Origin of the sequence: Halomonas saccharevitans (assembly GCF_032333995.1) — a bacterium.
GTDB lineage: Bacteria > Pseudomonadota > Gammaproteobacteria > Pseudomonadales > Halomonadaceae > Halomonas > Halomonas saccharevitans.
This window is the reverse complement of record NZ_JAVXUR010000001.1, coordinates 535,669-580,978: the sequence shown is the minus strand read 5'-3', so window position 1 is coordinate 580,978 and position 45,310 is coordinate 535,669. Positions and strand designations below refer to the sequence as shown.

General features: G+C 64.4%; 43 protein-coding genes and 2 tRNA genes (1 of these 45 cut by a window edge). 28 read left to right on the top strand and 17 right to left on the bottom strand.

The genetic code is table 11. The features are described from left to right. The first annotated feature begins 2 nt into the window (after positions 1–2). Positions 3–79: transfer RNA gene (locus tag RSO68_RS02710), tRNA-Val, on the top strand. A 22-nt stretch (positions 80–101) separates the two neighbouring features. After that, a tRNA-Val gene (locus tag RSO68_RS02705) sits at positions 102–178 on the top strand. Between the two features lie 136 nt (positions 179–314). Here the strand turns inward: RSO68_RS02705 and RSO68_RS02700 are convergent. From RSO68_RS02700 to RSO68_RS02685, 4 genes are all read right to left on the bottom strand, one after another. Then, positions 315–788: a GAF domain-containing protein gene (locus RSO68_RS02700; protein ID WP_315585351.1), complete on the bottom strand. Its 474-nt coding sequence runs from the start codon at positions 786–788 to the stop codon at positions 315–317. A 79-nt stretch (positions 789–867) separates the two neighbouring features. Further along, positions 868–1,662, bottom strand: coding sequence for a MetQ/NlpA family ABC transporter substrate-binding protein (locus RSO68_RS02695; protein WP_315585350.1), 795 nt, complete (start codon positions 1,660–1,662; stop codon positions 868–870). Positions 1,663–1,755: 93 nt separating this feature from the next. Continuing rightward, positions 1,756–2,409, bottom strand: a complete 654-nt coding sequence (locus tag RSO68_RS02690; RefSeq protein WP_315585349.1) for a methionine ABC transporter permease — start codon at positions 2,407–2,409, stop codon at positions 1,756–1,758. Next, positions 2,390–3,448: a methionine ABC transporter ATP-binding protein gene (locus tag RSO68_RS02685; RefSeq protein ID WP_315585348.1), complete on the bottom strand. Its 1,059-nt coding sequence runs from the start codon at positions 3,446–3,448 to the stop codon at positions 2,390–2,392. Before RSO68_RS02685 ends, RSO68_RS02690 begins: the two co-directional genes overlap by 20 nt. A gap of 588 nt (positions 3,449–4,036) precedes the next feature. Between RSO68_RS02685 and RSO68_RS02680 the strand changes: the two genes are divergently transcribed. The 9 genes from RSO68_RS02680 to RSO68_RS02640 all read left to right on the top strand — a co-directional run bounded on the left by RSO68_RS02680 (position 4,037) and on the right by RSO68_RS02640 (position 12,928). Beyond that, a complete protein-coding gene (locus RSO68_RS02680) occupies positions 4,037–4,666 on the top strand; it encodes a riboflavin synthase subunit alpha (protein WP_315585347.1) in 630 nt (209 codons plus the stop codon). 226 nt (positions 4,667–4,892) lie between these two features. Beyond that, the gene (locus tag RSO68_RS02675) at positions 4,893–6,197 is read left to right on the top strand and encodes an NCS2 family permease (RefSeq protein ID WP_315585346.1); all 1,305 of its coding nucleotides are present in this window, start codon (positions 4,893–4,895) and stop codon (positions 6,195–6,197) included. A gap of 325 nt (positions 6,198–6,522) precedes the next feature. Then, entirely contained in the window at positions 6,523–7,887 is a 1,365-nt protein-coding gene (iscB, locus tag RSO68_RS02670; RefSeq protein ID WP_315585345.1) for an RNA-guided endonuclease IscB, read from the top strand. A 65-nt stretch (positions 7,888–7,952) separates the two neighbouring features. Beyond that, positions 7,953–8,498 carry an adenine phosphoribosyltransferase gene (locus RSO68_RS02665; protein WP_315585344.1) on the top strand — a complete coding sequence of 182 codons (546 nt, stop codon included), beginning with the start codon at positions 7,953–7,955 and terminating at the stop codon, positions 8,496–8,498. Positions 8,499–8,502: 4 nt separating this feature from the next. Then, a complete protein-coding gene (gpt, locus tag RSO68_RS02660; RefSeq protein ID WP_315585343.1) occupies positions 8,503–8,982 on the top strand; it encodes a xanthine phosphoribosyltransferase in 480 nt (159 codons plus the stop codon). A gap of 3 nt (positions 8,983–8,985) precedes the next feature. After that, the gene (ung, locus tag RSO68_RS02655; RefSeq protein ID WP_315585342.1) at positions 8,986–9,669 is read left to right on the top strand and encodes a uracil-DNA glycosylase; all 684 of its coding nucleotides are present in this window, start codon (positions 8,986–8,988) and stop codon (positions 9,667–9,669) included. 99 nt (positions 9,670–9,768) lie between these two features. After that, a complete protein-coding gene (gene upp / locus RSO68_RS02650) occupies positions 9,769–10,398 on the top strand; it encodes a uracil phosphoribosyltransferase (RefSeq protein WP_315585341.1) in 630 nt (209 codons plus the stop codon). Positions 10,399–10,796: 398 nt separating this feature from the next. Further along, positions 10,797–12,179 (top strand): DUF4214 domain-containing protein, encoded by a 1,383-nt coding sequence (locus RSO68_RS02645; protein WP_315585340.1) that lies wholly within the window; start codon positions 10,797–10,799, stop codon positions 12,177–12,179. 95 nt (positions 12,180–12,274) lie between these two features. Continuing rightward, positions 12,275–12,928: an antitoxin Xre/MbcA/ParS toxin-binding domain-containing protein gene (locus tag RSO68_RS02640; RefSeq protein WP_315585339.1), complete on the top strand. Its 654-nt coding sequence runs from the start codon at positions 12,275–12,277 to the stop codon at positions 12,926–12,928. A 232-nt stretch (positions 12,929–13,160) separates the two neighbouring features. On the opposite strand, the gene RSO68_RS02635 is transcribed toward RSO68_RS02640, so the two are convergent. The 4 genes from RSO68_RS02635 to RSO68_RS02620 are packed head-to-tail and all read right to left on the bottom strand — an operon-like array spanning position 13,161 to position 19,747. After that, positions 13,161–14,057, bottom strand: coding sequence for a DUF7281 domain-containing protein (locus tag RSO68_RS02635; protein ID WP_315585338.1), 897 nt, complete (start codon positions 14,055–14,057; stop codon positions 13,161–13,163). After that, positions 14,054–15,319 (bottom strand): hypothetical protein, encoded by a 1,266-nt coding sequence (locus tag RSO68_RS02630; protein WP_315585337.1) that lies wholly within the window; start codon positions 15,317–15,319, stop codon positions 14,054–14,056. Before RSO68_RS02630 ends, RSO68_RS02635 begins: the two co-directional genes overlap by 4 nt. Continuing rightward, complete coding sequence (locus RSO68_RS02625) at positions 15,306–15,968, bottom strand: condensin complex protein MksE (RefSeq protein ID WP_108444489.1); 663 nt, start codon at positions 15,966–15,968, stop codon at positions 15,306–15,308. Before RSO68_RS02625 ends, RSO68_RS02630 begins: the two co-directional genes overlap by 14 nt. Then, a complete protein-coding gene (locus RSO68_RS02620) occupies positions 15,965–19,747 on the bottom strand; it encodes an ATP-binding protein (RefSeq protein ID WP_315585336.1) in 3,783 nt (1,260 codons plus the stop codon). The genes RSO68_RS02625 and RSO68_RS02620 overlap by 4 nt, the downstream gene beginning before the upstream one ends. Before the next feature lie 495 nt (positions 19,748–20,242). On the opposite strand from RSO68_RS02620, the gene RSO68_RS02615 reads away from it, so the two are divergent. From RSO68_RS02615 to RSO68_RS02545, 15 genes are all read left to right on the top strand, one after another. Next, positions 20,243–21,331: an ABC transporter ATP-binding protein gene (locus RSO68_RS02615; RefSeq protein WP_089850559.1), complete on the top strand. Its 1,089-nt coding sequence runs from the start codon at positions 20,243–20,245 to the stop codon at positions 21,329–21,331. Between the two features lies 1 nt (position 21,332). Further along, positions 21,333–22,433, top strand: a complete 1,101-nt coding sequence (locus RSO68_RS02610; RefSeq protein ID WP_089850557.1) for an ABC transporter ATP-binding protein — start codon at positions 21,333–21,335, stop codon at positions 22,431–22,433. Then, entirely contained in the window at positions 22,426–23,316 is an 891-nt protein-coding gene (locus RSO68_RS02605; RefSeq protein WP_089850555.1) for a carbohydrate ABC transporter permease, read from the top strand. The genes RSO68_RS02610 and RSO68_RS02605 overlap by 8 nt, the downstream gene beginning before the upstream one ends. Next, the gene (locus RSO68_RS02600; protein WP_315585335.1) at positions 23,309–24,202 is read left to right on the top strand and encodes a carbohydrate ABC transporter permease; all 894 of its coding nucleotides are present in this window, start codon (positions 23,309–23,311) and stop codon (positions 24,200–24,202) included. Before RSO68_RS02605 ends, RSO68_RS02600 begins: the two co-directional genes overlap by 8 nt. A 12-nt stretch (positions 24,203–24,214) precedes the next feature. After that, the gene (locus tag RSO68_RS02595; RefSeq protein ID WP_315585334.1) at positions 24,215–24,487 is read left to right on the top strand and encodes a DUF2160 domain-containing protein; all 273 of its coding nucleotides are present in this window, start codon (positions 24,215–24,217) and stop codon (positions 24,485–24,487) included. Positions 24,488–24,534: 47 nt separating this feature from the next. Continuing rightward, on the top strand, positions 24,535–26,301 hold the full coding sequence (locus RSO68_RS02590; protein ID WP_315585333.1) for an ABC transporter substrate-binding protein: 1,767 nt from the start codon (positions 24,535–24,537) through the stop codon (positions 26,299–26,301). A 178-nt stretch (positions 26,302–26,479) separates the two neighbouring features. Beyond that, positions 26,480–28,123, top strand: coding sequence for a glycerol-3-phosphate dehydrogenase/oxidase (locus RSO68_RS02585; RefSeq protein ID WP_315585332.1), 1,644 nt, complete (start codon positions 26,480–26,482; stop codon positions 28,121–28,123). Between the two features lie 100 nt (positions 28,124–28,223). After that, on the top strand, positions 28,224–29,465 hold the full coding sequence (locus RSO68_RS02580) for a uracil-xanthine permease family protein (protein ID WP_089850546.1): 1,242 nt from the start codon (positions 28,224–28,226) through the stop codon (positions 29,463–29,465). A gap of 211 nt (positions 29,466–29,676) precedes the next feature. Then, positions 29,677–30,318, top strand: a complete 642-nt coding sequence (gene mobA / locus RSO68_RS02575; RefSeq protein ID WP_315585331.1) for a molybdenum cofactor guanylyltransferase MobA — start codon at positions 29,677–29,679, stop codon at positions 30,316–30,318. Beyond that, positions 30,315–30,899, top strand: a complete 585-nt coding sequence (gene mobB / locus RSO68_RS02570; protein WP_315585330.1) for a molybdopterin-guanine dinucleotide biosynthesis protein B — start codon at positions 30,315–30,317, stop codon at positions 30,897–30,899. The genes mobA and mobB overlap by 4 nt, the downstream gene beginning before the upstream one ends. Next, entirely contained in the window at positions 30,896–32,179 is a 1,284-nt protein-coding gene (moeA, locus tag RSO68_RS02565) for a molybdopterin molybdotransferase MoeA (protein WP_315585329.1), read from the top strand. The genes mobB and moeA overlap by 4 nt, the downstream gene beginning before the upstream one ends. 14 nt (positions 32,180–32,193) lie before the next feature. Then, entirely contained in the window at positions 32,194–33,060 is an 867-nt protein-coding gene (gene moaC, locus RSO68_RS02560; RefSeq protein WP_315585328.1) for a cyclic pyranopterin monophosphate synthase MoaC, read from the top strand. A gap of 3 nt (positions 33,061–33,063) precedes the next feature. Continuing rightward, complete coding sequence (gene moaE, locus RSO68_RS02555) at positions 33,064–33,516, top strand: molybdopterin synthase catalytic subunit MoaE (protein WP_315585327.1); 453 nt, start codon at positions 33,064–33,066, stop codon at positions 33,514–33,516. Then, positions 33,516–34,508: a GTP 3',8-cyclase MoaA gene (gene moaA, locus RSO68_RS02550; protein WP_089850536.1), complete on the top strand. Its 993-nt coding sequence runs from the start codon at positions 33,516–33,518 to the stop codon at positions 34,506–34,508. Before moaE ends, moaA begins: the two co-directional genes overlap by 1 nt. A 259-nt stretch (positions 34,509–34,767) precedes the next feature. Beyond that, entirely contained in the window at positions 34,768–35,058 is a 291-nt protein-coding gene (locus tag RSO68_RS02545) for an H-NS family histone-like protein (RefSeq protein WP_089850534.1), read from the top strand. A gap of 85 nt (positions 35,059–35,143) precedes the next feature. Here the strand turns inward: RSO68_RS02545 and RSO68_RS02540 are convergent, their stop codons facing one another. From RSO68_RS02540 to RSO68_RS02500, 9 genes are all read right to left on the bottom strand, one after another. Further along, on the bottom strand, positions 35,144–36,778 hold the full coding sequence (locus RSO68_RS02540) for a ribonuclease J (RefSeq protein ID WP_390882375.1): 1,635 nt from the start codon (positions 36,776–36,778) through the stop codon (positions 35,144–35,146). 225 nt (positions 36,779–37,003) lie between these two features. Beyond that, entirely contained in the window at positions 37,004–37,765 is a 762-nt protein-coding gene (locus RSO68_RS02535) for an amino acid ABC transporter ATP-binding protein (protein WP_315585325.1), read from the bottom strand. Beyond that, the gene (locus RSO68_RS02530; protein ID WP_315585324.1) at positions 37,762–38,436 is read right to left on the bottom strand and encodes an amino acid ABC transporter permease; all 675 of its coding nucleotides are present in this window, start codon (positions 38,434–38,436) and stop codon (positions 37,762–37,764) included. Before RSO68_RS02530 ends, RSO68_RS02535 begins: the two co-directional genes overlap by 4 nt. A 17-nt stretch (positions 38,437–38,453) precedes the next feature. Then, the gene (locus RSO68_RS02525) at positions 38,454–39,173 is read right to left on the bottom strand and encodes an amino acid ABC transporter substrate-binding protein (protein ID WP_315585736.1); all 720 of its coding nucleotides are present in this window, start codon (positions 39,171–39,173) and stop codon (positions 38,454–38,456) included. Positions 39,174–39,347: 174 nt separating this feature from the next. Then, positions 39,348–40,094: a M15 family metallopeptidase gene (locus RSO68_RS02520; protein ID WP_315585323.1), complete on the bottom strand. Its 747-nt coding sequence runs from the start codon at positions 40,092–40,094 to the stop codon at positions 39,348–39,350. 16 nt (positions 40,095–40,110) lie between these two features. Then, complete coding sequence (locus RSO68_RS02515; RefSeq protein ID WP_315585322.1) at positions 40,111–41,388, bottom strand: TRAP transporter large permease; 1,278 nt, start codon at positions 41,386–41,388, stop codon at positions 40,111–40,113. Next, a complete protein-coding gene (locus tag RSO68_RS02510; protein ID WP_315585321.1) occupies positions 41,385–41,876 on the bottom strand; it encodes a TRAP transporter small permease in 492 nt (163 codons plus the stop codon). The genes RSO68_RS02515 and RSO68_RS02510 overlap by 4 nt, the downstream gene beginning before the upstream one ends. 85 nt (positions 41,877–41,961) lie before the next feature. After that, a complete protein-coding gene (gene dctP / locus RSO68_RS02505) occupies positions 41,962–42,996 on the bottom strand; it encodes a TRAP transporter substrate-binding protein DctP (protein WP_315585320.1) in 1,035 nt (344 codons plus the stop codon). A 109-nt stretch (positions 42,997–43,105) separates the two neighbouring features. Next, positions 43,106–44,005, bottom strand: a complete 900-nt coding sequence (locus RSO68_RS02500) for a LysR family transcriptional regulator (RefSeq protein ID WP_390882383.1) — start codon at positions 44,003–44,005, stop codon at positions 43,106–43,108. Positions 44,006–44,284: 279 nt separating this feature from the next. Here RSO68_RS02500 and purU point away from each other — a divergent pair, with 279 nt between their 5' ends. After that, positions 44,285–45,139 (top strand): formyltetrahydrofolate deformylase, encoded by an 855-nt coding sequence (gene purU, locus RSO68_RS02495; RefSeq protein ID WP_315585318.1) that lies wholly within the window; start codon positions 44,285–44,287, stop codon positions 45,137–45,139. Between the two features lie 99 nt (positions 45,140–45,238). Beyond that, a protein-coding gene (locus tag RSO68_RS02490; protein WP_315585317.1) for an energy-coupling factor ABC transporter permease crosses the window boundary here: on the top strand, positions 45,239–45,310 show its 5' end (the start). Its footprint extends 600 nt past the window's final position; the window shows 72 of its 672 coding nt (coding positions 1–72); its start codon is at positions 45,239–45,241; the stop codon falls past the right edge of the window.

Sequence of the window (45,310 nt, the reverse complement as noted above, 5' to 3'; positions counted from 1 at the left end):
GCAGGACCATAGCTCAGTTGGTTAGAGCGCCACGTTGACATCGTGGAGGTCGGCGGTTCAAATCCGCCTGGTCCTACCAAACGCTTTCTGGCACCCCTTGCAGGACCATAGCTCAGTTGGTTAGAGCGCCACGTTGACATCGTGGAGGTCGGCGGTTCAAATCCGCCTGGTCCTACCAGATTCTAGAACGCCCCTCAGTCATCGGCTGCGGGGCGTTTTTCATGCTGCGCGGCTTTTGGTGCGAGCGCGTCGTCTCGAGAGATGCACTGTATGACGGGATGCCCGGCGAGGCTGATCGCCCCGCCGGGCAGGCGTCACACCAGGTCGCTCTGTGCGACGAAGACCTCGACCAGCGCCTCGATGCCCGCGCGGTCGGCGTCGCTGAAGCGCCCCTGGATCGGGCTGTCGAGATCCAGTACGCCCCACAGGCGATCCGCCACCACGATCGGGACCACCAGCTCGGCGCGGGAGTCCGCGTCGCAGGCGATGTGGTCGGCGACGGAGTGGACGTCGTCGACGCGCTGGGTCTCGCGGCTGCGCGCCGCGGCGCCGCACACGCCCTTGTCGAAGGGAATGGGATGGCAGGCCGGCTTGCCCTGGAAGGGGCCCAGGCAGAGCAGCTCGGGCTCGCGCTGCAGGTAGAAGCCGGCCCAGTTCAATTCGGGGATCTCCTGCATGATGAAGGCGCAGGTCTGGGCGCTGTTGGTCAGCCAGTCGCGGGTGTCGAGCAGCGCGCCGAGCTGGCGGGCGAGCAGGGGATAGTCGGGTTGGGGGTGATCCGGTGTCATGTCGGCTCCTTGAACAGGAAAGGCCGGCGCAGCGGCCGGCCTTGTTGCTTCGTCGTACCCATTGTCTGGCGGGAGACTCTCACTTCCAGCCGGGAACTGCCTGCGGCCCGAACAGCTCGCTCGCCTTGGCCTCGACTTCCTCGGTCTGGTAGGCCTCGACCAGCTGCTGGATGGCCTCGCGCTCCTCGTCGCCGCCGCGTACCGCGATCAGGTTGACGTAGGGGGACTCGGCGCCCTCCTTGATCAGGGCGTCATCCAGGCTCAGGCCGGCCGGCTGGGCGAAGGTGTTGTTGATGAAGGCCATGTCCACGTCGGGCAGCACGCGGGGCAGCTGGGCAGCCTCGATCTCGCGGAAGTCGAAGTCGCGCGGGTTCTCGGCGATGTCCAGCGGCGTGGCTTCCAGGAAGGTCGGGTCCTGGAGCGTGAGCAGCCCTTCGTTGTGCATCAGGATCAGTGACCGACCCTCATTGGAGGGGTCGTTGGGCAGGGCGATGGTGGCACCCTCCGGCAGCTCCTCGATGCTGTCGTACTTCGCAGAGTAGGCGCCGATCGGGTAGACGAAGGTGTAGCCGGCGATGGCGAAGTCGTAGCCGCGGTCCTCGACCATGGAGCGCATGTAGGGCTCGTGCTGGTAGGCGTTGGCGTCGAGGCTGCCGTCGGCAAGGGCGGCATTGGGTGTCACGTAGTCGGTGAACTCGATGATCTCGACCTCGAGGCCGTAGTCGCGCTCGGCGATCTCGGCGGCGACCTTCATGAGGTCGGTCTCGGGGCCGGCCACGGTACCGACCTTGATGGCGTGTTCATCGGCCAGGGCGGCGCTGGCGGAAAGAGCCAGGGCGGAGGCGGTCAGGGTGCCGATCAGTGTCTTGCGCATGTCGCGATGCTCCTTGTGAAAGATGAGTCGGACTCGATACTAACGGAATAAACAGAAAATTTGTAATGCATTCTGGTTATCAAAGAGGGCGCGTCACTTATGGTCGCTCTTGCGCACCAGATAATCGCCCAGGCTCTGGAAGCCCTGCACCATCACCACCAGGATCACCACGGTGATCAGCATGATGGTCGGGTTGAAGCGGTTGTAGCCGTAGCGGATGCCCAGGTCACCGAGCCCGCCGCCGCCCACGGCGCCGGCCATGGCCGAGTAGCTGACCAGGGTGACGGCGGTCACCGTCAGCGCGGTGAAGATACCGCCGCGCGCCTCGGGCACCAGCACCTTGGTGATGATCTGCCAAGGGGTGGCGCCCATGGACTGGGCGGCCTCGACCAGCCCCGGCGGGATCTCGTTGAGCGCGCCCTCGACCAGGCGTGCCACGAAGGGAATTGCGGCGATGGTCAGTGGCACGGAGGCGGCGTTGGTACCGATCGACGAGCCCACCAGCATCCGCGTGAGGGGGATGATGGCGACCATCAGGATGATGAAGGGGATGGAGCGACCGATGTTGGTGATCGCGCCCAGCACCCGATTGAGCACCGGCTCGGCCAGGATCTGCCGCGGTCGGGTGACGTAGAGCAGCACCCCTAGCGGAATGCCGACGAGGGCCGAGATCACGCCCGACACCGCCACCATATAGAGGGTGTCGAGGGTGGCCTCGAGAATCAGTTCAATCATCGCGCTGGACATGGCCGAGCACCTCCACCTGCAGGTCGTGGGATTCGAGATAGTCCAGGGCCTCGCGGGTCTTCTCCGCCGGCCCCATCAGTTCGGCAATCATCAGGCCCAGGGTGCGCTCCTGGATCGATTCCACCTTGGCCTGGAGGATGCTGACGTCGACGCCGCACTCTCGGGCCAGGCGCGAGATCAGCGGGGTCGAGACGGCATCGCCGGAGAAGGCGAGGCGCACCACTGGGTGGCTGGTGGGGCTTGGCGTCTCCTCAAGGCGCTCGATGAGCGCCTGGGGTGGCTCGAGCTCGAGGAAGTCGTTGAGGAAATCGCGGCCGAGCTGGGTGCCGGGCGCGGTGAAGAAATCGCCGACCTCGGCTTCCTCGACCAGCTCGCCGTCGGAGATCAGGCTGACCCGATGGCAGATCGACTTGACCACCTCCATCTCGTGGGTGATCAGCAGGATGGTCAGGCCGAGTCGCTGGTTGATGTCGCGCAGCAGCTCCAGGATCGAACCGGTGGTATGGGGATCCAGGGCCGAGGTGGCCTCGTCGCACAGCAGCACCTTGGGACGGCTGGCCAGTGCACGGGCAATCGCCACACGCTGCTTCTGACCGCCGGACAGCTGTGCAGGGTACTGGTCCGCCTTGTCGGCAAGGCCGACCAGGTCGAGCAGCGGCATGACGCGCTCGCGGATCTCGGCGCGTTTCATGCCCATCAGCTCCAGCGGCAGCGCCACGTTGGCGAAGACGGTGCGCGAGGTCAGCAGGTTGAAGTGCTGAAAGATCATGCCGATGCGGTGGCGGGCCTGGTTGAGCGCCGCCCCGGAGAGGGCGGTGAGTTCCTGGCCGTCCACCGTCACGCTGCCCGTGGTCGGACGCTCGAGCAGGTTGACGCAGCGGATCAGCGTGGACTTGCCCGCGCCGGAGAGGCCGATTACGCCGTGGATCTCGCCCTTGGGCACGTGCAGATTGGCGTGTTTGAGCGCCGTCACGGCGCTGGTGCCGTCGCTGCGCCCCTTGGGGTAATAGGTCTTGGAAACGTCGTGTAGTCGAATCATCGCAGCCGCCGGTGGGGCGCCGGCCGGGCGGGCGTGGCAGCGGTCGGGTCAGGCATAAAAAAAGGCCACCCTGACGGGTGGCCATCAACGCTGGACACACCCTTTTAGCTGCACTTCACGCCGTGGGTGGTCCCGAGAGACGCTCCACGACGTCGGCGCCCGCAATCCGGGTACAAATCGGCGCCTTCAAAATGTAGCGCAATATCCTAGGTTTCAAACGCCTGACCGTCAAGCAGCGTAGGCCATGCGGCCATTAAGACGGCTTCGTCATGGTGATATTTTCTGTGTCGCTTTCCATGGCTGGTGATCCTTGCGCGAGGAGCCGGTCGGTGACGGCCTGCGGCGAGCAGGTGCCGGGCTATCGCAGTTAGCGGGCTGATCCGTCGACAGGCCTGCGAGGAGGCGCTGTGGACCCGTCCCTGGGCGCTACTTTTGCCCTCCCTGGCAAAAGACCTCCTCTTCGACCTGTCCACGACGCCCCTGCAATCAGCCTGCGAGCGGGCGCTACGCCATGGACGTGCTCTTCCCGGTTTCCTAGACTGGCCGCTTTGGCGGCCCGCCGGGGGTCGACGCGCACGAGGAGCATCCATGTTCACAGGCATCGTACAGGGCACCGCCGAGGTGGTGGCCATCCAGGAGGCCGAGGCCTTCCGTACTCACGTGCTGGCGCTGCCGGCCCCGCTGAACGAAGGGCTTGCGCTGGGCGCCTCGGTGGCTCACAACGGCGTCTGCCTCACGGTGACCGCCATCGACGGCGAGCGGGTCAGCTTCGATCTGATGCGCGAGACCCTGCGCGTGACCAATCTCGGTGCGCTGAAGGAGGGCGGTCGCGTCAATATCGAGCGCGCGGCCCGCTTCGGCGACGAGATTGGTGGGCACGCCATGTCCGGTCACATCATGGGCATGGCGGAACTGGTCGAGCTCGATGAGGCGCCCAACAATCGCCGCCTGTGGTTCGAAGTGCCCGCGGCGCTGGGGCGTTTCCTCTTCGACAAGGGCTACATCGGCGTCGACGGCATCAGCCTGACCATCGGCGCGACGCGCCGCGCCAGCGCCGAGCATGGCCCGCGCTTCTGCGTCGATCTGATTCCCGAGACGCTGGCCAGGACCATCCTGGTCGACCGCGCCCCCGGTGATCTCGTCAATATCGAGATCGACCCCCAGACCCAGGCCATCGTCGAGACGGTGGAGCGGGTGCTCGAGTCGCGCGGGGTCTGACGCTGCAGGGCGAACCGGGCGGGGCGCGTCGCTGCGTTGGCAGGCCGAGTGGCGAATGGCCCGGGGATTGCTTGAATGTGGGGAAGCGTGCCGCCCGGACGCCTCGCAACGCGCGGAGGCTTTGGGTACCATAGGCCGCTTTTCTCGCCACCCTCCGGTGTCCCGGGCCATAAACAGCTCATGACATCCGGATGCCCAGACGTCATCGCGCGCAGGAAGGACACCCATGTTGAAACGCCTCATCGAGAACCATTTCAAGCTCACCGAGCACCATACCAACGTCAAGACCGAGGTCATCGCCGGGATCACCACCTTCCTGACCATGGCCTACATCATCTTCGTCAACCCTAGCATCCTCTCCCAGACCGGGATGGATTACGGGGCGGTGTTCGTCGCTACCTGCGTGGCCGCGGCCGTGGGCTGTCTGATCATGGGGCTGTGGGCCAACTATCCCATCGCCCAGGCGCCCGGCATGGGCCTGAACGCCTTCTTCACCTACGGCGTGGTGCTGGGGATGGGCTATACCTGGGAGGCGGCGCTCGGCGCGGTCTTCTTCTCCGGCTTCATCTTCTTCCTGCTCAGCGTCTTCCGGATCCGCGAGTGGATCATCAATTCGATCCCGATGTCCCTGCGCCTGGGCATTGCCGCGGGCATCGGCCTTTTCCTGGCGATGATCGCGCTCAAGAACGCTGGCATCGTGGTGGCCAACGAGGCGACCTATGTGTCGCTTGGCGATCTTACCGAGCCATCGGCCCTCTATGCACTGCTGGGCTTCTTCGTGATCACGGCCATGGCCTATCTGCGAGTCACCGGGGCGGTGATGATCGGTATCCTCGGGGTGACCGCGCTGGCGATGGTGCTGGGCCACAACGAGTTCGGTGGGCTGATGTCGATGCCGCCCTCCGTCGCGCCGACCTTCATGGCCCTGGATCTCGCCGGCGCGTTCGACGTGGCGATGCTGAGCGTGATCTTCGCCTTCCTGTTCGTCGACCTGTTCGACACCTCCGGCACCCTGGTGGGCGTGGCGCACAAGGGCGGTCTGCTCGACGAGAACGGCAAGCTGCCGCGTATCGGCCGCGCCATGATGGCCGACAGTGGCGCCTCCATGGCCGGCGCGGTGCTCGGCACCTCCACCACCACCAGCTACGTCGAGTCCACGGCGGGCATCGTCTCCGGCGGGCGCACCGGCCTTACCGCCGTGGTGGTGGCGGCGCTGTTTCTGATCAGCCTGTTCTTCGCCCCCCTGGCGGGCTCCATCCCGTCCTACGCTACCGCCGGGGCGCTGCTCTACGTGGCGGTGCTGATGGCCGGTAGCCTGGCCCACGCCAACTGGGACGATCCGACCGAGGCCGCCCCGGTACTGATCGCCGCCCTGGCGATGCCGCTGACCTTCTCCATCGCCGAGGGTATTGCGCTGGGCTTCATCAGCTTCGCCGCCATCAAGACACTCTCCGGGCGGTTCAAGGACCTCAACCCGGCGGTGATCGTGCTGGCGCTGCTGTTCGCTGCCAAGTTCCTGTTTCTCAGCTGATTCTGGCTGACTGCATTCACTGACCGAGGCTGCATCCGGTCAACTACCTCTCCCTGAAGGGAGAGGCTTGTGAAACCCACAGGCCAGGTTGACCAGGGAAAGCGGTAGCCAATCCGCTACGTTAGTCACAGGTCGTCAAGACCCACTCCGGAATGCTTCCTGAGTTCCGGACGCTGGAAGGTCAGGATCATGCTGGTGAAAGGTAAAGCACCGAAGGTTCTGATCGCTGCGGCAACGCAGGAGCCGGTGACTGACATTCCCGAAGGGAGACGGGCCGAAAGGCCCGCGACACAAGACCCGTAAGGGTACGAACAAGGAGAAAACCATGCCGGTTTTCGTTTTGGATAAACACAAGCGGCCCCTGATGCCGTGCACGGAAAAACGGGCACGGCTTATGCTGGAGCGCGGACGTGCGGTGGTGCATAAGCGCTATCCGTTCACCCTGCGCCTCACAGATCGTGTGGGCGGCGAGACGCAGCCCCTGCGTCTGCTGCTCGATCCCGGCAGCAAGGAAAGTGGTATCGCTATCGTCCGCGAAGATGGCGAAGATCGCCATGTCCTGTGCCTGTTCACCCTCGTGCATCGCGGCTTCCAGATTCGCGAGGCGCTGGATCAGCGCCGGGCGTTTCGTCGTCGCCGCCGCACCAAGAACCTGCGCCATCGCGCCCCGCGCTTCAATAATCGCACTCGGCGTGACGACTGGCTGCCGCCCAGCCTGCAACACCGCGTCGAGACGCTGACAAGCTGGGTGAATCGTCTGTGTCGCCTCGCGCCCATCACCACACTGAGCCAGGAACTGGTGCGCTTCGACACCCAGAAGTTGGTCAACCCCGAGATTTCCGGTGTCGAATACCAGCAGGGCACGCTGCTCGGTTACGAGGTGCGCGAGTACCTGCTGGAGAAGTGGGGGCGCAAATGCGCCTACTGCGGCGATAAGAATATCCCGCTCGAAGTCGAACACATTGTCGCCAGGAGTCGCGGCGGCTCCCATCGCATCACCAACCTGACGCTATCCTGCCACGCCTGCAACCAGGCCAAGGGAAACGACTCACTCAAGATCTTTTTCGCCAGCGACCAGGGACTCAAGAAGCGCCTGAAGAAAAATGGACTCTCAGCGGAGATGCGCTATCAGCACGTCGTCCATGAACAGGCGCGACCGCTGCGCGACGCCAGCGCCGTCAACGCCACGCGTTGGTCGCTGCTCAATGCCCTGAAGACCACCAGATTGTCGGTCAATGCGGGCAGCGGTGGGCTGACCAAATATAACCGACAGCGCCTCGATATCCCCAAGACCCATGCCCTGGATGCGGCGTGCGTGGGAAACTTCGAGACGCTGTACGACTGGAATCGTCCCACCCTGGTCATCAAGGCCATGGGGCGCGGCAGCTACCAGCGAACGCGGCTGACCAAGAACGGCTTCCCACGCGGCTACCTGATGCGAAAAAAGACCATTCACGGCTTACAGACCGGCGACATGGTGAAGGCCATCGTGCCCACAGGCAAGAAAGCAGGCACGCATTTCGGTCGTGTGGCGATCCGCAAGTCGGGTAGCTTCAATATCCAAACCGAACAGGGGGTCGTGCAGGGTATCTCACACAACTACTGCACGATTCTGCAACGCGGTGATGGCTACCGCTACCACCAAAGCCCCTCCATCAACCAACAAGGAGAAGGGAAACGGGCAGCCTAGTCGCCCTTCGGGCGACGTGCTATCCCTCCCGGCACTAAAAGTACCGGGTATCCCGCGCAATTCCGATGAGCATCTACGGCGACTACATCAAGTCCGTGATCCGCACCGTCCCCGACTGGCCGCAGCCGGGGGTCAACTTCCGCGACATCACCCCGCTGCTGCAGAACAGCGCGGCCTTCCGCAAGCTGATCGACAGCTTCGTGCATCGCTATCAGGAGATGGACATCGACGCCGTCGCCGCCATCGATGCGCGCGGCTTCATCGTCGGCGCGCCGCTGGCCTATGAGCTCGGCTGCAGCTTCGTGCCGGTGCGCAAGAAGGGCAAGCTGCCGTTTCGCACCATCAGCGAGACCTACACCCTGGAGTACGGCGAGGCCGAGGTGGAGCTGCACTCCGATGCCTTCCGCGCGGGGGACCGTATCCTGGTGGTCGACGACCTGATCGCCACCGGCGGCACCATGCTGGCCGCCGCCAAGCTGATCACCCGCAGCGGCGGGCAGGTCGTGGAGACCGCCACCATCGTCGACCTCCCGGATCTCGGCGGCGCGCAGCGTATCCGCGAGGCGGGTTACAGCGTTTTCGCCGTCTGCTCCTTCACCGAGGACGAATGACACCATGAGCGGCTCTCGCTATCACCAGCGCCTGATCATCTCCTGGGACCAGCTGCATCGCGACGTGCGCGAGCTCTGCCAGCGGCTGGTCGAGCGTGATATCAAAGGCATCATCGCGATCACCCGCGGCGGGCTGATTCCCGCCGCGCTGATCGCCCGCGAACTCGACGTGCGCCTCATCGATACCGTCTGCATCAAGAGCTACGAGCGCATGGAGCAGGGCGGCCTGGCGGTGATGAAGGGCGTCGACCACGACGGCGAAGGCTGGCTGCTGGTCGACGATCTGGTCGATACCGGTCGCACCGCCCGGGCGGTGCGCGAGATGCTGCCCAAGGCGCACTTCGTGACCGTCTACGCCAAGCCCGAGGGCAAGCCTCTGGTGGATCAGTACCTTACCGAGGTGGCCCAGGACTGCTGGATACAGTTTCCCTGGGACATGGGCGTGGCCTATGTCGAGCCGCTGGTCGATCAGGAGAAGCGCTGAGTCATGACATGCCCCCTTCCCGACAGCTGGCGGCGGTGGCTGGGCCAGGAGTTCGATGCGCCCTATATGCAGTCGCTGCGCGATTTCCTGGCCGCCGAGAAGGCGGCCAAGAAGGTGATCTACCCGCACTCATGCGACTGGTTTCGCGCCTTCGAGCTGACCCCGCTCGATGAGGTCAAGGTGGTGATCCTCGGCCAGGACCCCTACCACGGACCGGATCAGGCGCACGGCCTGTGTTTCTCGGTGCGCCCCGGGGTGCGCGTGCCGCCCTCGCTTGGCAATGTCTACAAGGAGCTGGCGGCGGACGTGGGCACTCGCCCGGTGGCGCACGGCAACCTGGAGGCCTGGGCGCGCCAGGGGGTGCTGCTGCTCAATACCTCGCTGACGGTGGAGCAGGGCAGTGCCGGTTCTCACCGCGGCAAGGGTTGGGAGACCTTCACCGATCGCGCTATCGAAACGGTCAGCGAGCGCGCCGGGCCGTCGGTGTTCCTGCTGTGGGGCGGCCATGCCCGACAGAAACGCTCGCTGATCGACACCCGGCGCCACCTGGTGCTGGAGTCCCCGCACCCCTCGCCGCTCTCGGCGCATCGCGGTTTCTTCGGCAACCATCACTTCTCGCGCGCCAACGCCTTCCTCATCGAACAGGGGCGCGATCCCATCGACTGGCAGTTGCCCGACCAGCCTTAACCTCGAGGCCGGATGCGTTTAGAATGGCGCGCAATTTGTTGCCATCGTCCATCAGACGATGGTCGCCGTCTTCCCGCCGCCGTCGAAGAGGTCATCCCCATGAGCGTCCACGCCATCCAGCATCCCCTGGTCCAGCACAAGCTTGGCCTGATGCGCGAAGCTGGCATCAGCACCAAGAGCTTCCGCGAACTGGCCGGCGAGTTGGCCAAGCTGCTCACCTACGAGGCGACCAGCGACCTCGAGCTCGAGACCCAGGACATCGACGGGTGGAGCGGCGAGCCGATCCCGGTGCAGCTGCTCAAGGGCAAGAAGGTCACCATCGTGCCGATCCTGCGCGCGGGATTGGGGATGCTGGACGGCGTCACCGACCTGATTCCCAGCGCGCGGGTCAGCGTGGTCGGGCTCTACCGCGACGAGGAGACCCTCGAGCCGGTGCCGTACTTCGCCAAGTTCGCCAATGACCTGGACGAGCGCATGGCTATCGTCATCGACCCGATGCTGGCCACCGGCGGCACCATGGTGGCGACCCTGGACATGCTGCGCGAGCGCGGCTGCAAGCACATGAAGGTGATCGTGCTGGTGGCGGCCCCCGAGGGGATCAAGCGCGTCCAGGAGAGCTATCCGGACATCGAGCTCTACACCGCATCGGTCGACGACCATCTCGACGAGAACGGCTACATCGTCCCGGGCCTCGGCGACGCCGGCGACAAGATCTTCGGCACCCGCTAAGCCTTTCGCACTCCTCCCGCAGGGCTTTGCCTGCGGGAGCTTCCCTTGCATGACATCCCTCGTCATCAGAGCAGGGGCTCGTCCCGCATTTCGCGGGCGCCCTGCTGGCAGGGCGATCGACGTCGTCAGACGCCCCATCCCGTGCTGCTCGCCCTCCCTGACTGACCCGTCTTCAGCTCTCGGCGGCAGGCGGCAATAGCCGCCAGAGAGCACAGCCGAAAGCAGAAGGCGGCGACAGCTTCAAGCGAGGGATGATAGGCGCCACACTCAATAGTGGCTTCCCCCTTGGGGAGCGGGTCTCCGGGGGGGTGGCCAGACGTTCAACCCGGCCCTATGCCCAAATTTGAGTGGGAGTGATATAGCATTAAGAGTGTCTTCCAAACTCGGGTGGGCTCACAATGGGCACTGGTGATATACGGATCGATGCTTTACTTCAAGATGGATACGGGCTCGCGGCCAACAAGGCTGAGGGCACTGCTTTGGAAATCACGTTCCACTTCATGGAATCTGTCGAACCCGTCGAGGGGCAGAGTCCGCTCACCGAGCCTATTGTGGGCTTCCGTGCCATGGACAACGCTATACGTAGCGCTGCTCGTGACGTGCTTTCGCATGTATCCGATCAAATCGGGGTAACCTTCAAAGAAGTGGGCTCTGATACCCCCGTGATGCTGCGGATCGCGATGTACAACGGGGCGTCGCAAGGCGAGGAGGGCGTGGCCGGCATCACGATGTACCAGGGGCCTGCAGGCTTGGAGCCTATCATCCTGCTCAACCATAGCCTGTATCCGCCTGGTGATGCGTATGGGGACTTTCGTGACACCTTCCTTCACGAGCTAGGGCATGCCTTGGGGCTCAAACACCCGGGGGCCTATTGGGATTGGGAATCGGGCCCTTATCTCCCAGAAGAGCTCGACCATACCGGCAATACTGTCATGTCCTACCATTACCAGGAGCCGGGATATGTAGAAACGTTGCAGGAGTTTGATCTTCTCGCTCTGCATCATCTATATGGGCGCGTGAGCGGGGAGGCGCCGGCTCACAATAGGATGCAGATCGACAATCCAGACGTCTGGACGTTTGGGTCTGCGGCTTCCGACATCATCACCATGGACCCGGGGCCTCGTGGTGAATACGCCAAATCGGTCATCACAAGCTGGGGAGACGACCATCTCATTCTCGATAGCCAGCGCATGGCAGGCGGGGATGGGATCGTTTTTCAAGGGGGCCACGGCACGGATCATCTGGTGTTAAACCATGCCCGACACCAGGCCCATGATCTTGACATGGGTGGGGTGCCAGAGACCTTCAATCTGGAGACGATGGCCGAGACGCGGTTTACTACGCTGCACGATGTTGAGCGGGTTCACTTCACCGACAGCTCTGTCGCCTTTGATGTTGATGGCAGTGCGGGCCAGGCGTATCGCCTCTACAAGGCGACGTTCGATCGACTTCCCGACGAGGAGGGTCTCGGTTACTGGATTCATCAAATGGATAATGGGATGACGTTGACCGAGGTGGCGGGGTCGTTCGCGGGGAGTGGCGAGTATGTTGAACGGTACGGCGCTGATGTCAGCAACGACGAGTTTCTGGACGCACTTTATCTCAATGTGCTCGATCGAACTCCCGATCAAGGAGGTTTCGAATTCTGGACGGTCCAAATGGATGAAGCCGGCAGTACACGCAGCCAGGTTTTAGCCAGTTTCAGCGAGAGCTCGGAGAACCAGGACAATGTTGCTGGACTTATTGGCCAAGGCATCGTCTACGATGAGTGGGTTGCATAGTCCAGCCTTGGCGAATTTTCGCGCGCCCCATGGGGTAGATCGGGGCACACCATAGCCTATCCTGATAACCACCGCATGCTTCGGGTAGCCTCCTCATGACACAGCCAACCCAGGGACCTACTGACCCTCTGAAGCGAATCTTCGCCTACCGGGCCATCGACCTTCGCGATCATTTCCCCCAGCCCTTGGAAACGTTTCGCGAGGCGCTGGAGTGCCTACAGAGCGAGCGCTCCTACATGGCCGCCATGAGCGGTGAGATCATCGCCTACCTACGGGGCGGCTACTCAGTGACCATTCCCAACGAATTCTTCATATATAAGAGTTCCGAGATTGACGCAGTCCTCGTGTCACCTGAAGAAAACGACGCGGTATGTGAGAAGGTGGACGCCTGGCTACGGGCCACACTGGAAGTTTATGGGAAGGACCTGCCCAAAACAGTCCCGCTGGAAGATCGGCCATATTCGCTCTATCTACTCCTGCAGCAGTGCGATCTACAGGCCCCAGAGCTAGACGAGGTTAAGGAGTGGCAAGAGGCCCCTGACGTTGGGCGCGAATGTCTTGATTCGCCTAGCGAGATAGATGTCTGGCAAGCCGCCGAGAGATTGCTCGAAAACCGAGAGGGGGCCAAACGCTGGATGACCAGCCCAAAAAAAGTTTTTCGAGGCCGCACGCCGGCAGAGGTGGCGGTTGAAGACCCTCAACGAGCTTATGACCTTATCATGAGGCTGGAGCATGGGATTTTCCCGTGATGCGTCGTTGAACTCACCCTGCCAGCCGCCCTGGGCGGCAAACTCAACGCACTATCCACCCCCGGGCAGTACCACCATTCCCGCAAAATCCAACAGACCCATCCGTAGTGCGTTGCCGCGATAGACGCCTGGCTCGATGTGCGTTGCAGCCGTGGCTGGGGGCTTTCCCGAGATGTTGCCTACCGGGGCTTTCTGCCGCGCTCGAAGTTGGTGCTGACCCATTGCTCCCCGGTTAGGCTGGATGGTGATTGCCAGCACGATAGGCGATGCTGGTCACTGGTGCTCCATGCGCCAGCATCGCTTCTTGTGACAAGGCGAGTCGTTCCTGCTTCATCAACTGCACTGCCTGGCGCAGCTCGGCACTCAAGCCTTGCTGGCGCTCCAAACGGGCCAGTTGTTCAAGCTGCTTGAAATACTCGCCCTCTTTACGGGACTTCTTGAGCTCGAGGGGGAAGACGGGGATGACGACTTGCTGCTGGCGCGCCGGAACGTCTGCAAAGACCCCCTGGGCTATCTCAAGGCCCGCCGCGTCGAAATCCACAAACAAGTGCAACGATATTCTGTCGGCCCAATCAGCCAGCAATGTTTTCAGCTCGCGGGCGCCTTGGTCATGGCCCCGATAGAGAATGAGGGTATTGTCGCGCAGTGCGTCTGGCAGCAGCGGCACGATCTGCCACCAGCGCTCCATCACTGCCCCATTTTCTACCACCAGCACGTGCTGGGTCTCGGGCGTCAGGATGAGCATGTCGCCGAGTACCGCGGGGAGAACGCCGGGCGGGCAAGGAAGCGGGAGAGCAGTATCCCCGGCCCGGATGGTCACCTCACCTTTGGTGTGCGCAACACGCTGGAGGGAAGAGAAGGCCTGGTGCGTGGAGATCTTCTCGTCCGGTAGGTGACCCGCCAGGCTCACCCGATCCTGATCCAGGTTGAGGTGAAGGCCGGCGTTATTGGTGAGTCGATCATAGACACGGCGGATACGATCGAGGTCGTGGGCCAGTAGCCGCAGCGTCCTTCCTTGAGGGGTGCCAATGCCATGCTCTTCATGAATGTGCCGCCACACCTGGCCCAGTCGCACCTGGTCGGTGGGCTGACGAAGGACGCGCTGGAGTACCTTGATCGTGTCCCTCATGCCGCGTGATGCCTTTCCAGAGAAAAAACGATGTCCTCCACCAAGCGGGTGCCATCATAAGTCCCCATTTGCCGCTCGGTCAGCTCGACCGGCACGACGACCTCACCGTTCTCCAGCCGCATGTTGTAACTCTCCCATAGTGCCAGCATCCAGAAATCGAGGGGCTCCTCGACATCGAGCTTGTAGTAGGCGTCGATGGCTGAGATTGGCTGTTGCGTCACGAGAGTCGGCAAGGCCTCAAAGAACCATTCCAGGGCATGTTCGAGCGGATCTTCAGGCTCGACCTCCTCGGCGCCACGCTGGTCGATCACCTCGACTCGCTCCGTGGAGACATTCGAATCGGTGAGCGCGCCGGGCTCGAGGCGACGCAACGCGTTCTCCGCGAGCTCATCAAGCTCCTCACGCTGTGAAGGGTCGTCTATGGCCGGGTGCGCTCGTATCTCAAGGGGCTCCACTCGGAAGAGGCTAGGCGACCGGCCATGGGCTTCATCGAGGATATCCTCGCCGGGGGTATATCGGGGATTGCGCTCGTAGTGCTGCAGCCAGGCATCGATGACATGGTTCTGTCGCTGCACTTCCTTGTCGTTCTGCAGCTTGGCCAGGTTATCGGTGAGCCGGTGGAGGGCATCCACCAGATTCGCTCTCAAGCGCGAGAGGCTGCGGGCCAGGATCTTGGTCAACAGGTACTGCAGCTCGCGGCTGAAGCGGGCGAGCTGCATCAAGTAGGACGGGGTCAGGGTATCGAGAAGCCGGTTAATGTTGCCGGCTTCATCCAACGCACGGCGGTTCTCCAGGATGCGCAGATCGATATCGGAGACCGTCGAAAAGCGATTATGGATATAGTGCGTGAAGCGGACCACGATGGCCTGGAGGGTGTTGATGAGGCTGGCAATGACTTCCTGGGCCTCGATCAGTTTCCGAGAGGCATCATCGGTCGCACCGTTGTCCCGGGCGACAAAATAGCTTTCCACGACGTTTTGGAGCTCGCGCACCAAGTCACTGACAGCACCGCTGGACGCCTGACGCTGATAGCTCTGGGTCACATGCGCCATCAAGTCTCCGACCACACGACTGACCTGTACGTGCGGGAGGTCCTCATCGAGGTGAAAGACCAGCTGGTGATGACGCAGGGCCTGAATCGTCTCGCGATTGTCAGGGGTGTCATAGATCACACCGCCGTGTTCGAGCGTTGCCTCGGCCAGCGCGTCGGTATACTTGGCCAAGGCCTTCATCGCATTTCGCGCATCATCAAGACGTGCCAAGGAAGAGCCCCTCTTGCCGTGGTTCGTTCAGCGCGGCCTCACGCTCCTCAGCGACGATGCCTTCACGCGCCATCACGAACTCGAGCTGATCCTGAAGCAAGGACCACTTGCCGGTGGCCTGGTAGATGGCTCCGGAACTGTCGATGGCCACTAGGTAGCCGAGCTTGCACAGTTTTTCGAGCAAGTGGCGCAGGCGGACCTTGGCATCGCGTGACTGGGACTGCACCTGAAAGCGGGTGGCGATGACTTCCAGCTCTTCCTGCATCATGGAAGAGTTTTCGATCGCGGCCAGCCACTCACTCTCGCGCACGACATCCTTCACCTTCAAAGGCTGCGAGGATGGCGAGGCTTGTCGAGACAGGCGCAACCAGCGCAAGAGAGCTTCCCAGTCACGCACCGCACTTTCGAATTGGTGGCGGATCCGATGCCGGACGCCACGCGACTCGGTATCCAGATAGACGCAGTAATACCCTGAGCCATCCCGGGTTTGTTCAAGCCCATGGCCGATCTCCGCCAAGTAATGACTCACCCGGTCCTGGCCTTCGAGTGTGCTGAGGTATTCGTGGGCCTCCTTGGCACTGACGGGGCACAGCACCTCGCCCCTCAAGAGCCCCTCTATGGCGGCGGCGAAACGGGGATCGTAGCTCATAGCGGATTCTCCATGTCGACCTGAGGAGCCAGGCCTGCAGGCGCCGAGGCGTCACTACTGCTCATGCCCAACAGCGGGTTATGGCCCTTGTCATGTTCGCGCGGGCGCATGATGCGAACCCCGCCGTCCTTGCTCAAGGAGACTTTTTGGGTGAAATGACGCTGCACATCACTGTGCAGTTTGGGCTGGGCACACAGCAGTGTGATGTTGTAGTCGGCCATCATGCGGAAGATCTTGGCCACGTTCTTCGGGTCGAGTTTGCCCAGCTCATCGATGGGCCAGGTGATGTTGACCTGTGGATCACGGCAGAGGTAGCGCGTCAGTCCGCTGAAGAGGATCAGGATGGCGATGTTGGATAGCCCCTCGCTGCTGGCCTTCTTCATGTCCTCATCACGGCGAATAGGCACTAAGCGCCCTTGTTCCCGGAACTGGATCTCGATGCTGACCAGGTTCTTGAGGTCGAAGGTCGCCATCTTGGCGGCCTTCAGGTCTTTGTCGACGTGGCTCATCGACGACAGCAGGGCGGTACTCGGCAGGCCGGCAAAGTTTTGCTGACCCCAGGCTTTCCATACCTGGGCAAACGCACTGAGGTTCTTCCAGAAGTCGTATTCGTGGATGTTCGAACGCACGACGACTTTCACATCACTGATCTCGGAGAACTCGTGCTGCGTGTTCAGCTGGGCTTCCAGCTCACGGCTGACTCGCGAGGTCATCGTGTCGAGGTTCTTGAGGTTCTCATGGTAGTAGGCGAGCTGCCCGCCGATACTGTGGATCGTTTCGTTGAGCGCGCTTTCGACCTGGGGGAGCGCTTCATCGACCAGCGCCTGAAGGTCCTGCATCAGCACGATGTACAGTGCCTCAGTGGCCTCAGGCAGCCCGGACTGCAAGCGCCGCGCCTCACTCATGCGGTCCCAGGTATCGTGAATCTGGGTTTCGGGGTGTTGCGCGATCAGGCTGCTGCTTTCGCGCGAGGCCTTGATGACATCCTGCTTCTGGCGGGTAGTGAACTCGATCAACCGGCGCATTTCGGTAGCCAGCTGCTCATCGCCCAGGGCCTCGCTGTTGGGCGCCAGCGCCTGACGGTCTGGAATCTCGATCACCGGGATCGACTCAAGCAGGCCGGTTGCGTTGTCACAAAGCCGCTGCCAGGACTCACACGTTTGCGAGGCGCCGTTGATGTTAGCTGCGACCTGCTGGCGCTCAGCCTCAAGGCGTTCCCGCTTGCTGTTATAGGCTTGCTGGGCATCGCTCAGTTCAAGCTCGGCTTTGTCTTGCGCGCGTTTCGCGTCGTGAAAGCTGCGCTCCTTCCGTGGCTTTTCCTCGACCATGAGGTTTTGCCACTGTTGGTAGGCGAAGACCTCATCGCGCATCGCCTCAGCCGCCTCTATCTCGTCGGTTAAGCGGGCGACTTCCGCTTTTTTCGCCTGTCGTGTGGCAATATCGATGCCCTCATCCGCCAGGGCCTGGTCACGGACCGCCTCCAGTTCGATAAGGCGCGAGGTGAGCGAGGCCTCGTGGTCCTCGCGACGCACCACTATCTGGTCTCGCCGCTCCTTTACAGCATCTTTTGCGCTGCCCTGATCGGCCTTCAGCTGCAGTTGCCGCGCCTTGTGGTCACGCTGCAGATGAAGGGAACGCTTCTCGGCCTCGAGTTTTTCTTTCTCGAGGCGATGGTTGGCGTCAGTCAGCTGGCCCGTGAGGGCCTGGTAGCGCTGGTTCCCGGCGCCTGTCACCTCCGCCTCAATGGCGCGATGGGTGGCCCGGCACTGAGATAACTGGTCCTCGGCGTTCTTGTGGCGCGATCGACTGAGGGTGACGCTCTGGGCGGTTTTCGCCTGCTTTTGCTGGGCCTCTTTCCACGCCTTCTCCTGACGGTCCACGTCTTTCTTGGCCGCTTCCAGTCGGTTGCTGGCGTGTTCCAGCAGTGCCATGAGTTCTTCGATGGTCCGCGCGTCGTCTGGGCGCTCCAGCCCGGCCAAGTCCAGCTCCAACCCAAAGGCCTGGGTCAGGTCTGGCGTACTCGACAGCCGGGGGTGCAAATCACGCCGCCGCAGCAGCCGCGGATCGATGAGCTTGCCAAGCCCATCGTGCCAATCAAGCCCGGAATTACGTAGGAACGCCAGCAGGGTCCCATCGGCCGGGTAGACCTGTCGCGTCAGCCGTTCGACGTCAGCGGATTGCAGATCTCTGGCGCTCTTTGCCTGAGTGAAGAGCCGTTCCGCCCGCTCGAGGGCCTGTGCTTCCTTTTCCTCGGCGTCGTTGGCCGCGTTCAGCTGTTGCAAGTGGCTGGCGACGAGCGCTTCGGCGCTCTGGGTACTCGACACCGCTTCCGCCAACCGTTCAGCCTCCTCCGGCGTGGGGTCCTTGGCGGTCGCGCGCTGCTCCTGAATCTCTTGGATGGCTGCCCGGAGCTCGTCCGCGCGCTGCGCATCGTGGGTGCGCAGATCGTCTTGCTCTTTGCGTATCTCGTCCTCGAGGGCGGCCTGTGCGGCATTGTGCGCCTCGTTCAAGTCCTGAAGCTCAGCGTTGGCGGCGTCGATACGCCGGGTGAAGTCCGCTTGCGCCTTGCCATGCTCCTCACGGACTTTGTTGACCTGGGCGTGGTAGGTTTCTTCGATCCGTGTGGCTGAGGCCGACATGTAGGCCAGCGCGTCCTCCGCCCCCTTCAGCGCTTTTCGCAGCGAGGGCAGGTCATCGAGGCGCTGTTGCCAGGTGTCGATGTCCTTGGCATCCCATGCCTCCTGCTCCTTCTCCTGCCCGAGAAGCCAGCTTTCGGCGGCCTGGGCCTCGCTGCGCTGCTGGCTGATGATGCCATTCAGCTCTTCCCGCCGTTCATCAAAGCGCTTACGGGTCTCTTCGAGGTTGTCATCGAGCTCCCGACGCTGAGCCTCTAGCGTGTTGAGTTGCTCCTTCTTACTCGCTATCGCCTGTTCCAGGCCGCTAAGCGTGCTCGTGATCGCCTCTCGGCTGTCCTGAAGGGCCAGGTGGGTTTCAAGCGCCTTGCGGAGTCGCGGCTCATGCTGCTTGAACTTCTCCAGGCTTTCGACGTTCTGCCACAAGTCGGCGTTCTTGTGGTGGGTCGGGGGATCACTGATATCGATACGGTCTCGCAGCATGGTGTCGATCACCATGTCCTCGAGACTCGACACGAGGCGCGATTTGTCCAGCACCACGGCCGTCAGTTGCTCGATGTGCTGCATCCTCCCCAGACCATCACCGAGGCTAAAGCGTCGTGCATCCTCGTGACGGCTGAACTTGGCGGCTTTCTTCCGGCGCCGTTTCCCGCTGGCATGGACGTCGTTCTGAATGATGGAGCGATAGTCCATGACGCTATTGATCTGAGAGCTGACCGCGCACCCCATGCCCGGCAGGGCATCACCGACGATGCTGTGGGCCGCCTCGCCCGCAGCAAAGCGTTCGCTTAGGTCGGAATGAAACAGCGTCTCGTCGGCCGCCCCTTCCACGAACCGGTAGGCCAGTTGCCCACCGGAGCGGCGATACAGGATCGAGCAACAGCAGGCGCCATCGCGCCGGCGATACTCGAACACCACCATGCTCTGGTGGTTGGGCAGGTAGTAGTCGGCAAAGCTGACCTTGTTCGCCGCCCGCTCGACCATCGCCCCCGGGTCCTGGCCGTAAAAGACGGGGATCAACTTCAGTGCCGAGGTCTTGCCCGCCCCGTTGGTGCCCTGCACGTTGGTGTGGCCATCACAATCGATCCGGGAACGCTTCCCGTGAAAGATGGAGTGGTGAAGGATGATGGCTGTCAGTCCGGACATCGGAGGGATCCCTGCGCCAAGTGAGATGGATATGCGCTTCACATTTACTCTCTGAAGTCTAACAGAGGTCTCGCTCGCCTCGGGGCTGCGGTGAGGTAGGCAGGCGTTATCACTTTTTACCGGGTACGAGACACTCTATCGCCATGGCGATACAAAGCCGTAATGCCAACCCTGTGACGGTGTTACAGGCTGATCGGCTTCAGACGCCACCGCCTTTCCTTGGCACGCGGGTTCGTATCAAATCGCGACATGTTCGTTTTCGCGCATCGTGCCTCGCAAGTGCCCGGGACCCATGGTCATCGCGTTGGGCTAGACAAAAGTTTAATACCGAATAAAAGCGTTTTTTTTCATATGCTTGCGTGAGTCATTGCGACGTTGGAGCAGGGAGCGCTGATATTTTCGCTTGGCGACATTTGTGTTTGAAAGTGAATCTCGACTACGTTGGATGGACGAGTCCTCGCACTCGCCACATAACAACGACACTTCGAGATCCGTATGTCCCTGATCCTAGACAACATCGATCATGTGGTCGGTGGCTCCTTACATATCGCGGGCGTGAACCTGGAGCTCGGGCCCGGCTCCTTCAACGTCCTGCTGGGACGTACCCTGTCGGGCAAGACCACCCTGATGCGGCTGATGGCCGGGCTGGACGTGCCCAGCAAGGGCCGCATCCTGATGAACGGTGAAGACGTTACTGGCCGCTCGGTGCGCAAGCGCAACGTCTCCATGGTCTATCAGCAGTTCATCAACTATCCGGCCCTCTCCGTCTTCGACAATATCGCCTCGCCCCTGAAGCTAGCCCGGGTGCCGCGGGCCGAGATCGATCGCAGGGTGCGCGAGGTGGCCGAGATGCTGCACATCGAACATCTTCTCGACCGCCTGCCGCTGGAACTCTCCGGCGGCCAGCAGCAGCGCACCGCCATGGGGCGGGCGCTGGTCAAGGATGCCGACGTGGTGCTCTTCGACGAGCCGCTGGTCAACCTGGATTACAAGCTTCGCGAGGAGTTTCGCGACGAGCTGCGCAGCGTGTTCAGCGAACGCAACTGCATCGCCGTCTATGCGACCACCGAACCCGCCGAGGCGCTGGCGCTCGGCGGAAACACCGCCGTGCTCCACGAGGGCCGCCTGCTGCAATACGGGCGCACCGAGGACGTTTACCACCGCCCGCGGGATATCCTCGCCGCCGAGATGTTCTCCGAGCCGCCGATCAACATCGTGCACGGCCTCATCTCCGGCGATGAGGTGACCTTCGACGAGCGCACGCACTTCCCCCTCAACGACGACCTGCGCTCGCTGCCCCCCGGGGAGTACCGCTTCGGCGTGCGTGCCTCGCACATCTCGCTCGCGCCCCGGGCCAAGGACGACATCGAGGTGCAGATGATCGTCGACCTGGCCGAGATCAGCGGCTCCGAGACCTTCCTGCACGTGCATAACGACCGCTTTCACATGACCGTTCACCTGGGGGGCGTTCACGAGTTCGACGTCGATGCTCCCGTGACGCTCTACTTCCCGACCCACAAGGTCTATGCCTTCGATCGCCACGGCGACGTGGTGCATATCCCGACGCACCTGGGGGGCGTGTGACATGGCCGAGATCACCCTGAAGTCGCTGGCCCACACCTATCTGCCGAACCCTTCGTCGCCCGAGGACTATGCCATCCGCGAGATGGATCACGTCTGGCATCAGGGGGGCGCCTACGCGCTGCTCGGGCCTTCCGGCTGCGGCAAGTCGACCCTGCTCAACATCATCTCCGGCCTGCTGGAACCCTCCAGCGGCGAGGTGCTCTTCGATGGGGAGGTGGTCAACGCCCTGCCGCCCGAGGCGCGCAATATCGCCCAGGTTTTCCAGTTTCCCGTCATCTACGACACCATGACCGTCTACGACAACCTGGCCTTCCCGCTGCGTAACGTGAAGACGCCAGAGGCCAGGGTCCACGAGCGAGTGATGGAGGTCGCCGAGGTGCTCGAGCTGACCGGTCAGCTCAAGCGCAAGGCGAAGAATCTCTCCGCCGACGAGAAACAGAAGGTCTCCATGGGTCGGGGGCTGGTTCGCGAAGACGTCTCGGCCATCCTCTTCGACGAGCCGCTGACCGTCATCGACCCGCAGCTCAAGTGGAAGCTGCGCCGCAAGCTCAAGGAGATCCACCAGCGCTTCGAGATCACCATGGTCTACGTGACCCACGATCAGCTCGAGGCCTCCACCTTCGCCGACAAGATCGCCGTGATGTACGAGGGCCAGGTGGTGCAGTTCGGCACGCCTCGTGAGCTCTTCGAGACTCCCAATCACACCTTCGTCGGCTATTTCATCGGCAGCCCCGGCATGAATTTCCTGACAGTCACGACCCACCAGGGGCGGGTGATGGCTGGCGAGACACTGCTCGAGGTGGGTAAGGGGGTCCATGATGCCGTGGCCGGGGCGCGCTCGGACAACGTCAAGCTCGGCATTCGCCCGGAATTCATCGAGGTCCACGAACAGCCCGTCGTCGGCGCCATGGAGGCCCGGGTGCAGCACGCCCAGGATCTCGGCACCTACTCGATCGTCTACCTGACGCTGGGCGGCACGCCCCTCAAGGCGCGCATCGAGGAGGGCCAGACGACCCCGAGCGGCCGCGCCTGGCTGCGCTTCCCCGACGATCGCCTCGGCCTGTACGTCGACGAGTTCCGCGTGGAGTTCGACCATGAATAAAGTCTACAACAACCGGGCCTGGTGGCTGATCCTGCCCATGCTGGCGCTGGTGGCCTTCTCGGCGGTGATCCCGCTGATGACCGTGGTGAACTACTCGGTGCAGGACGTTTTCGATGCCAACACGCGCTTCTTCACCGGCACCGAGTGGTTCAAGGAGATGCTCAACGACCCGGCCCTGCAGGCGGCCGTGCTGCGCCAGTTCGCCTTCTCGCTGACGGTGCTGGCCATCGAGGTGCCGCTGGGCATCGGCATCGCCCTGATCATGCCCAAGAAGGGCTGGCAGGCCTCCGCCGTGCTTATACTGGTGACCATGCCGCTGCTGATCCCCTGGAACGTGGTGGGCAGCATCTGGCAGATCTTCACCCGCGGCGACATCGGCCTGATGGGCTGGAGCCTGCGCGAGCTGGGCTACGGCTACAACATCACGGCGAGTCCGGTGGATGCCTGGGCGACCATCGTGCTGATGGACGTCTGGCACTGGACGCCGCTGATCGCGCTGCTCTGCTATAGCGGCCTGCGCTCGATTCCCGATGCCTACTACCAGGCCGCGCGCATCGATCGCGCCTCGAAGTGGGCGGTGTTCCGCTTCATCCAGCTGCCCAAGCTCACCAACGTGCTGGTGATCGGCGTGCTGCTGCGTTTCATGCACTCCTTCATGATCTACGCCGAACCCTTCGTGCTCACCGGCGGCGGGCCCGGCAGCTCCACCACCTTCCTGAGCCAGTCGCTGACCACCATGGCGATCGGCCAGCAGGACCTGGGGCCCTCGGCCGCCTTCTCGCTGATCTACTTTCTGATCATCCTGCTGGTCACCTGGGTCTTCTACACCGCGATCATGAACATGCAGAAAGACAGCCACCAACAGGAGGCCCGCGATGAGTGATTCCTTGCCCACGACCCCGGATGCCGTGCGCAAGCGTGCCGCCGCGGCCGACAACCGTCGTCGCCGCCGGGCACGCCCGGCCTCCCGTCAATGGCGCCGTCGGGGCCTGATGACGGCCTACATCGTCTTCGTGCTGCTGCCGATCTACTGGCTGCTCAACATGTCCTTCCAGTCCAACACCGAGATTCTCGGCGGGCTGACCCTGTGGCCCGAGGACTTCACCCTGGAGCACTACGCCAAGATCTTCACCGAGCCCAGCTGGTACATGGGCTACGTGAACTCGATCACCTACGTGCTGATGAATATGCTGATCAGCATCGCGGTGGCGCTGCCCGCGGCCTACGCCTTCAGCCGCTACCAATTCATCGGCGACAAGCACCTGTTCTTCTGGCTGCTGACCAACCTGATGGCGCCGCCCGCGGTCTTCCTGCTGCCGTACTTCCAGCTCTATTACACGGTGGGGCTCTTCGATACTCATATCGCCGTGGCCCTGGCCCACTGCCTGTTCAATATCCCGCTGGCGGTGTGGATCCTCGAGGGCTTCATGAGCGGCGTACCCAAGGAGATCGACGAGACCGCCTTCATCGACGGCTATAGCTTCCCGCGCTTCTTCGTGAAGATCTTCATTCCGATGATCAGCTCGGGGATCGGCGTGACGCTGTTCTTCCTGTTCATGTTCTCCTGGGTCGAGCTGCTGCTCGCCAGCACCCTGACCTCCACCGGCGCCCAGCCCATCGCCTCGGTGATGACCCAGACCAAGGGGGCCTCGGGCATCGACTGGGGCACACTGGCCGCGGCCGGCACCCTGACCATCCTGCCCGGCATCGTGGTGGTCTACTTCGTGCGCAATCATATCGCCAAGGGCTTCGCCCTGGGCCGGACCTGAGGAGGGCGCGACATGGAATGGATGGTCTGGACCACGCCTACCACCGTCTTCTTCGTGGTCATCGCCGCCATGCTGGTCGGCATGACGGCCTGGGAGGTGGCCTCGCCGACGGTCGAGCGCAAGGGCTTCCTGCCGATCGCCACCACCCGCGGCGATCGCCTCTTCATCGGGCTGCTCACTGCCGCCTACATCCACTTGCTGGTCGTGGGCTTCACCCCGCTCAGCATCTGGCTGGCCCTGGCCGCATCGTTTCTGTGGCTACTGATCCTGATGCGCTGGGGCTGACTTCAACGCCATGCAATCGTGATATGGAAACCAAGGTTCATGGACGCATGACCACAACCAACGAGGTCAACATGACAGCAATAACAATACGACGCTCACTGGTGGCGGCCAGCATCATGCTGGCCAGCGCCTCCCTGCACGCCGACAACCACGATGCCCGGGCGATCGCCAAACGGCTGATCGATGAGCATTTCCAGGATTCGACGCTGTCTCGCGATCAGCAGATCGAGGAACTGCTGTGGTTCGCCAAGGCGGCCGAGCCCTTCCGCGGCATGGAGATCAACACCGTGGCGGAGGGCCTGACCACGCACATCTACGAGCGTGATGTGCTGGCCGAGGCCTTCAGCGAGCTCACCGGCATCGAGGTGACCCACAACATCATCGGTGAGGGGGATGTGGTCAACAACATGCAGACCCAGATGCAGTCGGGTCGCAACATCTACGATGGCTACGTCAACGACTCCGACGCCATCGGTACCCATATCCGTTACGGCACGACCGTCAACCTCTCCAACGCCATGGAGAACGAGTGGGCCGACTATACGTTGCCGACCCTGGATCTCGACGACTTCATCGGCCTGCAGTACGGCACCGGGCCCGATGGCAGCCTTTACCAGCTGCCCGACCAGCAGTTCGCCAACCTCTACTGGTTCCGCTATGACTGGTTCCAGCGCGAGGACCTGCAGGACCAGTTCCGCGAGCTTTATGGCTACGACCTGGGCGTGCCGACCAACTGGACGGCCTATCAGGACATCGCCGAGTTCTTCACCGAGCACGTCGGTGAGATCGACGGCACCAAGGTCTATGGCCACATGGATTACGGTCGCCGCGATCCGTCGCTGGGCTGGCGCTTCCACGACTCCTGGCTCTCCATGGCCGGCATGGGGAGTACCGGCGTGCCGTTTGGCAACCCGGTCGACGACTGGGGCATCCGCGTCAATGAGCAGAGCGAGCCGGTGGGGGCGAGCGTCAGCCGCGGCGGGGCCACCAACTCCCCGGCCTCGGTCTTTGCCGTGACCAAGATGGTCGACTGGCTCGAGCAGTACGCGCCGCCCGAGGCCAGCGGCATGACCTTCGGCGAGGCGGGGCCGGTGCCGGCCCAGGGCCAGATCGCCCAGCAGATGTTCTGGTACACCGCCTTCACTGCGGACATGACCGATCCTGCCCTGCCGGTCACCGACGAGGAGGGCAATCCCAAGTGGCGCATGGCGCCGTCACCCACCGGCCCCTATTGGGAGGAGGGCTCGAAGGTCGGCTATCAGGACGTGGGCTCCTGGACCTTCTTCGACTCCACCCCCGAGGATCGCCGCACCGCGGCCTGGCTGTTCGCCCAGTTCACCACCGCCAAGACGGTGTCGCTCGAGAAGCTGATGGCGGGCCTCACGCCGATCCGCGAATCCGACATCTTCTCCGAGCAGATGACCGAGATGGCACCCAAGCTCGGTGGCCTGGTCGAGTTCTATCGCAGCCCCAACGAGTCGAACTGGACGCCGTCCTCCACCAACGTGCCGGACTATCCGCGCATGGCGCCGCTGTGGTGGCAGAACTTGGCGCCGGCGGTCAGCGGCGACATCTCGCCCCAGGAGGGCCTCGACAACCTGGCCGCGGACCTCGACAGCATCATGGCGCGCCTGGCGAGGGCCAAGGTCTTCGCGACCTATTCCCCCAACCTCAACGAGGAGCGTGATCCCGAGTACTGGCTTTCCCAGCCCGGATCGCCCAAGGCCGAGCTGGACAACGAGATGCCCCAAGGCACCACCGTGCCCTACGACCAGATGATGGAGGAGTGGATGGCCGCCGGCTCGCGCGAATGATCGGCATGCGGGTCGCCTGACCCGCTCAGCCTGGCGCCGGGCTCACCCGGCGCCGAGTCAGAACGTGTGACCGGTTGCCTGAACGGGACCTGAGGCCCCGCTCGGTGCGCGCCGAGCGGGGCCTTTCGCTTCGATACGAGGTGTTTCGACACCCGGTGCTTCGAAAAAAGGGCCAGACATGCAACTCAGAGAGAACAACCTCAGCAAGCTTCCCGAGCGGGTCTTCGATGCGCTGATCGTCGGCGCCGGCATCAACGGCGCCGCCGCCGCCGCCGCGCTTAGCGGCAAGGGCGCTCGGGTGGCGCTGATCGACCGCGGCGACTTCGCCGGCAGCACCAGCATGCACTCCTCCAACCTGGTATGGGGGGGCATCAAGTACATGGAGAGCGGCGACTTCGCGCTGGTGCGCAAGCTCTGCAAGAGCCGCAACCACCTGATCGAGAGCTACCCCTCCACGGTGCAGGAGATTCGCTTCCTGACCACGATCAACAAGGGCTTTCGCCATCATCCCCTCTACCCCTGGGCCGGCACCTGGCTCTACTGGCTGATGGGCAGCGCCTTCACCCGGCGGCCGAACTTCCTGCGACCCGGCGGCATCAAGGCGCGGGAGCCGATCATCGACACCGAGCAGGCGCAGGGCGGCTTCGAATATTCCGATGCCTACCTGCACGACAACGATGCCCGCTTCGTCTTCAACTTCGTGCGCGGGGCGCTGGATTTCGGCACCGTGGCGGCCAACTACGTCGAGTCGATGGGCGCACGGCGCGAGGGCGATCTATGGGTCACCCAGATGCGTGATCGCATGGACGGCCACACCTTCGAGGTGCGCTCGAAGGTGCTGATCAATGCCGCCGGGCCCTGGGTCGATCAGCACAACAGCCTCTCGGGGCAGCAGACCGACCATCGGCATGTCTTCTCCAAGGGCATCCATCTGATCGTGCCGCGGCTGACCGACAGCAAGCGGGTGCTGGCCTTCTTCGCCGACGATGGCCGGCTGTTCTTCGTGATCCCCATGGGGCCGCGCACCTGCATCGGCACCACCGATACCCGGGTCGAGAAGCCCGAGGTCGGGGCCACCGAGGACGATATTCGCTTCGTGCTCGACAACATCAACACCCGCCTCGCCCTGGAGAAGCCCCTGGGCAAGGCAGACATCATCGCCACCCGCTGCGGCGTGCGTCCGCTGGCGGTGAAGCCCAGCGGCGGCGACGACCGGGACTTCCTCAACCTGTCACGCAAGCACGCCATCGATATCGATGCCGAGATGGGTCACCTGAGCATCTTCGGCGGCAAGCTCACCGACTGTCTCAACGTCGGCGAGGAGGTCGTCGAGGAGGTGGCGCGGCTCGGCGTCGAGATCCCCTATCCGGACGTTCGCTGGTACGGCGAGCCGGATGCCTCTGTGCGCGAGGCCTTCATGCACCAGGCGCGGCTGATGGACCTGGATGCCATGACCGGGGAGGGCGCTTCGGAGCCGCTGAGCACCCGCCTGTGGCGCCGCTACGGCGCCCAGGCGCTCGAGCTGCTGGAAGACATCCGCCAGGACCCCCGCCAGGCGGAGGTGCTCATCGAGCACACCGAATACCTGCGCTGTGAGCTCAAGCTGGCCAGGCGCCGCGAGATGGTGACCAGGCTCGAGGACTTCCTGAGGCGCCGCTCGAAGATCTCGCTGGTCGTCCCAGAACACACCATCCGGCGCTCCCCGGGCCTGCGCGAGGCCTGCGACATCCTCTTCGACGATCAGGCCGAGGCGCGACTCCAGGAGTATCTGGCGACCGCCTCGCCGGAGTTCGCGGGGCTCGAGCGTGAGGGGCGGGGGTAGGGTCAGGGGCAAGGGTAGGCGGGGTCCCAAGCCGTGGAGAGGCTGGTAGAATGCCGCGCAGCTCGACTGCCCCTCCCCGGATTTGATGGAGTCCACGACCATGAATGACCAGACGGCGGCCTCGCCCCTGCCGACCGAAAGCCCGCTTCGCACCCTGCTGACCGGGGCGCAGATGCTCTTCGTCGCCTTCGGCGCCCTGGTACTGGTGCCGCTGCTCACCGGCCTCGATCCCAACGTGGCGCTGTTCACCGCGGGCATCGGCACCCTGATCTTCCACGGCGTCACGCGGGTCAGCGTGCCAGTCTTTCTGGCCTCGTCGTTCGCCTTCATCGCGCCCATCCAGAGTTCGGTGGCCAACTACGGCATTCCCGCCACCCTCGGCGGGCTGATGGTCGCGGGCCTGGTCTACGTGGTGATCTCCCAGTTCGTGCGCCTCAAGGGCACCGCCTGGCTGCATCGCCTGCTGCCGCCGGTGGTGGTGGGGCCGGTGATCATGGTGATCGGCCTGGCGCTGGCGCCGGTGGCGGTGAACATGGCCACCGGCGAGACCAGTGAGGCCATCGGTTACGGCACCGCCATCTTCCTCTCCATGGCGAGCCTTCTGGTCACGCTGGTGCTGGCGGTGTTCGGGCGCGGCCTGATTCGGCTGATCCCGATCATGGGCGGCATCCTCACCGGCTACGCGCTGGCGACGCTGATGGGCGTGGTGGACTTCACGCCGGTGCATGAGGCGGCCTGGCTGGCGCTGCCGTCGTTTACCGCGCCGAGTTTTCACTGGGCGGCGATCCTGTTCATGATTCCGGTGGCCATCGCCCCGGCGGTGGAGCACATCGGCGACATGGTCGCCATCGGCTCGGTGACCCGCAAGAACTACCTGGAGAAGCCCGGCCTGCATCGCACCCTGCTGGGCGATGGCCTGGCCACCGCCGCCGCGGCGATCTTCGGCGGGCCGCCCAACACCACCTATTCCGAGGTCACCGGTGCGGTGACCCTGACCCGTGCCTTCAACCCCTGGATCATGGTGACCACCGCCTGCATCGCCATCGTGCTGGCCTTCGTCGGCAAGCTTGGCGCGCTGCTGCAGACCATCCCGGGGCCGGTGATGGGCGGCATCATGACGCTGCTGTTCGGCTCCATCGCCGTGGTGGGCATGAACACCCTGGTACGGGCCGGCAAGCCGCTCACCGCGCCGCGTAATCTGGTGGTGGTGTCCTTGGTGCTGGTCTTCGGCATCGGCGGCATGCAGTTCGGCAACGGCCAGTTCACCCTGCAGGGCGTCAGCCTCGCCGCGCTGGTCGGCATCGTGCTGAACTGGGTGCTGCCCCGCGCCGAGGAGGAGTGATTTCCCCGAGATAGGCCCATGGCGTGATCATCAGGGCGCTTGCCGCCGCGATCGAGGAAACGTTTCAACACGGCATGCCGCCCCGTCGGGGCCCGGATGAGGGCACTTGACCCGTATCAGGGTACCGGCCCTGCTGGCTTGCCCGGCATGGCACCCGTGAGCGGGCTAAGGCATCATGGAGACTGATACCATCGATTCGCCAGGAGAGCCCATGATCACCCGAGAAGCGCTCACCGGCATGATCCTGGCCGGCGGCCAGGGCCGCCGAATGGGCGGTCGCGACAAGGGGCTCGAGCCCTTCGCCGAGCGGCCGCTGGTGGCCCATGTCCACGAGCGACTGGCAGGTCACGTCGCCGAGGTGCTGATCAACGCCAACCGCAATGTCGAGCGCTATCGGCCGCTGGCCGATCGCGTGGTGACCGACGCCGAGGGTGGCTATCAGGGCCCGCTGATGGGCATCTACTCGGGCCTGCGTGCCGCGACCACCCCCTGGCTGGTGGTGGTGCCCTGCGACACCCCGGCGCTGCCCGGTGATCTGGTCGCGCGCCTGGTCGCCGGCATTGGTGAGAATGACGGCGAGCACGACATCGCCGTGGCCTTCGATGGCGAGCGCCTGCACCCGGTGGTGGCGCTGATCCGCACCTCGCTGGCCGATGACCTGGCCGCGGCCCTGGCCGACGGCGAGCGCAAGATCGACCGCTGGTACGCGCGCCACGCCTGGTGTCGGGTGGACGTCAGCGACTGCCCCGACGCCTTCGCCAACCTCAATACCGATGACGAGAAACAGCGCCTGGAGCGCGCCCTCGGCGAGGCGGCCCGGGCGACGCGACCGTTGACGAGAGTGAACCCATGAGCGAGCGCGTGCCGGAACGCCTGCCCTTCAACGACGATCTCCCGGTGCTCGGCATTGCCGCCTGGAGCGGCACCGGCAAGACCACCCTGCTGGAGCAGCTGCTGCCCGCCTTGCGGCGCCGCGGTCTCGGCGTGGCGGTGATCAAGCATGCCCATCACGCCTTCGACGTCGACCAGCCCGGCAAGGATAGCCATCGCCTGCGCCAGGCCGGTGCCTCGCCCATGGTCGTCGCCTCCCGGGCGCGGGTGGCGCTGATGATGGAGACCCCGGATCGCGAGGAGGCCGACCTGGCCGCGCTCATCGAGATGGTGCGCCCCCAGCGTCCCGATCTGGTGCTGGTGGAGGGCTTCAAGGCCTGGCCGCTGCCCAAGCTGGAACTCTATCGGCCCGAGGTGGGCAAGCCGCTGCAGGTCGCCGAGGACCCTTGGGTGCGGGCCGTGGCGAGCGATGCGTCGCTCGCGCTGCCCGAGGGCGTCGAGGCGCTGGACCTCAACGACCTCGAGGCGCTCGCCGACTGGATTGCCGCCTGGCCCGCCCGCTGGCCGGCCTGCCAGTGTCCGCGCGAGGAGGTGCTGTCATGACGCTCTCCTGTTTCGATCTCGGCGAGCGGATGCTGACGGTGGCGGAGGCGGGCGAGCGCCTGGCGACCCTGATCGAGGCGCCGCTGCCCGCCGAGCGGGTCGAGCTATCCGATCTTCACGGCCGCGTGCTGGCCGAGGATGCCGTCTCGCCCATCGACGTGCCGCAGAATACCAACGCCGCCATGGACGGCATCGCCCTGGCCTGGCCCAGTGAGCCCGCGTGGCCCGGCGAGTGGCGCCTGGTCGGCGAGGTGCTCGCCGGCGGGCAGCGCGGCGAGGCGCTGGCGGCCGGCGAGTGCGTGCGCATCACCACCGGCGCCCCGCTGCCGCCGGGGGCCGATACCGTGATCATGCGTGAGCAGCTCATCGAGGCGCTCGATGTTCAGCCGTTCAACGAAGAGCAGGGCGAGGCCGTGGTAATCGACCGTCCCGAGCGCGTCCGCCGCGGCCAACACGTGCGGCAGGCCGGGGAGGATATATCCCGTGGCCAGCGGGCGCTTGCCGCCGGCACGCGGCTGGGCGCCGCCGAGCTGGGGCTGCTGGCCTCGCTGGGCCTGGCCGAGGCCTGGGTCCAGCGTCGGCCGCGGGTTGCCGTGTTCTCCACCGGTGACGAGGTCACCGCCCCGGGTGCGACGCTGCCGCCCGCCGGTATCTATGATGCCAATCGCCATACCCTGGCGGGGCTGCTGCTTGAGCAGGGCGCCGAGCCGGTAGACCTCGGTATCCTGCCCGACGATCGTGAGGCCATGGAGGCCGCGCTTGGCGAGGCCGCCGCAAACGCCGACATGGTGATCACCAGCGGCGGCGTCTCGGTGGGTCATGCCGATTTCACCCGGGCGGCGCTGGAGACGGTCGGTCGCCTGGCGTTCTGGCGCATCGCCATTCGCCCCGGGCGCCCCATGGCCTGCGGTCTGCTGGGCGAGCGCGGCGTGCCCTTCCTGGGGCTGCCGGGTAATCCCGTGGCGGTGATGGTCACCTTCCTGCAGTTCGTGGCCCCGCTGCTGGCCCGGATGCAGGGGCGAGGGGCCGTTGGCCCCCTTAGGCTCACCGCCGTTGCCGACGAGGCCCTGAAGAGCCGCCTCGGCCGTACCGACTTCCTGCGTGGCATCTTTCATACCGCCGACGATGGTCGCCTGCACGTGCGCAGTACCGGCGCTCAGGGCTCCGGCATCCTCTCCTCGATGGTGGCGGCCAACTGCCTGATCGAGCTCGCCGACGACCGGGAGGGCGCGGCCCCCGGCGAGGCGGTGAGCATCCAACCCCTTCACCGATTGCCTTGAGGCGCCGACTCCCCATGTCCATGACCGACCAGCCCATGACCAACCCGTCCCTGACTCATCTCAACGCCCGCGGCGAGGCCCACATGGTCGATGTCGCCGACAAGCCGGAGAGTCGCCGGGAAGCCTCGGCCTCCGGACTCATCCGCATGCGGCCCGCGACCCTGGCGCTGCTCGCCGAGGGCGGGCTGCCCAAGGGCGACGTGCTGGCCACGGCGCGCATCGCCGGCATCCAGGCCGCCAAGCGCACCCACGAGCTGATTCCCCTCTGTCACTCCCTGGCGCTGTCCAAGGTCGCCATCGATTTCGAGCTCGATGAGCCGAACGCCTGCGTCCACGTCACCGCGACCTGCCGCCTCAATGGCCGCACCGGCGTGGAGATGGAGGCCCTGACCGCGGTCTCCGTGGCCTGCCTGACGCTCTACGACATGTGCAAGGCCGTGGACAAGGACATGGAGATCGGTGCCATCCACCTGGAGGCCAAGACCGGCGGCAAGTCTGGCGACTATCGGCGCCATGAGGCCCCGGCGACCGCGGCCTCCGTCATCGAGGCCGCCACGGCGCCCATCGTCACCGGAGAGGGCGCCGCCGGCGAGGTTTCGGTGGGCGTGCGCTGCGATATCGCCAGCCCCTGCATTCGGGTCAAGTGCCTGGCCGAGCTGCGCGAGCGCCTCGGGGTCGGCGACGTCTCGGTGCCCTTCCATGACCTGCCAAGTGCCGATGTGGCGGGTCTCAAGGCGGCGCTCAAGTCGCAGGATCCGTGCTTCGAGGGACTCGACCAGGGGCGCGTGCTGTGCGCCGTCAATCAGGTGATGGCCGGCGATGCCACGCCGTTGACCGAGAACGACGAGGTCGCCTTCTTTCCCCCGGTCACCGGAGGCTGAGCGATGATACGCGTGCAGCAGGAGAGCTTCGATGTCGGCGCCGAGCAGCGTGCCATCCTCGACGGTCGCAGCGACATCGGAGCGGTAGTCAGCTTCACGGGGCTGGTGCGCGACTTCAACGAGCGCCCCGAGGTGCAGGCGCTGACCCTCGAGCACTATCCGGGGATGACCGAGGCCGCCCTCGAGGCGATCGTGCAGGAAGCCGAGGGTCGCTGGTCGCTTCAGGGGGTGAGCGTGATTCACCGGATTGGACGCCTGGCCCCCGCGGACCCTATCGTGTTGGTAGTGGTCGCCAGCGCCCATCGACGCGCCGCCTTCGAGGCCTGCGACTTCATCATGGACTATCTCAAGACCCGCGCTCCCTTCTGGAAGAAGGAGCACACGGCCAGCGGGGACTACTGGGTGTCAGAACGCGACGGTGATCATGACGATGCCCGTCGCTGGGAGTACTCTTAATGACCGATGAGCTGATCGACGATTTCGGCAGGCGGGTGAGCTACGTGCGCATCTCGGTCACCGATCGCTGTGACTTTCGCTGCGTCTACTGCATGAGCGAGGAGATGACCTTTCTCCCCCGGGCTCAGGTGCTGACCCTCGAGGAACTGGCGACGGTGGCACGCGCCTTCACCGAGATGGGCGTGGAGAAGATCCGCCTGACCGGGGGCGAGCCCCTGGTGCGTCGCGACATCGATCGTCTGGTCGATGATATCGGCGCGCTGCCCGGCCTCAAGGATTTCGCCATGACCACCAATGGCGCGAGCCTGCCGAAATTCGCCGGACGCCTGCGCGACGGGGGCCTGAAGCGACTCAATATCAGCCTCGATTCGCTAGACCCCGAGCGCTTCCGTCGGCTGACCCGTACCGGCGATCTGCACAAGGTCATCGCGGGTATTCGTGCCGCCCGAGAGGCTGGTTTCGAGCGTATCAAGCTCAACGCGGTGATCCTCAAGGGACGCAACGACGACGAAGTGATCGACCTGGTCGACTTCGCGCGTGCCGAAGGGCTCGATATCAGCTTCATCGAGGAAATGCCGCTGGGCGATGTTTCCGACCACTCCCGGGCCGAAACCTTCTGCTCGAGCGATGAGGTCCAGGAACGTATCCAGACGCGCCATGAGCTGATTCCCACTACCGAATCGACGCTCGGGCCGTCCCGCTACTTCATGATGCCCGACAGCGAATCGCGGGTCGGCTTCATCTCGCCCCACAGCCACAACTTCTGCGATACCTGCAATCGGGTGCGCGTCACGGTGGAGGGGCGTCTGCTGCTGTGCCTCGGCAACGAACACTCCGTGGATTTGCGCGCCGTCCTGCGTCGCTATCCGGGGGATATCGAGGCCGTGAAGTCGGCGATCGTCGCGGCCATGCCATTGAAGCCCGAGCGTCATCACTTCACCACCGATGGTGACGTCCAGGTGGTGCGCTTCATGAACATGACCGGCGGCTGACGCGCCCTGGGGTGCAGTCGGGCGATGCCTGCGGGAATTTTCGGGCGACACTTCGGTGTCGCCCGCTGCTTTTTGCGTCCGTTAATGGCCAAGCGTCCTTGGGATTTTCGGTCTTCCGAGGGAGTCGTTTAACGATCATTTCGCGCCGCTAGATCCTCGCCTTTGCTCCAACACTTCTTGCCAATGTGGTATCAGTGCATATACTTTTGACGTGTCATTAATGGTTGCCACTTTCCAACATTCGGCATGGAGACCGCCAATGTCCAGCGAAACCCTGGAGCGTATCGCCCGCAACAAGAACGTGGCTCGTGCCGCGGCACGCCAGCTCAGCATGGAGCAGCTGCACAAGCTGGCCGAGGTCATCGGAGAGGTCATCGAGCAGAAGAAGGACGAGGAAGTTCAGCGCCAGGAAGAGGAAGCCGAGAAGGCCAGGAAGCTCGCCGAGATTCGCGAGCAGATCAACGAGGCCGGCCTTTCCCTGGATGATCTGGTGACCGAACAGCCCACCCGCAAGCGCGGTCGTCCGCCGAAGAACGGCAGCAAGTCGTGAGCCCCTTTCCGCCGCGCCTTTTTCTCCAGGCGCGGTGGTGACTTTCTACGCGTTTCCAACCGACCGCTCCCACAATAAACCGGCCTTACTCTCCCGGCATCTCCGCCTCCACGGCGAGGATCTGCAGGTGGACCTCGGGGACGCGATGCAGATGATCGGCCAGCCAGCCGAGCAGGCGGGGCTGCAGCGCCAGACGCAATTCCGCCAGGGAATCCACCTCGATTCCGTCCAGGCAGTCGTCCAGCCAGTCGGCGAAATCGGTCTCGTCCATGGGGCTTGCCTGGCTCGAGTCGAGCATCAGCCGGCCGATCCGCGTCCAGCCCGAGTCGGTGGCGGCCACCGAGAGGGCGAGGTAAAGGCTGCCATGGCGCGAGCGATGCCCCCCGTCGCCGCCACCGAGGCCCGGGAGGGCGGCGACCTCATCCTGACTGACGATATGCGGCTGCTGGGGATGGCGCGCCGTGAGGGAGAGGCCGTTGGCATCCAGGCGAATCAGGTCGCCGTTGGTCGGCATCAGCGGGGCCTGAATGCCGAGCGAGGCCGCCAGTGACTGGTGGGCCTGCTGGTGGCGAGCCTCGCCGTGTACCGGCAGCAGGTGGCGCGGCTTCACCCAGCCGTAGAAGGTTCGCAGCTCCTCCTGAGCCGGGTGGCCCGAGGCGTGTAGCTCGGGGTGATTATCTTCATCGAAGAGGCTGACGCCGAAGTGGCGGAGCCCGGCCTTCAGGCGCTCGATCAGCCGCTCGTTGCCGGGAATCGCCTTGGCCGAGAAGATCACGGTGTCACCGGTCATCAGCTCGAAGTGGGGATGGCGCCCCCGCGAGAGGCGGGAAAGCGCCGCCCGGGGCTCGCCCTGACTGCCGGTGGCGATCACCAGCACCTCCTCGGGGGGCAGGTAGCCGAGATCGGCGACCGGGACCAGTGGCGGCAGGTCATCCATGTAGCCCAGCTGGCGGGCCACCCCGACCATGCGCTCCATGGAGCGTCCCATCAGGCTGACGCGACGCCCGCAGCGCCGAGCCGCGCGGCCGATGGCCAGCACCCGGGCCAGGTTGCTGGCGAAGCAGCTGACCACCACGCGGCCCTCGCACTGATCGATGGTGCGGGTCAGGGCCTCGGCGACCTCGCCCTCGCTTCGCGAATGGCCGGGCAGCGGGGCGTTGGTGGAGTCGCCCACCACCAGGTCCACCGGGGCGATGGCGCGGAAGGTGGCGGCCGAGATCGGCGGGCCGATCAACGGCTCGGGATCGAGCTTCCAGTCGCCGGTGTGCAGCACTCGGTGTTCGCCCGCGGCGATCAGCAGCGCGCAGCTCTCGGGGATCGAGTGAGTCAGCGGCAGTAAACGCAGGGTGAAGGGGCCGGTCTCCAGCGCCTCGCCGGGTTCGATCACCTGGATGGCGTCGGTGGCGAGCCCGCGCTCGACGAACTTGGCCCGCAGCAGGCCCGCCGCCAGCGGCGTGGCGTGGATCGGACAGCCCCACTTCGGCCATAGCCAGGCGGCGGCGCCGATATGGTCCTCGTGACCGTGGGTGATGATCAGCGCCCGGGGCCGGATCGACAGCCGCTCGAGGGTGGAGAGGTCGGGGACCTGGAGCGGATTGTCCGGCAGGTCCTGGCGGATCATCATGCCGCAGTCCACGGCGATCCAATCGTCCTCGCCGCTTCTTTTGCCACCCCTCCCGCCATCTGACCTCTCACCGAAGCCATAGAGGCTGAGATTCATGCCGATCTCGCCACAGCCCCCCAGCGGCAGGAAATGCAGCGGTGGACGGCGGCGAGGACGGATCTGAACGCGGGGCTGTAGCATCGGACAAGGGTGGGCCTGAAAACGTGTACGAACACTATACGGGATGGCCGGCGCGCCTCACAACGCGGCCATCCGGCGCGGGTCTGTCCGCCACGTTTTCGTCCGACCGGCCGGCGAGGGCCGCCAGGGGCCGGATAACGCCTACTCCGGCACGTCTAGCGCGACCTGGGTGGCCAGTACCTGGCGCAGGAAGTCCCGCGTGCGGGGATCCTTGGGCGCGCCAAAGAGCTGGTCGGGCGGTCCCTGCTCGACGATGCGTCCCCCTTCCATGAAGATCACCCGGTCCGCCACGTCCCGGGCGAAGCTCATCTCGTGGGTGACCACCAGCATGGTCTGGCGCTCGGCGGCGAGCTGCTTCATCAGGCCCAGCACCTCCTCGACCCACTCCGGGTCTAGCGAGGAGGTCGGCTCGTCGAAGAGGATGACCTCGGCCTGGGCCGCCATGGCTCGGCCGATGCCGACTCGCTGCTGCTGGCCGCCGGAGAGCGAGGCGGGGTAGGCATCGGCCTTGTCGGCGAGGCCGATACGCTCGAGGATCTCCCGCGCTCGCGCGTGGGCGCGAGCCTTGGGCCAGCGGTTGACGACGATCAGCCCCTCGGCGATGTTCTCGAGCGCCGTCTTGTTGGCGAACAGCGCATAGTTCTGGAAGACGAAGGCGGTGCGCCGCCGGGCCGTCAGGATATCGGCGCGCGTCGCCCGGGTGACGTCCACCTCCAGGTCGCCGATGGTCAGCTGGCCGGCGTCGGGGCGCTCGAGGAAGTTCAGGCAGCGCAGCAGCGTCGACTTACCGGTCCCCGAGGGGCCGATGATGACGACGATCTCGCCCTGTTCGATGGCGAGATCGATGCCGTCGAGCACCGCCTGGCCGCCGAAACGCTTGATGAGTCCCGCTACCTTGATCATCGGCGATATGCCTCGTTGAGCCGGGTTTCCATGCGCCGCTGGACCCAGGCCAGCAGCTCGACGATCAGCCAGTAGAAGATCGCCACGGTGATGAACGCCTCGAAGTAGAGGAAGCTGCCGGCCGCCTCCTTCTGGGTCGCGCCCATCAGCTCGGTGACCCCGAGGGTGAAGGCCAGCGAGGTCGCCTTGATCATGTCGATGAAGTAGTTCATCAGCGTGGGCACCGCGACCCGGGTGGCCTGGGGCAGCACGATGCGGCGCATCAGCTGGCCGTTGGTCATGCCGATGGAGAGCGCCGCCTCCGTCTGGCTGCGGTCGACCCCGACGATGGCGGCGCGGATGGACTCCGCCATATAGGCCGAGAAGTGCAGGGTGAGGCCCATGATGGTCGCGGTCACACCGTTGATCTGGGTGAGGAACGCCAGCACCTGGGGCAGGCCATAGTAGAAAAGGAACAGCTGCACCAGCAGCGGCGTGCCGCGAAAGAAGGAGATGAACAGCAGGGTGGCAGCGTTCAGCCCCGGGATGCGCAGCACGCGGATTACCGCCAGAGCGCAGGCCAGGATCAGGGCCAGCGCCATGCCCACGGCGGCCATCTGCAGCGTCAGCGGCAGGTAGCGCAGCAGGATGGGCGCCAGCCCCAGCATGTAGTCGAGATCGAGCACGGACATGTCAGCGGCTCAACGCCTCACGGGGTGGTGATGTCGGTGCCGAACCACTGCTCGGAGATCGCACGCAGCTCGCCGGACTCGCGCAGGGTAGCGAGCGCGGCATCCACTCGATCGCGCAGTTCGCGATCCGCCTCGGTGTCGCGGAAGGGCAGGGCGTTTTTGATCTCGGAGAAGGGCTGGCCGGCGAGTGCCAGGGGCAGCGGCTTCTCCTTGATGACCTGGCTGGCGCTGACCCGGTCCATCACGAAGGCATCGACGCGCCCCAGGGCGGTGTCCTGCTCGATGTTGCTCTCGTAGGTGCGGATCTCGATCTCGTCGGCGTAGGGCAGCTCGTTGAGCAGCTGCTCGTAGTTGGAGCCGAGGTTGACGGCGACGGTCTTGCCCTTCAGGTCGTCGACGCCCTGAATCGTCTCGTTGCCGGCCTTCACCACCACCTGGGCGCCGTCATAGACGTAGGGCTCGGTGAAGGCGTACTTGGCCTCGCGCTCCTCGGTGATGGTGATCTGGTTCGCGATGGTGTCGATGCGCCCCGACTCGAGCATGCCGAACAGCCCCGAGAAGTTCGCGGTGACGAACTCGACCTCCACGCCCATTTCCTCGGCCACGGCCGTGAGCACATCCACCTCGAAGCCCTGGAGCTTGTCCTGCTCGACGAAGGTGAACGGGAAGTAGCCGCCGGACATGCCGACCTTGATGGCGTGGTCGTCGGCCTGGGCCAGGCCGGTGGCGCCGAGCATGCCGGCGGTGAGGATCGCCAGGGTAGGGCGGGAAACGCGCTTGAGCATGTGAGGGCTCCTGGACAATTTGCTTGATGAGAAGGTCCGTCACGGGCCGTGACGTGGATGGCGCTCACACTAAAGAATAAGAAAGCGTTTTTCCAATAGCCTCTGGTTATTAACCCTCGGCGTGGTTTACCACTGGCGCTGCCAGCGACTCTCGATGGTCTCGAGCTCCGTCGGGCCGTAGAGCGCCCGTGGCTGGCCGCTGTAATGGGCCCAGAGCTGGTCGCCGGCATCGAAGTGCCACCATTCGCTCGGCAGGTTGGTGAAGCCCTGCTCGCGCATGGCGCCATAAAGGCGGCGTCGGTTGTCGCGTGTCTCTCGCTGGCGGGCATCGGGGCGGTCGAGTGATTCGAGGGCGGCGGTGTGCGAGGCCGGCACGGCCTCATCGAACTGTGTGCCCATGTCCAGCGCCAGCCCGTCGGCGTCGCACAGCGTCACGTCCACGGCGCCGCCGGTGAGGTGCGGACTCGGCGCGCTCGCATCATAGCTGGGCACGGAGACGAACTCCCGCGTCCGCGCCATCAGCGCCTCGTCGTCGAGGGTGGGGTGATGCGAGCGGATGGCCTCCTGCAGGGTATCGAAAAGGTACTGCTGCACCCGCCAGGGGCGCCAGCCGTCGAGCACCACCAGTCCGAGGCCCGCGGGCAGCGAGCGAGCCACGGCGAGGAGCCGGCGGTAGACCCCCTCGCGGACGTAGCATTCGTCGATCGCGCCGGGAATGTCCTGCTTGGCATAGATCGGGAAGGTCTTGATGCGCGAGGGTGCCAGGCTCAGGGGCACCAGCGGCTCGTCGCTTCCCGCGATGGGAATGCGACTGAGCACTGACCAATCGGGCTCGGCGTGATGGTCGATGGGGGATGACAGCGAGCGGTTCACGATAGTCTCCATGGGCTCAACCCAGTTGGGTCGGTAGCCAGAGGGTCAGAGAGGGAAACAGGATCAGCAGGATCAGGACCAGGATCGCCGTGACCACGAACGGCCAGATGGTGCGAAACAGCGACACGATCTCCAGGCGGCTCACGGCGGCGGCCACGAAGACGCAAGCGCCCATGGGCGGAGTGATCAGGGCGATGGTGATGTTCAGAGTGATGATGATGCCGAGATGCACCGGATCGATGCCGGCCATGATCGCCACGGGCGAGAAGATCGGCGTCAGCAGCATTAGCGCTGAGACCTCCTCCATGAACATCCCGGTGATGAAGGTGATCAGGCTCAGCAACAGCAGGATCACCACCGGCTGCTCGATGTAGGGCGTCAGCAGCGCCACGAACTCGTTGGGCACCTGAGCATAGGAGAGCAGCCAGCTGATAGTGGCCGAGGCGGCCATGATCAGGAAGATGGCTGAGGTCAGTCTTGTGGTGTCGACGATGGCCTTCCAGAACTCGGGGATCCGCAGATTGCCCTGAGCCATGCCGCACAGGGCGACGTACAGTGCCGTCAGGGCGCCGGATTCCGTGGGGGTCACGAAGCCCATGACGATCCCTGAGACGATGATGAAGGGGGCCACCAAGGCAGGCAGCGCGCCCAGTGCCGTGACCGCCAACTCGCGTGGCGAGGGCAGGCCGCCGCGCTTCTCGAGCCCCTTGTGCCAGGCGTACCAGGCGTTCATGGTCATGAACGCCACGCCCAGCAGCAGGCCGGGAACCACGCCGGCGAGGAACAGGTCGCCCACCGAAGTGTTGGTCAGCGAGGCGTAGAGGATCATGAAGATGCTGGGGGGGATGATCGGCCCGATCAGCGAGCTGCCGGCCGTCAGCCCGGCGGCGAAGGCGGTCGAGTAGCCCTCCTTGCGCATGGGCGGCACCAGCAGCGAGCCCAGGGCCGAGGTATCGGCCACCGCCGAGCCGTTGACCCCGGCGAAGAAGATGCTGGAGACCACGTTGACATGCCCCATGCCGCCGCGCAGATGGCCGACCAGCAGCTTGGCGAAGGCCATGAGCCGGTCCGTGAGCCGCGTTACGTTCATCAGGTTGCCGGCGAGAATGAATAGCGGGATGGCCATCAGGGAGAAGGCATTGATACCGCCGAAGAACTGCTGGGGCATCATGCGCGCGATCATGGCAGGATCGACGAACAGAAAGCCCACCACCGCCGTGACGAGCAGGGAGACAAAGAGCGGAAAGCCCAGTAGGACATGGGCGAGGAACACCGCCAGCATGGTCAGGGTCATGTCGGATCGTCCGTGAGCGTTTTCAGGGGGGCCGGGCCATGGCACAGGGCATGCCACGCCAGCAGGGCAAAGCCGATCGGCAGGGAGAGCATTGGCCAGGTCCGGCTGATGCCCAGCCCCTGGCTGGTGAACATCGAGACCGACAGGGCGTAGCGATAGCTGACGATGGCGGCGGCGACGGCCAGGCTTAGGGTCAAGAGCCACTGGTAGAGATTAAGGATCCGACACAGCCGGGGAGGCAGCAGGCTCTCGATCAGGGCGACGCGCATGTGGCCGCCTTCTATCCAGACCGCACCGGCGCCGAGCAGTACGCTGCCGATGATCAGGAAGCGGGCCAGCTCATCCGTCCAGATCGGCGCCCCTCCCACTAGATAGCGCATGAATACGCCGAAGAGGATCACCGCCAGATCGAGCAGCAGCAGGCTACTAGCCACCGTCAGGGACGCGTGCCGGCTGATGGCCAGTACACGGGGATTCAAGAACGCCATAAGGGAGAGGTTCCATGGGCTGTCATGGGGCAGGGGCAAGGCCCCTGCCCAAATTGCAGGACGACGCGAGGGCGGACCGCGTGGATTATTCGACCAGGTGCGTCATTCCGGCGTCTTCGAGTGCCATGTCGATGTAGGCAGGATCTATGTCCTGCTCACCGAGCCACTCGATGTAAGCTGGCTGGCCCTGCTTGCGAAATGCCGCCAGTTCCTCCTCGGACGGGCGAATGACCTCCATGCCCTGCTCCTCGAGAAAGGCGATGCGCTCGTCGACGCGGCTTTCGTTGCGCTCGCGTGCCATCTCGTTGGCCTCGTCCACTGAGCTCATGAAGGCCTCGCGCATCGACTCTTCCCAGCCGTCGATCATGGCGCCGTTGCCGACCAGGAACTGGTCTGAGTACTGGATATTGGCCAGGGTCAGGTAGTCCTGCACTTCGTAGAGGCTGCCGAGGATGATGTACATCGGTGGATTCATCTGGCCATCGGCGACGCCTGTCTTCAGCGCCATGTAGACCTCGGTCCAGGGAATCGGCGTGCCGGATGCGCCGAAGGCCTCGTAGAGCGCTACCTGGCTGGGATCCATGGCGCGAAAGCGTAGGTCCTCGAAGTCGCTGGGGGAGGAGATGGGCTTCTCGTTGTTGGTGAAGGCCAGGAACCCGCCTTCCTCGACGACAGCCAGCAGCTCGACGCCGGCGCGCTCACGCAGGTCGCCTTCGACAGCTTGCCAGTACTCGCCTTCGTCGAAGAAGGTGCGTGCTGCATCAAAGTCATCGAAGAGGAAGGGAATGGCGCTGACGAATATTTCCGGAACTAACGGCGACATGCCGGCGAAAGAGGCGATGTTCAGGCTGGGACTGTTCATCGTCTGCTCCATGCGCTCCTGCTCCTCGCCCAGCATGCTGTTGGCATAGAGCTTGAGCTTGAGCTCGCCGTCGGTCTTCTCCTCGACCAGTTCCTTGAGGTGGGTGGCGAAGACGTGTACGGCGTTCTTGTCGGCGTCGGGGGCGCCGTTGTAGCTCAGGTTCACGGTCGTGGCGGCATGGGCCTGGCCGGCGAGTGTTCCGGCTGCCAGCAGGGCCGCGGTCAGGGAAGAAAGGGCAAACGCTCGAGGACTCTTCATGCTCGGACTCCGGGGTTGTTGTTGGTGATATCCCGGCCTGTCGGCCGACACCCAAGCAGGTTAGGCGTTGATGCGTTGACTTATCAAATCAGAAGGTGTTGTTTTTATATCAACACTCGGTGTCCAGCAGACGAGGTGCGTCGGCGTTGAAGAAGCGCATACCCCGGCAGAGGTGGTCCAGGCAGGCGTTGGCGGCGACCGTAAGCTCACGTCCCGTGAGGCTCACGATCTGCGCGCGGGCATCGCTGAGCACGCTGTAGGCCATGGGGAGCACGGTGATATCGCCCTGCCGGATTTCCTCGGCCACGGTCAGCTCGGGCATGAAGGTGATCCCGGTTCCCCAGCGCACAAAGTTCTTGAGCACGGCCACCGAATTGGTGTGCAGGCGGGCGTGGAGAAAGACGCGTTCTTGATGGGCCACGGCGTTGACCATCTGGCGCATGCCGAAGGGGTTGTCCATCAGGCCAACGGGCCACTTGGCCAGCTCCTGAAAGCGCATAGGATGACGGCAGTGAGCCAGCTCATGATCGGCAGGCACGATCAGATCCAGGGGCTGGCGCGTCTCGATATGGCAGGTCAGCTGCGGGTCGATCGGGGGCGCATAGAGCAGGGCCAGTTCCACCTCGCGGTCCTTGACCAGCGCCATGGCCTCGTTGACGCCGGCCATCACCACGTCGAGCTCGATGCCCGGGTAGGCGTTCATGAACGACTGCAGGGGCGCCGAGATCAGATCGGCGATGAAGCCTTCGCCCACCGCGATACGCACCTGACCGCTGACCAGCCCCTGAAGGGCCGACAAGCGGGAGATGACGGCGTCTTCCGCCGCCTGCTGGCTGTGGTAGTGATCCACGAGCAGGCGGCCCGCCTCGGTTACCTTGATGCCGCCGGCATGACGTTCCAGCAGCAGTGTGTCGAGATGCTCCTCGAGCTGGCGTATCTGACGGCTGATGGCCGACACATCGATATCGAGATGGGTAGCGGCCTTGCGCAGTGAGCCGCGGCGGATCACCTCGCTCAAGTAAGATAAGGCTCTCGTATTGAGCATCGCCTGCGGTGCCTCGTCGGATGTTGGGGAAGCGGTGTGGTTCGAGCGACTACACCATACCGCCCCGGAGCATTGGGGCAAGCGTGTTGGGGTAAGTGCCGCGATGTCTGGGCGCTCATGAGGGTGTCCACACCTTGTCGGCGCTTTTTTCTTCATTCCGACGACACCGCCCGGGGCGTGCCCGAAGCGCCTGTTTTGGCTACACTGTCGCTCCCTGTTACAGCCTCAACTCGGGTTCATTCGATGTCACACTATTACCGCCTGGTAGTTTCCTGTCCCGACCGTCTGGGCATCGTCGCCAGGGTTTCCAGCTTCATCGCCGGCCACGGCGGCTCGATCACCGAGGCCAGTCAGCACTCCGACCTGGAGGGTGGCCGTTTCTTCATGCGCTACGAGATCCTCGCCGACTCGGTGGGGATGCCCCTGGAGGCGCTGCGCGAGGCGTTTGCGCCGATCGCCGAGGAGTTCGAGATGGCCTGGGCGCTCAACGACACCCGCCAGCGGCGTCGGGTGGTGCTGATGGTGTCGCGGGAGACCCACTGCCTGGTGGACCTGCTCTACCGCTGGACGGCGGGTGAGCTCGATTGCGACATCGCCGGTGTGATCTCCAATCACGAGGACATGCGTGGCCTGGTGGAATGGCACGGCATCCCCTACCACCACGTACCGGTCAAGGCCGACGACAAGCAGGTCGCTTTCGACGAGGTGCAGCGGCTGGTCGATGAGGCGCGCGCCGACTGCGTGGTGCTGGCCCGCTACATGCAGATCATGCCGCCGGCGCTCTGCGATCGCTTCCGGGGCCGGATGATCAACATCCACCACAGCTTCCTGCCCTCGTTTGCCGGCGCCAGGCCCTACCACCAGGCGCACCAGCGCGGGGTGAAGCTGATCGGCGCCACCTGCCACTACGTCACCGAGGAGCTCGATGCCGGACCGATCATCGAGCAGGACATCCACCGGGTCAGCCACTGCCATACGCCCGAGGATCTGGTGCGCTTCGGCCGCGACGTGGAGAAGGCGGTGCTGGCCCGCGGCCTGCGATGGCACCTGCAGGATCGCGTGCTCATTCACGGCAACAAGACCGTGGTCTTCGCGTGACGGCTAGGCTGACGATCGAGAGGTATTTCGTGAAGTGACTCGTGAAGTGACTCGCGAGGCGAATGGTCCGGATAACTGCGCGTACAAGAGGGAGTCGAGATGACGATCGCCGAACCGGTACTCGCCTCCTGGCTGCTGTGGCTCTGCGGCCTGGTCTCCCTGGCCGTGGTT

What these genes read in the sequence shown, in the direction of transcription:
- RSO68_RS02685 (WP_315585348.1), bottom strand. Translation starts at nt 3,448, where the DNA reads ATGATTCGACTACACGACGTTTCCAAGACCTATTACCCCAAGGGGCGC.
- mobB (WP_315585330.1), top strand. Translation starts at nt 30,315, where the DNA reads ATGAGCGAGCGCGTGCCGGAACGCCTGCCCTTCAACGACGATCTCCCG.
- gpt (WP_315585343.1), top strand. Translation starts at nt 8,503, where the DNA reads ATGAGCGGCTCTCGCTATCACCAGCGCCTGATCATCTCCTGGGACCAG.
- RSO68_RS02600 (WP_315585335.1), top strand. Translation starts at nt 23,309, where the DNA reads ATGAGTGATTCCTTGCCCACGACCCCGGATGCCGTGCGCAAGCGTGCC.
- RSO68_RS02590 (WP_315585333.1), top strand. Translation starts at nt 24,535, where the DNA reads ATGACCACAACCAACGAGGTCAACATGACAGCAATAACAATACGACGC.
- RSO68_RS02585 (WP_315585332.1), top strand. Translation starts at nt 26,480, where the DNA reads ATGCAACTCAGAGAGAACAACCTCAGCAAGCTTCCCGAGCGGGTCTTC.
- RSO68_RS02645 (WP_315585340.1), top strand. Translation starts at nt 10,797, where the DNA reads ATGGGCACTGGTGATATACGGATCGATGCTTTACTTCAAGATGGATAC.
- RSO68_RS02640 (WP_315585339.1), top strand. Translation starts at nt 12,275, where the DNA reads ATGACACAGCCAACCCAGGGACCTACTGACCCTCTGAAGCGAATCTTC.
- mobA (WP_315585331.1), top strand. Translation starts at nt 29,677, where the DNA reads ATGATCACCCGAGAAGCGCTCACCGGCATGATCCTGGCCGGCGGCCAG.
- moeA (WP_315585329.1), top strand. Translation starts at nt 30,896, where the DNA reads ATGACGCTCTCCTGTTTCGATCTCGGCGAGCGGATGCTGACGGTGGCG.
- RSO68_RS02680 (WP_315585347.1), top strand. Translation starts at nt 4,037, where the DNA reads ATGTTCACAGGCATCGTACAGGGCACCGCCGAGGTGGTGGCCATCCAG.
- upp (WP_315585341.1), top strand. Translation starts at nt 9,769, where the DNA reads ATGAGCGTCCACGCCATCCAGCATCCCCTGGTCCAGCACAAGCTTGGC.
- RSO68_RS02535 (WP_315585325.1), bottom strand. Translation starts at nt 37,765, where the DNA reads ATGATCAAGGTAGCGGGACTCATCAAGCGTTTCGGCGGCCAGGCGGTG.
- moaA (WP_089850536.1), top strand. Translation starts at nt 33,516, where the DNA reads ATGACCGATGAGCTGATCGACGATTTCGGCAGGCGGGTGAGCTACGTG.
- moaC (WP_315585328.1), top strand. Translation starts at nt 32,194, where the DNA reads ATGTCCATGACCGACCAGCCCATGACCAACCCGTCCCTGACTCATCTC.
- RSO68_RS02700 (WP_315585351.1), bottom strand. Translation starts at nt 788, where the DNA reads ATGACACCGGATCACCCCCAACCCGACTATCCCCTGCTCGCCCGCCAG.
- RSO68_RS02690 (WP_315585349.1), bottom strand. Translation starts at nt 2,409, where the DNA reads ATGTCCAGCGCGATGATTGAACTGATTCTCGAGGCCACCCTCGACACC.
- RSO68_RS02525 (WP_315585736.1), bottom strand. Translation starts at nt 39,173, where the DNA reads ATGCTCGGCGCCACCGGCCTGGCCCAGGCCGACGACCACGCCATCAAG.
- purU (WP_315585318.1), top strand. Translation starts at nt 44,285, where the DNA reads ATGTCACACTATTACCGCCTGGTAGTTTCCTGTCCCGACCGTCTGGGC.
- iscB (WP_315585345.1), top strand. Translation starts at nt 6,523, where the DNA reads ATGCCGGTTTTCGTTTTGGATAAACACAAGCGGCCCCTGATGCCGTGC.
- RSO68_RS02580 (WP_089850546.1), top strand. Translation starts at nt 28,224, where the DNA reads ATGAATGACCAGACGGCGGCCTCGCCCCTGCCGACCGAAAGCCCGCTT.
- RSO68_RS02530 (WP_315585324.1), bottom strand. Translation starts at nt 38,436, where the DNA reads ATGTCCGTGCTCGATCTCGACTACATGCTGGGGCTGGCGCCCATCCTG.
- dctP (WP_315585320.1), bottom strand. Translation starts at nt 42,996, where the DNA reads ATGAAGAGTCCTCGAGCGTTTGCCCTTTCTTCCCTGACCGCGGCCCTG.
- RSO68_RS02625 (WP_108444489.1), bottom strand. Translation starts at nt 15,968, where the DNA reads ATGAGCTACGATCCCCGTTTCGCCGCCGCCATAGAGGGGCTCTTGAGG.
- RSO68_RS02620 (WP_315585336.1), bottom strand. Translation starts at nt 19,747, where the DNA reads ATGTCCGGACTGACAGCCATCATCCTTCACCACTCCATCTTTCACGGG.
- RSO68_RS02540 (WP_390882375.1), bottom strand. Translation starts at nt 36,778, where the DNA reads ATGAATCTCAGCCTCTATGGCTTCGGTGAGAGGTCAGATGGCGGGAGG.
- RSO68_RS02605 (WP_089850555.1), top strand. Translation starts at nt 22,426, where the DNA reads ATGAATAAAGTCTACAACAACCGGGCCTGGTGGCTGATCCTGCCCATG.
- ung (WP_315585342.1), top strand. Translation starts at nt 8,986, where the DNA reads ATGACATGCCCCCTTCCCGACAGCTGGCGGCGGTGGCTGGGCCAGGAG.
- RSO68_RS02615 (WP_089850559.1), top strand. Translation starts at nt 20,243, where the DNA reads ATGTCCCTGATCCTAGACAACATCGATCATGTGGTCGGTGGCTCCTTA.
- RSO68_RS02595 (WP_315585334.1), top strand. Translation starts at nt 24,215, where the DNA reads ATGGAATGGATGGTCTGGACCACGCCTACCACCGTCTTCTTCGTGGTC.
- RSO68_RS02675 (WP_315585346.1), top strand. Translation starts at nt 4,893, where the DNA reads ATGTTGAAACGCCTCATCGAGAACCATTTCAAGCTCACCGAGCACCAT.
- RSO68_RS02665 (WP_315585344.1), top strand. Translation starts at nt 7,953, where the DNA reads ATGAGCATCTACGGCGACTACATCAAGTCCGTGATCCGCACCGTCCCC.
- moaE (WP_315585327.1), top strand. Translation starts at nt 33,064, where the DNA reads ATGATACGCGTGCAGCAGGAGAGCTTCGATGTCGGCGCCGAGCAGCGT.
- RSO68_RS02695 (WP_315585350.1), bottom strand. Translation starts at nt 1,662, where the DNA reads ATGCGCAAGACACTGATCGGCACCCTGACCGCCTCCGCCCTGGCTCTT.
- RSO68_RS02510 (WP_315585321.1), bottom strand. Translation starts at nt 41,876, where the DNA reads ATGGCGTTCTTGAATCCCCGTGTACTGGCCATCAGCCGGCACGCGTCC.
- RSO68_RS02515 (WP_315585322.1), bottom strand. Translation starts at nt 41,388, where the DNA reads ATGACCCTGACCATGCTGGCGGTGTTCCTCGCCCATGTCCTACTGGGC.
- RSO68_RS02610 (WP_089850557.1), top strand. Translation starts at nt 21,333, where the DNA reads ATGGCCGAGATCACCCTGAAGTCGCTGGCCCACACCTATCTGCCGAAC.
- RSO68_RS02545 (WP_089850534.1), top strand. Translation starts at nt 34,768, where the DNA reads ATGTCCAGCGAAACCCTGGAGCGTATCGCCCGCAACAAGAACGTGGCT.
- RSO68_RS02635 (WP_315585338.1), bottom strand. Translation starts at nt 14,057, where the DNA reads ATGAGGGACACGATCAAGGTACTCCAGCGCGTCCTTCGTCAGCCCACC.